This is a genomic window from Salinisphaera dokdonensis CL-ES53, from assembly GCF_040361215.1.
GTDB classification, from domain to species: Bacteria; Pseudomonadota; Gammaproteobacteria; order Nevskiales; family Salinisphaeraceae; genus Salinisphaera; species Salinisphaera dokdonensis.
In genome coordinates this window covers 1-56,677 of record NZ_APND01000001.1, presented here as the reverse complement: position 1 = coordinate 56,677, position 56,677 = coordinate 1, and the positions used below count along the sequence as shown (strand labels likewise).

55 protein-coding genes and 3 tRNA genes (1 of these 58 cut by a window edge) are annotated in these 56,677 nt (G+C 62.6%); 33 read left to right on the top strand and 25 right to left on the bottom strand.

All coding sequences use genetic code 11. The features are described from left to right. The 7 genes from pstB to SADO_RS00260 form a co-directional block, all read left to right on the top strand. Window positions 1-325 carry the 3' portion of a phosphate ABC transporter ATP-binding protein PstB gene (gene pstB, locus SADO_RS00290; protein ID WP_353110035.1) on the top strand. It extends 455 nt beyond the left edge of the window, so only the last 325 of its 780 coding nucleotides appear in the window; its start codon lies beyond the left edge, outside the window; its stop codon occupies window positions 323-325. A 10-nt stretch (window positions 326-335) separates the two neighbouring features. Next, window positions 336-1,076 carry a phosphate signaling complex protein PhoU gene (gene phoU, locus SADO_RS00285; protein ID WP_353108276.1) on the top strand — a complete coding sequence of 247 codons (741 nt, stop codon included), beginning with the start codon at window positions 336-338 and terminating at the stop codon, window positions 1,074-1,076. 213 nt (window positions 1,077-1,289) lie between these two features. Next, window positions 1,290-3,605, top strand: a complete 2,316-nt coding sequence (mrcB, locus tag SADO_RS00280) for a penicillin-binding protein 1B (RefSeq protein WP_353110033.1) — start codon at window positions 1,290-1,292, stop codon at window positions 3,603-3,605. Between the two features lie 5 nt (window positions 3,606-3,610). Beyond that, a complete protein-coding gene (locus SADO_RS00275; protein WP_353108275.1) occupies window positions 3,611-4,153 on the top strand; it encodes a tetratricopeptide repeat protein in 543 nt (180 codons plus the stop codon). After that, complete coding sequence (gene yoaA, locus SADO_RS00270) at window positions 4,150-6,057, top strand: DNA repair helicase YoaA (RefSeq protein ID WP_353108274.1); 1,908 nt, start codon at window positions 4,150-4,152, stop codon at window positions 6,055-6,057. Before SADO_RS00275 ends, yoaA begins: the two co-directional genes overlap by 4 nt. Further along, complete coding sequence (tsaB, locus tag SADO_RS00265; protein WP_353108273.1) at window positions 6,054-6,758, top strand: tRNA (adenosine(37)-N6)-threonylcarbamoyltransferase complex dimerization subunit type 1 TsaB; 705 nt, start codon at window positions 6,054-6,056, stop codon at window positions 6,756-6,758. The genes yoaA and tsaB overlap by 4 nt, the downstream gene beginning before the upstream one ends. Window positions 6,759-6,807: 49 nt before the next feature. Continuing rightward, on the top strand, window positions 6,808-7,335 hold the full coding sequence (locus SADO_RS00260; RefSeq protein WP_353108272.1) for a gamma carbonic anhydrase family protein: 528 nt from the start codon (window positions 6,808-6,810) through the stop codon (window positions 7,333-7,335). Here SADO_RS00260 and SADO_RS00255 read toward each other — a convergent pair. Next, the gene (locus SADO_RS00255) at window positions 7,332-8,081 is read right to left on the bottom strand and encodes a class I SAM-dependent methyltransferase (protein ID WP_353108271.1); all 750 of its coding nucleotides are present in this window, start codon (window positions 8,079-8,081) and stop codon (window positions 7,332-7,334) included. The genes SADO_RS00260 and SADO_RS00255 overlap by 4 nt on opposite strands. Window positions 8,082-8,321: 240 nt before the next feature. Here SADO_RS00255 and SADO_RS00250 point away from each other — a divergent pair, with 240 nt between their 5' ends. Beyond that, window positions 8,322-9,272, top strand: a complete 951-nt coding sequence (locus SADO_RS00250; protein WP_353108270.1) for a transaldolase — start codon at window positions 8,322-8,324, stop codon at window positions 9,270-9,272. A gap of 17 nt (window positions 9,273-9,289) precedes the next feature. Here SADO_RS00250 and SADO_RS00245 read toward each other — a convergent pair whose 3' ends face one another. Then, window positions 9,290-9,550 (bottom strand): hypothetical protein, encoded by a 261-nt coding sequence (locus SADO_RS00245; protein WP_353108269.1) that lies wholly within the window; start codon window positions 9,548-9,550, stop codon window positions 9,290-9,292. 152 nt (window positions 9,551-9,702) lie between these two features. Here SADO_RS00245 and SADO_RS00240 point away from each other — a divergent pair, with 152 nt between their 5' ends. Genes SADO_RS00240 through SADO_RS00230 form a run of 3 tightly spaced genes read left to right on the top strand, consistent with a single transcriptional unit; the run spans window position 9,703 to window position 11,477 of the window. Then, a complete protein-coding gene (locus tag SADO_RS00240; RefSeq protein WP_353108268.1) occupies window positions 9,703-10,038 on the top strand; it encodes a type 1 pili tip component in 336 nt (111 codons plus the stop codon). 4 nt (window positions 10,039-10,042) lie between these two features. Then, a complete protein-coding gene (locus tag SADO_RS00235; RefSeq protein ID WP_353108266.1) occupies window positions 10,043-10,708 on the top strand; it encodes a CoA pyrophosphatase in 666 nt (221 codons plus the stop codon). Window positions 10,709-10,727: 19 nt separating this feature from the next. Continuing rightward, complete coding sequence (locus SADO_RS00230; RefSeq protein WP_353108265.1) at window positions 10,728-11,477, top strand: polyphosphate kinase 2 family protein; 750 nt, start codon at window positions 10,728-10,730, stop codon at window positions 11,475-11,477. Between the two features lie 4 nt (window positions 11,478-11,481). On the opposite strand, the gene SADO_RS00225 is transcribed toward SADO_RS00230, so the two are convergent. The 6 genes from SADO_RS00225 to typA all read right to left on the bottom strand — a co-directional run bounded on the left by SADO_RS00225 (window position 11,482) and on the right by typA (window position 19,011). Continuing rightward, the gene (locus tag SADO_RS00225) at window positions 11,482-12,252 is read right to left on the bottom strand and encodes a slipin family protein (protein WP_353108264.1); all 771 of its coding nucleotides are present in this window, start codon (window positions 12,250-12,252) and stop codon (window positions 11,482-11,484) included. A 2-nt stretch (window positions 12,253-12,254) separates the two neighbouring features. Continuing rightward, window positions 12,255-13,721, bottom strand: coding sequence for an NfeD family protein (locus SADO_RS00220; RefSeq protein ID WP_353108263.1), 1,467 nt, complete (start codon window positions 13,719-13,721; stop codon window positions 12,255-12,257). Between the two features lie 60 nt (window positions 13,722-13,781). Then, a complete protein-coding gene (locus SADO_RS00215; protein ID WP_353108261.1) occupies window positions 13,782-14,546 on the bottom strand; it encodes a ParA family protein in 765 nt (254 codons plus the stop codon). An 84-nt stretch (window positions 14,547-14,630) separates the two neighbouring features. Beyond that, entirely contained in the window at window positions 14,631-15,395 is a 765-nt protein-coding gene (locus tag SADO_RS00210; protein ID WP_353108260.1) for an SIR2 family NAD-dependent protein deacylase, read from the bottom strand. Between the two features lie 83 nt (window positions 15,396-15,478). Continuing rightward, complete coding sequence (locus SADO_RS00205; RefSeq protein WP_353108259.1) at window positions 15,479-17,062, bottom strand: GNAT family N-acetyltransferase; 1,584 nt, start codon at window positions 17,060-17,062, stop codon at window positions 15,479-15,481. A gap of 116 nt (window positions 17,063-17,178) precedes the next feature. Then, complete coding sequence (gene typA, locus SADO_RS00200) at window positions 17,179-19,011, bottom strand: translational GTPase TypA (protein WP_353108257.1); 1,833 nt, start codon at window positions 19,009-19,011, stop codon at window positions 17,179-17,181. A 144-nt stretch (window positions 19,012-19,155) separates the two neighbouring features. Here typA and SADO_RS00195 point away from each other — a divergent pair, with 144 nt between their 5' ends. Continuing rightward, window positions 19,156-20,385, top strand: a complete 1,230-nt coding sequence (locus SADO_RS00195; RefSeq protein ID WP_353108256.1) for an MFS transporter — start codon at window positions 19,156-19,158, stop codon at window positions 20,383-20,385. Between the two features lie 23 nt (window positions 20,386-20,408). Here SADO_RS00195 and SADO_RS00190 read toward each other — a convergent pair whose 3' ends face one another. After that, the gene (locus SADO_RS00190; protein ID WP_353108255.1) at window positions 20,409-21,719 is read right to left on the bottom strand and encodes an Nramp family divalent metal transporter; all 1,311 of its coding nucleotides are present in this window, start codon (window positions 21,717-21,719) and stop codon (window positions 20,409-20,411) included. Window positions 21,720-21,883: 164 nt separating this feature from the next. Here SADO_RS00190 and SADO_RS00185 point away from each other — a divergent pair, with 164 nt between their 5' ends. Both SADO_RS00185 and SADO_RS00180 read left to right on the top strand, forming a co-directional pair. Continuing rightward, window positions 21,884-23,827 carry a metallophosphoesterase family protein gene (locus tag SADO_RS00185; protein WP_353108254.1) on the top strand — a complete coding sequence of 648 codons (1,944 nt, stop codon included), beginning with the start codon at window positions 21,884-21,886 and terminating at the stop codon, window positions 23,825-23,827. 92 nt (window positions 23,828-23,919) lie between these two features. Further along, complete coding sequence (locus SADO_RS00180; protein WP_353108253.1) at window positions 23,920-24,369, top strand: EF-hand domain-containing protein; 450 nt, start codon at window positions 23,920-23,922, stop codon at window positions 24,367-24,369. Window positions 24,370-24,384: 15 nt separating this feature from the next. Here the strand turns inward: SADO_RS00180 and SADO_RS00175 are convergent, their stop codons facing one another. Both SADO_RS00175 and SADO_RS00170 read right to left on the bottom strand, forming a co-directional pair. After that, window positions 24,385-25,431 (bottom strand): alpha/beta hydrolase, encoded by a 1,047-nt coding sequence (locus tag SADO_RS00175; RefSeq protein ID WP_353108251.1) that lies wholly within the window; start codon window positions 25,429-25,431, stop codon window positions 24,385-24,387. Window positions 25,432-25,540: 109 nt separating this feature from the next. Continuing rightward, on the bottom strand, window positions 25,541-25,903 hold the full coding sequence (locus SADO_RS00170) for a putative quinol monooxygenase (RefSeq protein WP_353108250.1): 363 nt from the start codon (window positions 25,901-25,903) through the stop codon (window positions 25,541-25,543). A gap of 214 nt (window positions 25,904-26,117) precedes the next feature. Here SADO_RS00170 and SADO_RS00165 point away from each other — a divergent pair, with 214 nt between their 5' ends. After that, entirely contained in the window at window positions 26,118-27,116 is a 999-nt protein-coding gene (locus tag SADO_RS00165; protein ID WP_353108248.1) for a diguanylate cyclase, read from the top strand. Window positions 27,117-27,135: 19 nt separating this feature from the next. Here SADO_RS00165 and pip read toward each other — a convergent pair whose 3' ends face one another. The 10 genes from pip to SADO_RS00115 all read right to left on the bottom strand — a co-directional run bounded on the left by pip (window position 27,136) and on the right by SADO_RS00115 (window position 38,243). Continuing rightward, window positions 27,136-28,110 carry a prolyl aminopeptidase gene (gene pip, locus SADO_RS00160; protein ID WP_353108247.1) on the bottom strand — a complete coding sequence of 325 codons (975 nt, stop codon included), beginning with the start codon at window positions 28,108-28,110 and terminating at the stop codon, window positions 27,136-27,138. Window positions 28,111-28,175: 65 nt separating this feature from the next. Next, window positions 28,176-29,501 carry a hypothetical protein gene (locus SADO_RS00155; protein WP_353108246.1) on the bottom strand — a complete coding sequence of 442 codons (1,326 nt, stop codon included), beginning with the start codon at window positions 29,499-29,501 and terminating at the stop codon, window positions 28,176-28,178. 63 nt (window positions 29,502-29,564) lie between these two features. Beyond that, entirely contained in the window at window positions 29,565-30,206 is a 642-nt protein-coding gene (locus SADO_RS00150) for a 3-oxoacid CoA-transferase subunit B (protein ID WP_353108244.1), read from the bottom strand. Next, complete coding sequence (locus tag SADO_RS00145; protein ID WP_353108243.1) at window positions 30,206-30,877, bottom strand: 3-oxoacid CoA-transferase subunit A; 672 nt, start codon at window positions 30,875-30,877, stop codon at window positions 30,206-30,208. The genes SADO_RS00150 and SADO_RS00145 overlap by 1 nt, the downstream gene beginning before the upstream one ends. Window positions 30,878-30,879: 2 nt before the next feature. Next, window positions 30,880-32,895 (bottom strand): TRAP transporter permease, encoded by a 2,016-nt coding sequence (locus tag SADO_RS00140; protein WP_353108242.1) that lies wholly within the window; start codon window positions 32,893-32,895, stop codon window positions 30,880-30,882. Window positions 32,896-32,974: 79 nt separating this feature from the next. Continuing rightward, on the bottom strand, window positions 32,975-34,138 hold the full coding sequence (locus SADO_RS00135) for a TAXI family TRAP transporter solute-binding subunit (protein ID WP_353108240.1): 1,164 nt from the start codon (window positions 34,136-34,138) through the stop codon (window positions 32,975-32,977). Between the two features lie 588 nt (window positions 34,139-34,726). Next, entirely contained in the window at window positions 34,727-36,085 is a 1,359-nt protein-coding gene (locus tag SADO_RS00130) for a PQQ-dependent sugar dehydrogenase (RefSeq protein WP_353108239.1), read from the bottom strand. A gap of 95 nt (window positions 36,086-36,180) precedes the next feature. Further along, on the bottom strand, window positions 36,181-36,999 hold the full coding sequence (locus SADO_RS00125; RefSeq protein WP_353108237.1) for an enoyl-CoA hydratase: 819 nt from the start codon (window positions 36,997-36,999) through the stop codon (window positions 36,181-36,183). Between the two features lie 55 nt (window positions 37,000-37,054). Further along, window positions 37,055-37,822: a 3-hydroxyacyl-CoA dehydrogenase gene (locus SADO_RS00120; RefSeq protein ID WP_353108236.1), complete on the bottom strand. Its 768-nt coding sequence runs from the start codon at window positions 37,820-37,822 to the stop codon at window positions 37,055-37,057. Between the two features lie 88 nt (window positions 37,823-37,910). Beyond that, window positions 37,911-38,243: an MGMT family protein gene (locus SADO_RS00115; protein WP_353108234.1), complete on the bottom strand. Its 333-nt coding sequence runs from the start codon at window positions 38,241-38,243 to the stop codon at window positions 37,911-37,913. Window positions 38,244-38,319: 76 nt separating this feature from the next. On the opposite strand from SADO_RS00115, the gene SADO_RS00110 reads away from it, so the two are divergent. Together SADO_RS00110 and SADO_RS00105 are read left to right on the top strand one after the other, a co-directional pair. Beyond that, window positions 38,320-39,498 carry an acetyl-CoA C-acetyltransferase gene (locus SADO_RS00110; RefSeq protein ID WP_353108232.1) on the top strand — a complete coding sequence of 393 codons (1,179 nt, stop codon included), beginning with the start codon at window positions 38,320-38,322 and terminating at the stop codon, window positions 39,496-39,498. Between the two features lie 111 nt (window positions 39,499-39,609). Then, window positions 39,610-40,443 (top strand): aldo/keto reductase, encoded by an 834-nt coding sequence (locus tag SADO_RS00105; RefSeq protein ID WP_353108231.1) that lies wholly within the window; start codon window positions 39,610-39,612, stop codon window positions 40,441-40,443. A 123-nt stretch (window positions 40,444-40,566) separates the two neighbouring features. Here SADO_RS00105 and SADO_RS00100 read toward each other — a convergent pair. Continuing rightward, window positions 40,567-40,642 (bottom strand) — tRNA-Asn (locus tag SADO_RS00100). 223 nt (window positions 40,643-40,865) lie between these two features. Between SADO_RS00100 and uvrB the strand changes: the two genes are divergently transcribed. From uvrB to SADO_RS00045, 11 genes are all read left to right on the top strand, one after another. Then, on the top strand, window positions 40,866-42,887 hold the full coding sequence (gene uvrB / locus SADO_RS00095) for an excinuclease ABC subunit UvrB (RefSeq protein ID WP_353108229.1): 2,022 nt from the start codon (window positions 40,866-40,868) through the stop codon (window positions 42,885-42,887). A gap of 93 nt (window positions 42,888-42,980) precedes the next feature. Continuing rightward, window positions 42,981-43,057 (top strand) — tRNA-Val (locus SADO_RS00090). A 126-nt stretch (window positions 43,058-43,183) separates the two neighbouring features. Continuing rightward, the gene (gene thrS / locus SADO_RS00085; RefSeq protein WP_353108228.1) at window positions 43,184-45,091 is read left to right on the top strand and encodes a threonine--tRNA ligase; all 1,908 of its coding nucleotides are present in this window, start codon (window positions 43,184-43,186) and stop codon (window positions 45,089-45,091) included. A gap of 111 nt (window positions 45,092-45,202) precedes the next feature. Next, window positions 45,203-45,742 carry a translation initiation factor IF-3 gene (infC, locus tag SADO_RS00080; protein WP_353110032.1) on the top strand — a complete coding sequence of 180 codons (540 nt, stop codon included), beginning with the start codon at window positions 45,203-45,205 and terminating at the stop codon, window positions 45,740-45,742. A 56-nt stretch (window positions 45,743-45,798) separates the two neighbouring features. Next, a complete protein-coding gene (rpmI, locus tag SADO_RS00075; RefSeq protein WP_353108226.1) occupies window positions 45,799-45,996 on the top strand; it encodes a 50S ribosomal protein L35 in 198 nt (65 codons plus the stop codon). Window positions 45,997-46,079: 83 nt separating this feature from the next. After that, the gene (gene rplT, locus SADO_RS00070; protein WP_353108225.1) at window positions 46,080-46,436 is read left to right on the top strand and encodes a 50S ribosomal protein L20; all 357 of its coding nucleotides are present in this window, start codon (window positions 46,080-46,082) and stop codon (window positions 46,434-46,436) included. 146 nt (window positions 46,437-46,582) lie between these two features. Then, on the top strand, window positions 46,583-47,584 hold the full coding sequence (gene pheS / locus SADO_RS00065) for a phenylalanine--tRNA ligase subunit alpha (RefSeq protein ID WP_353108223.1): 1,002 nt from the start codon (window positions 46,583-46,585) through the stop codon (window positions 47,582-47,584). Window positions 47,585-47,685: 101 nt separating this feature from the next. Further along, window positions 47,686-50,073 carry a phenylalanine--tRNA ligase subunit beta gene (gene pheT / locus SADO_RS00060; RefSeq protein ID WP_353108221.1) on the top strand — a complete coding sequence of 796 codons (2,388 nt, stop codon included), beginning with the start codon at window positions 47,686-47,688 and terminating at the stop codon, window positions 50,071-50,073. Window positions 50,074-50,075: 2 nt separating this feature from the next. After that, window positions 50,076-50,375, top strand: coding sequence for an integration host factor subunit alpha (locus SADO_RS00055; RefSeq protein ID WP_353108220.1), 300 nt, complete (start codon window positions 50,076-50,078; stop codon window positions 50,373-50,375). After that, the gene (locus tag SADO_RS00050; RefSeq protein ID WP_353108218.1) at window positions 50,359-50,715 is read left to right on the top strand and encodes a MerR family transcriptional regulator; all 357 of its coding nucleotides are present in this window, start codon (window positions 50,359-50,361) and stop codon (window positions 50,713-50,715) included. The genes SADO_RS00055 and SADO_RS00050 overlap by 17 nt, the downstream gene beginning before the upstream one ends. 76 nt (window positions 50,716-50,791) lie before the next feature. Beyond that, a tRNA-Pro gene (locus SADO_RS00045) sits at window positions 50,792-50,868 on the top strand. Between the two features lie 24 nt (window positions 50,869-50,892). Here the strand turns inward: SADO_RS00045 and SADO_RS00040 are convergent. Both SADO_RS00040 and SADO_RS00035 read right to left on the bottom strand, forming a co-directional pair. After that, window positions 50,893-51,468: a hypothetical protein gene (locus SADO_RS00040; protein ID WP_353108216.1), complete on the bottom strand. Its 576-nt coding sequence runs from the start codon at window positions 51,466-51,468 to the stop codon at window positions 50,893-50,895. 16 nt (window positions 51,469-51,484) lie between these two features. After that, window positions 51,485-52,564, bottom strand: a complete 1,080-nt coding sequence (locus SADO_RS00035) for a tyrosine-type recombinase/integrase (RefSeq protein ID WP_353108214.1) — start codon at window positions 52,562-52,564, stop codon at window positions 51,485-51,487. A gap of 846 nt (window positions 52,565-53,410) precedes the next feature. On the opposite strand from SADO_RS00035, the gene SADO_RS00030 reads away from it, so the two are divergent. Both SADO_RS00030 and SADO_RS00025 read left to right on the top strand, forming a co-directional pair. Continuing rightward, a complete protein-coding gene (locus SADO_RS00030) occupies window positions 53,411-53,872 on the top strand; it encodes an Xre family toxin-antitoxin system antitoxin (protein WP_353108212.1) in 462 nt (153 codons plus the stop codon). 77 nt (window positions 53,873-53,949) lie between these two features. After that, window positions 53,950-54,177, top strand: a complete 228-nt coding sequence (locus SADO_RS00025; RefSeq protein WP_353108210.1) for an RES family NAD+ phosphorylase — start codon at window positions 53,950-53,952, stop codon at window positions 54,175-54,177. Here the strand turns inward: SADO_RS00025 and SADO_RS00020 are convergent. After that, entirely contained in the window at window positions 54,174-54,350 is a 177-nt protein-coding gene (locus tag SADO_RS00020) for a hypothetical protein (protein WP_353108208.1), read from the bottom strand. The genes SADO_RS00025 and SADO_RS00020 overlap by 4 nt on opposite strands. A 1,035-nt stretch (window positions 54,351-55,385) precedes the next feature. On the opposite strand from SADO_RS00020, the gene SADO_RS00015 reads away from it, so the two are divergent. From SADO_RS00015 to SADO_RS00005, 3 genes are all read left to right on the top strand, one after another. Next, window positions 55,386-55,655, top strand: coding sequence for a CopG family ribbon-helix-helix protein (locus SADO_RS00015; RefSeq protein WP_353108207.1), 270 nt, complete (start codon window positions 55,386-55,388; stop codon window positions 55,653-55,655). Further along, a complete protein-coding gene (locus SADO_RS00010; protein WP_353108205.1) occupies window positions 55,655-55,930 on the top strand; it encodes a type II toxin-antitoxin system RelE/ParE family toxin in 276 nt (91 codons plus the stop codon). The genes SADO_RS00015 and SADO_RS00010 overlap by 1 nt, the downstream gene beginning before the upstream one ends. A gap of 223 nt (window positions 55,931-56,153) precedes the next feature. After that, on the top strand, window positions 56,154-56,480 hold the full coding sequence (locus SADO_RS00005; protein ID WP_353108203.1) for a YnfA family protein: 327 nt from the start codon (window positions 56,154-56,156) through the stop codon (window positions 56,478-56,480). Window positions 56,481-56,677: the final 197 nt, after the last annotated feature.

The following is a 56,677-nucleotide window of genomic DNA, read 5'->3' as shown; positions in this document are numbered from 1 at the left end:
GGGTCTGTCGCTTTCGGGTGGCCAGCAGCAGCGTCTGTGCATCGCCCGCGCCATCGCGGTGAGCCCGTCGGTGCTGCTCATGGACGAGCCCTGCAGCGCGCTCGATCCGGTGGCCACGGCGACCGTCGAGCAGCTCATCGACGAACTTAAAGAGAATTACACCATCGTGATCGTCACGCATAACCTGCAGCAGGCAGCGCGCGTGGCCGGTTATACGGCGTTTTTCCATCTCGGCAATATCATCGAGTTCTCGGACACGGATTCGCTGTTCACGCATCCGCGAGAGAAGAAGACCGAGGACTACATCACCGGCCGTTACGGCTGAGGAAAGATTCATGGAAAAGGTAGGTCTGGAAAAGCACACCTCGAAGCAGTTCGACGCCGATCTCGAGGACGTGCGTGAGCTGGTGCTCGCCATGGGCGGCCTGGTCGAACAGCAGATCGCGGACGCCGTACGTGCACTGATCACGGGCGAGGGCGGCCTTGGTGAGGACGTCGTGCGCGGCGACCACGAGGTCAACCGCATGGAGCTGGAGATCGACGAGGAATGCACTCGCATCCTCGCGCGGCGTGCGCCGCAGGCGGGTGATCTGCGTCTGGTGATCGCGATTGCCAAGACGATCACCGATCTCGAGCGCATCGGCGACGAAGCCGAGAAGATCGGGCGCATGGCCACGCATCTGGCCAGCTACGATCGGCCCAAGAGCGCGTTCCGCCAGATCGAGATGCTCGGCCGTCATGTGCGCGAGATGCTGCGTGATGCCCTGGACGCCTTCGCGCGCCTGGATTCGGAGGCCGCGGTGCGGGTGGCCCAGGCTGACACCGAGGTCGATCGTGAATACGAGGGCGTGGTGCGCCAGTGCATCACGTACATGATGGAAGACCCGCGCACCATCCGGCATATGCTGGACGTGCTCTGGGCGGTGAAGGCGCTGGAACGCATCGGCGATCACTCGACCAACATCGGCGAGTACGTGGTGTATTTCGTCGAAGGCAAGGACGTGCGCCATATTGGCCTCGAAGCCATGGAAGAGGAAGTCTCCAAGGGATCGCGCCGGCGCCGCGAGGCCGACTGAGACGCTCTACAGCGCAGCCCGTACGCCGACAGAGCCGCCGCGTGAGGCAAAATCATGCGGCGGCTTTGATACTATCGGCGACCCTGTTTGGCGCGGATAGCTGACTTGGCCCAGAAAAAGCGATCGACGCGATCACCCCAACGTCGTACCAGCGCGAAGAAACGCGCAAACCAGCGGCCCGGTTTCTTCCGGCGCCTGCTGCCTTACGTTTTCATGCTCGGTTGCCTAGCGGCCGTGGCTGTTGCCGGGTACATGGTGTATCTCGATGGCGCTGTGCGCGCCCAGTTCGAGGGCACGCGCTGGACGTTGCCGGCCAAGGTGTATGCCAGCCCACTGGAGATATATACCGGGCTTGACCTGTCGCGCAGCGAGATTACCTCGCGGCTGGATCGACAGGGTTATCGTTCAAGCTCCAGCCTGTCGCGCGCGGGTACGTATCGCAGCAGCGGCGGGCGTCTGGATATCCATACCCGGCCGTTTTCCTTCTGGGACGGCGATCAGGCCGCGCGCCAGATCCGGCTCGGCTTCGACAACACGGGCGTCAGCTCGCTGGGCGCGATCGACGACAAGGGCGATATTGCGCTGATCCGCCTCGATCCGTTGATGATCGGCAGCATTTACCCCAAGCAGGGCGAGGACCGCATTCTGGTCAAGCTCGGCGATGTGCCGCCGATGCTGCCGGCAGGCCTGATCACGGTCGAGGATCGTGACTTCATGAACCACTGGGGCGTATCGCCCAAGTCGATCATGCGCGCGGCCTGGGCCAACATGCGCGCGGGTGGCGTAGTGCAGGGTGGCTCGACCATCACCCAGCAGCTGGTCAAGAACTTCTACCTCAACAACCAGCAGACCTTGGTGCGCAAGGCCAAGGAAGCGCTGATGGCGATCCTGCTGGACGCGCACTACTCGAAGCCTGAAATCCTCGAGGCGTATCTCAACGAGGTCTATCTCGGCCAGGACGGCGGGCGCGCGATCCACGGATTCGGCCTGGCGAGCTACTTCTACTTCCAGAAACCGCTCGAGGAACTGCAGCCGCAGGAAATCGCGCTGCTGGTGGCGATGGTCAAGGGGCCGAGCTATTACAGCCCGCGTCGTCATCCCGAGCGCGCCAAGCGCCGGCGTGACCTCGTGCTGGATATGTTTCATTCCGCCGGCTTCTTGGAAGAAGAAAGCTGGCGCGAGGCCAAGAAGGCCGGCCTCGGTGTCACCACACGGTCGGTGCGCAGTACGAGCCAGTACCCCGCATTCATCGACCTGGTACGCCGTCAGCTGCTGGGCCAGTACAAGGATGCGGACCTCACCGAAGAGGGCCTGCGGGTGTTCACCACCCTCGACCCGACCGTGCAGGCCGCCACCGAGGCCCGCGTATCCAAGGGGCTCGACCAGGTCGAAGCCGCTCGCGGTATCGAACGCGACAGTCTGCAGGCCTCGGCGGTGGTCACCAGCGTGGAGGGCGGGCGTATTCTCGCGCTCGTCGGTGGCCGCGATGCCGGTTTCGCCGGCTTCAACCGAGCGCTGGACGCACGCCGGCCGATCGGTTCGCTGATGAAGCCGGTGGTTTATCTGACCGCGCTTGCCGATCCGTCGAAGTACAACGTGATCACACCGCTGGACGACAGTGCGCTGTCCGTGAAGCTCGCCAATGGCGATACCTGGCGGCCGCAGAACTATTCCAAGCGGACCCACGGCAACGCCGTGCCGCTGCACTACGCGCTGACGCACAGCTACAACCTGGCCACTTCGCGGCTGGCGCTCGACGTGGGCATTCCCAACGTCATCGAGACCCTCAAGTCGCTCGGCTACAACGGGGATCCGCTGTCGGTGCCGTCGCTGGCGCTGGGGGCCGTGGACATGGCGCCGTTGCAGGTCGCACAGGTCTACAACACGCTGGCCGCAGGCGGTTATTACACGCCGCTGCTGGCTATTCGTGACGTGACCACGCGCGACGGCGAGCCGCTGAGCCGGTATCCGCTCAAGATCAAGCGGGCCGTCGACGAGGCGCCGGTCTATCTGACCAACTGGGTCATGCAACGGGTGGCCCGCTTCGGCACCGGTGCGTCGATGTACAACACGCTGCCCGACTCGCTGAATGTGGCGGGCAAGACCGGCACCACCGACGACCTGCGTGACAGTTGGTTTGCCGGTTTCTCGGCCAATCGTCTGGCCGTGGTCTGGGTCGGCCGCGACGACAACAAGCCGGCTCAGCTGACCGGCGCGACCGGCGCCTTGCAGGTCTGGTCGCGCATCATGGCTGACCTGGAGCCGCGCGGCATCATGAACGTGCCGCCCGAGGGCGTGGTGGAAATCCCGCTGCGCATGCGCTTCGATCCGGAGCGTGGCGGCGATTCCTATAACAGCAGCCGCGATTGCAGCCGTACCGCGCAGGTGCCGTTCGTGCGTGGCGAGGTGCCGGATGGGCTTTCGTCCTGCGATAGCGATATCATGCAGGAGAACCGCTATCGTCGCCGTCAGCCTCCGGAACAACGTGAGGAAGACGACGGTAATTGGCTGCAGAAACTGTTTGGATGAATACCATGCAACGACTCTTCGCCCTGGTCGCCGTACTGGTCCTGGCCGGTTGCGCGACCTCGCAACGCACGACGTTCCCGCCGCCCCAGACACCAGCGCCGCCGCAGTCGCCCGCGCCTGAACGTCCGGCTTCGAAGCCCGGAGATCAGGTCGGCACGCCTGCGCCGAAGACGATGCCCGCCCGCACCGCTCAGGAAGCCAGCAGTCCGGCCGTCCTGTCGCTCATGGGCCGTGCCGACACACTCGCGCGCAACGGCAATATGGACATGTCGGCGGCGACCCTGGAACGTGCGCTCGATCTCGAGCCCCGTAACCCGTTCATCTACCAGCGCCTGGCCAGCGTCAAGCTCGCCCAGGGCCAGACCGGCCAGGCCGAGGCCATGGCACGCAAGTCGAACAGCGTGGCCGGCAACAATCCGTTTGTACGCGCGGACAACTGGCAGCTGATTGCGGAAGCACGGCGTACTGGCGGCGACCGTAGTGGCGCCGATGAGGCGGTCGGGCGCGCCAGCGACTATCGCAGTGCCAGCCAGCAATTGATGCGATGAGCGCTGCGGCAGGCGCCGCGCTATTCGGTGACGATGCAGCGCTGGCCGCGGCACTGCCCGGCTATGCCGCGCGTGCCGGGCAGGCCGAGATGGCCGGGGCGGTCGCAAAAGCGATCGACGAGGGCGGGCGCCTGGTCGTGGAGGCCGGCACCGGCACCGGCAAGACGCTCGCATACCTGCTGCCCGCGCTCGCCTCGCGGCGCAAGATCATCGTGTCCACCGCCACGCGTTATCTTCAGAGTCAGCTCGACGACAAGGACGTGCCGCTGGCTCAGACCGTGCTCGGGCGCGACGTGCACGCCACGGTTCTCAAGGGCCGAGCCAATTATCTGTGCCTGCACCGTCTGAACCTCACCGAGGGCAGCGGCGATCTCTATCTCGCCCCCAAGGTCCGTGCTGTGCGCGAGTGGGCCGCGCGCACCACGACCGGCGACCTGGGCGAGTTCGGCGACCTCGGCAATGGCGACGCGCTATGGCCGCGGATCACCTCGACCACGGACAACTGCCTCGGCCAGGAATGTCCGCTGTTCGACCAGTGCTGGGTCGTCCACGCCCGCCGCGAGGCACAGGCCGCCGACCTGGTGATCGTCAATCACTACCTGTTGTTTGCGGATCTCACTCTGCGAGAATCCGGTTTCGGTGAGGTCCTGCCGGGCGCGGATGCGATCGTGCTCGACGAAGCCCATCGGCTGCCGGATATCGCCGGCCGTTTCTTCGGCCAGGCGTTGTCCGCGCGCCAGCTCAAGGACCTGGTGCGCGACGGGCTCGCTGAACTGGATACGCTCGGCGGCGACATGCCGGGGTTGAAGGCCAAGCTCAAGGATGTCGGCAACGCCGAGCGGCGTTTCGGCGACGCGCTGGGCGACGCCGCCGGTAGTCGCAGCTGGATGGAGATCGAGACGCCGGAGCGCCGCGCAGCGCGAGACGATCTGGATGCAACGCTTTCAGCCCTGAAAGCCGGCCTCGAACCCGTCGCCAGCCGCAGCGATCGACTCAAGGCGCTTACGCGCCGTGCCGGCGAGCTGGCGACAGCACTCACCAGTGTCAGCGCGATCGACGCCGATCGCATCAGCTGGCTGGAAAAACGCGGCAACAGCTGGATCTGGCACAGCACGCCGTTGGACGTCGCCACGCCGTTCTCGCGCGCCATCGAGGCCTATCCCGGTGCCTGGATCTTCACGTCAGCGACGCTGGCGGTAAAGAACGATCTCGACTATTTCTGTCGTCGCCTCGGCCTGGCGGGCGTCGAGCAGCAGGTGCTCGCCAGCCCATTCGACTACGAAAACAACGCCATGCTCTATGCGCCGCGCACCATGCCGGCGCCCAACACGCCGGACTTCGACGATGCGGTCGTGGTCCAGACGCTGGCACTGCTCGAATCCTCGGGTGGCGGCGCGTTCCTCCTTTGCACCAGCTATCGCGCGGTGGCGCGCTACGGCGAAGCGTTGCACGCCGCGGGCGTCGAAGTGCTCACGCAGGGCAGCGCCCCACGCGCGACGCTGCTGGCCGATTTCCGTGACGACGACAACGCCGTACTGGTGGCAACCAGCAGCTTCTGGGAAGGCGTGGACGTACGCGGCCAGGCGTTGCGGCTCGTGATCATCGACCGGTTGCCGTTCGCGTCGCCGGCCGACCCGGTACTGGCCGCGCGTTTTACAGCCATGAAGGAGGCCGGCGAAAACCCCTTCATGGACTATCAGTTGCCGCAGGCGATTATCACCCTCAAGCAGGGCGTGGGACGGCTGATTCGTGATGCCGAAGACCGCGGCCTGCTCGCGATCTGCGACCCGCGCCTGTTCACCGCGCGCTACGGCAGCGCGATTCGTGCCAGCCTGCCGCCCATGCCTATAACCCGCGAGCAGGCCGTCGCCTGTGAGTTTCTCGACGGCGTGGCGACCGCATGACGCGCACGACAGGCCTGAAAATACTCGCGCTGGATGCCTCGACCGAAGCGTTGTCGGTCGCGCTGATCGATACCGCTGCAGACCACGATTTCGAGCATTTCGAGATTGCCCCGCAGCAGCATGCCCGGCGCCTGTTGCCGCAAGCCCAGGAGCTTCTGGGCCGCGCGGAGCTGACGCTGGCCGACCTGGACGGCTTCGCCTTCGGTCGAGGGCCTGGGGCGTTCACGGGCCTTCGGATTGCCGCCGGGCTGGTACAGGGTCTGGCCGGCGGGGCGGGCAAGCCGGTAGTGCCGGTATCCACGCTCGCGGCGCTGGCCTCGCGTTGCCAGCTCGACCCGGCCATCGATCATGTGCGGGTCGTTCAGGACGCGCGGATGGGCGAGGTGTATACCGCTGACTTTCGCCGTGGCCCGGACGGCGCCCCCGAGCCGCTGGGGCCGGAGCGGGTGATCTGCCCCGAGGCGCTCGATACCGAGTTCGAAACCCGCGATTGCGTGCGTGCCGGCAATGGCTGGGCGGTGATGGCGACGGCGCGCGGTGTCGACGCCGACACACTCACGCCAGTCGAGCACTGGCCCCATGCGCTGGATATCGCACGACTGGCCGAGCCGGTACTCGCTCGGGGCGAGGCCGGCACGGCCGCCGAGGCGCTGCCGGTCTATGTCCGCGACGACGTCGCCCGAAAGCCCGGTGGGCGCTGAAGCGTCCCGCTAGAAAGCAACATGAATAATCAATAGAGGAGATCGCCCCATGCTCTATCGTCTGGACGATATCGAACCCAACACGCCCGAAGCCGGCCAGTTTTTCGTGGCCGATAACGCGACCGTGATCGGCCGTGTCACGCTCGAGCGGGATGCCAGCATCTGGTTCAATGCCGTGCTGCGCGGCGACCAGGAAGAGATCCGTATCGGCGAGGGCAGCAACGTGCAGGAAGGCTGCGTCATGCATACCGACCCGGGCTATCCGCTTACCGTCGGCGCAGGCTGCACGATCGGGCACCAGGCGATGCTGCACGGCTGCACCATCGGCGACAACAGCCTGATCGGTATCAAGGCCACCGTGCTCAACGGCGCGAAGATTGGCCGAAACTGCCTGATCGGCGCGGGCGCGCTGGTGCCCGAAGGCAAGGAAATCCCTGACAACAGCATGGTGATCGGCGTGCCGGGCCGCGTGAAGCGCGAACTCAGCGACGCAGACGCCGATAAACTGCGCCACGGCGCGGCGCACTACGTCGAGAACTACAAGCGCTTTCTGGCCGGGCTGAAGCCGATCAGCTAGACCCGATCGCGGACGAGGAAGATATCGAATCGGATCGCCTTGCCCTCGACCGAGCGATCCGGCGGCGCCAGCGGCTTGCTACGTGCGTGCTGCTTGACCACCACCTGCCGGCCCGCGCGGGCCAGGGCCAGGTCGAGCAGCTCGCCGACATCCGTATCGCCGCCGACCAGTTCCCCCAGCCAGGCTAGGGCCTTCTGTGGGCGCGCCTTACGGCGGGTGGATTCGAACATCGGGTCGATATAGATCACGTCGAAGCCCGGTTGCGCGCTTTGCTGCGCGAGCCAGTTGATGGCGTCGGCCCGAATATTGGCCGACCAGTTGGCAAGCCAGTGCGGTCGCACTTCGATCTGTGCAGCGCGTTCGCGCGCGTCTTCGACCAGGGCGAACAGTACCGGATGGCGCTCGAGCGTGGTGGCGGTGCAGCCGAGCGCCGCCAGCGTGGCGGCGTCGCGGCCCAGCCCGCAGGTGGTGTCGAGCACCGACGAGTCGGGATGGCGGCGCAGGCCGATGGCCTTGGCGAGCGGCGACTTGCGCCCGCCCGCGGCGCGCCGCTCCACATTGCCGTCGAGCAGGTCGAGACATAGTCCGTTGTCGTTTGGGCCGGCCTCGGCGTGGCGCAGCGTCAGGCCCGCGGTTTCGTATTGCAGATAGAAACCGTCGGCCGGTGGCCCCTGGATCAGCGGAAAATCGCTGAGCAAGGCGGGCGGCATTGCCGCTTTCGTCACGAGTGGGGGCAGGCTGGTCACGGTCCGAGTCAACGTCCGCGCGGGATCGTCAAAGACTGCCAGTCTTGGCAGACAGCACAGCGGATAACGAGATGGGTCGGCGAGCGGTTCACGGGGTCATCGGCGCAGGGCGCGTGCGGGCAAAGGCTGGCCCGGCATGATGCGCGCATGCATATTTATTGGCCAGCGTACGACCGTTTTCTTGGCCACCGCAGGCTCGCCTGCATTATAGTTGACGGTCTGTTCAGAAGAGATGACGACATGGCCGATACCGCCGCGCAAACGTTGCCGGACAACGCGCTGGAAGCACTGCGAGAACGCACCACCGTGGTGGCCGACAGCGGCGACTTCGAAACCATCCGCGCGTATCGCCCGACAGACGCGACGACCAACCCGAGCCTCGTGCTGCAGGCCGCCGGCGACGCCCGCTATCGTCATCTCGTCGACGAGGCGCTGGCGAGTACGCCGACCCGCGGCGTGACCCGCGTCGAGCGTCTGATGACGCTGTTTGGCCGCGAGCTGACTGGAGTCGTGTCGCGCTACGTTTCCACCGAGGTGGATGCGCGGCTGTCCTTCGATACCGACGCCACCGTCCGCAAGGCGCGCGCACTGATTGCCGACTACGACGCCCTCGGCGTGCCGGCCGACCGGATCCTGATCAAGATCGCCAGTACCTGGGCCGGTATCCGTGCCGCGAGTGTGCTGGAATCCGAAGGCATTGCCTGCAACATGACGCTGATCTTTTCGCTTGCGCAGGCGCAGGCCTGTTTCGAGGCGGGCGTGACACTGATCTCGCCGTTCGTAGGCCGTATCACCGACTGGTACAAGAAGGCCGAGGGTGTCGAGCACTACGCGCCGACCGAGGACCCGGGGGTGCTGAGCGTTCAGCGCATCAACGCCTACGCCAAGACCCACGGCTACCCGACCCAGGTCATGGCGGCGAGCTTTCGCAATCGCGATCAGATTCTCGCGCTTTCCGGTGCGGACCTGATGACCATCTCGCCGGCGCTGCTCGAGGAGCTGGCCGGCATGGACGCATCGCAGGCGCCGGGGATGTCGCAGCAGACATCGGAGATTCCGCGCGTATCACTGGATCGCGCGCGCTTCGACTGGGCGATGAACGCGGATGCGATGGCGACCGAGAAACTCGCCGAAGGTATTCGTAAGTTCGCAGACGATCAGGTGGCGCTGGAAGCGCAGATGGCGGGCTGATCGGCCCGCAGAGGCTCTTAGCCTTCGAGGTAGTCGAGGATCGACTGGTAGCCGCCCTCGGTCAGCAGGATGGCGTTGACGGTGGTTTCGTAGATACGGCCAGCACTGCGCAGCTGCTCGATTTCGCGGCTGTCCTGACTGCTGCTGAGGTAGTAGAAGTCACGACCTTCGTCGAAACTGTCCTTGAGCTGCTTGAACGCCAGAAAGGCTGTGCCTTTCTTGGCACCTTGCGCCTGATCGATTTCCATCAGGCTCCAGGTCTTTTCGGTCTTGGCCATGCGAGACTCTAAGCTTAAGTTGGCGCCAAGCTAGCAGGCGCCCCGGGAAGGGTCAACGACCGGTGCATGATCCCACAAGCGTTGTTTCGCGGGGCCCGAGTTTCGTAATCTATAGGCCCAGCGCGGCATTCACACAACCAGCAGGTACCCGGATGAAAGTTAACGAACTGGTCGCACAGTGGCAGGCGAACGCGGGCGAGACCCGAACCGACGAAAGCTATGAGATTCGACTGCCGCTCTATGATGCCGCCAAGGTGGCCGCGCTTTGCGACCTGTTTCCCGGACTGACCCAGGAACGCATCCTCACGGATCTTCTCGCCGCAGCGCTCGACGAGCTGACCAGTTCCTTTTCGTACGAGCCGGGCAGCGAAATCGCGGCCTACGACGAAGAGGGCGATCCGATGTACGCGGATGCCGGCCTGACGCCGCGCTTTCAGGCGCTCGCCAAGGAATACGCCGAGCAGCTCAAGGCAAAGCAGGGCGGCTAGCGCGTTGCCGCCTTCCGACACGTTGACGCCGGGCGACTGGCATGCCCGGCTGTGCCATGCGCTGCGCACGCCATTACCGGCAGGCTACGCCGCGCCCAGCGAGAATCGGCCCGCAAGCGAACACGGCATCGCGGCCCGCCGAGCCGGCGTGCTGATTCCTGTCGTTGGCGCTGACGAGCCTTACGTCTATTTCACCCAGCGCAGTGCAGCGCTGAGGCATCACCCGGGGCAGATCAGTTTTCCCGGCGGCAGCGTGGAAACGCACGATGCCGACGCACGCGCGGCCGCGCTGCGCGAGGCGCATGAGGAAATCGATCTGGACCCGACGCATGTCGAGATCCTCGGCGAGCTGCCGGAATACCGCACGGTGACCGGGTTCGTCGTGAGTCCCTTCGTGGGCTGGGTTAATCCGGCCGCCACGGTCGCGCCGGACGACGCCGAAGTGGCGCGCCTGTTCGCGGTACCGCTCGCGCATATTGTCGATGTCGACAATTTTCACCAGTACTGTATCGAGCGCAATGGCCGCAATTACGAGGTGCAGGCGATCGACTACGGCGACGACCATATCTGGGGGGCGACCGCCGGCATGCTGCTCGGGCTCGTGCAGCGCCTGGCGCATGCCGAGAATCGCCCGCTCAAGGCACCGCGCATGACCTGCAACGCGCGATAGCGCATGGGCCGGCGAGCATATGGGTGAGAAACGCAAGGCACGGCAGGAACTGGAAGCGCTGCAGGCCCAGCTTCAGCGATTGCAGCTGGCCTATGCGCGCCAGGGCCGCAGCGCTGTCATCGTGCTGGAAGGCTGGGATGCGGCGGGCAAAGGCGGTCTGATCCGTCGTATCGGCTGGGTACTCGACCCTCGTACGCTATCGGTCTGGCAGACAGGCGCGCCCGACGCGGTCGAACGCCGCGAGCACTGGCTGCAGCGTTTCTGGCGGCGTATACCGCCCGCCGGCGAAATCGCGATCTTCGATCGCAGTTGGTATGGCCGCGTGTTGGTCGAGCGGGTCGAGGGATTTGCGCCCGAATCCGCTTGGCAGCGCGCTTACGACGAGATCAATGCCTTCGAACAGACGCTCGTCGACGACGGCATTCGTCTTGTGAAGCTGTTTCTCGATATCGACAGCGCGACCCAGCTGGAGCGTTTCACCGAACGCTACGAGAACCCGGCCAAGCGCTGGAAGCTCACCGCCGAGGACATTCGTAATCGCGCCCGGTGGGAGGATTACGAAAAAGCCTATGCCGATATGTTCAAGCGTTGCTCGACCGCGGCAGCGCCTTGGCAGCGTATCGATGCCAACGACAAGCGCGCAGCGCGTGTGGCGGCGCTGCGCGAGGTCGTGGCCGTATTGGCGCAGGACGTAGATACGGCATTGCCCGCGCCGGACACGGAAGTCGATACTTTCATGGCGGCGTTATCGCGCCGCCGCGCCGACTAGAGCCTTAGCCGTCCTTGTCCTTGACCGTACGGGCCACGTCCATGAGCGGCTCGATCAGATCCATGGGCAGCGGGAACACGATGGTGGAATTGTTCTCGCCGGCGATATCCACGAGCGTCTGCAGATAGCGTAGTTGCAGCGCCTGCGGCTCGCGGGCGAGCTGCTCGGCCGCACCGCGCAGGTTTTCGGCGGCCTGCATCTCGCCCTCGGCGTTGATCACCTTGGCGCGCCGGGCACGCTCGGCCTCGGCCTGGCGGGCGATTGCACGGGTCATGCTTTCGTCCAGGTCGACCTGCTTGATCTCGACGTTGGCGACCTTGATGCCCCAAGCGTCGGTATGCCGATCCAGAATGGCCTGGATATCGATATTGAGCTTGTCGCGCTCGGCCAGCATGTCGTCGAGTTCGTGCTTGCCCAGCACGCTGCGCAGGGTGGTCTGGGCCAACTGGCTGACCGCATCGTAGAAATGCTCGACCTCGACGATCGCCTTGTCGGCATTAATTACGCGGAAGTACACCACCGCGTTCACGCGTACTGACACGTTGTCGCGCGAGATCACGTCCTGCGGCGGCACGTCCATGACCACGGTGCGCATATCCACCTTGACCATCTTCTGCAGGATCGGGATGACCAGGAACAGGCCGGGGCCCTTCACGCCGGTCATGCGACCCAGGGTGAACATCACGCCGCGCTCGTACTCGGGCAGGATCTTGATCGAGACGAACACCAGCAGGGCCAGTAGAACTACGATCACAAAGCCGAAATTGATCAACATCACTATCTCCGCGGGGATGGCCGGCTCGGCGCGGTGCCGCCGCCAGCAAATGAGTGGTCCGCCGGTCCGGCGGGGCGCACGAAAACCTTCAGGCCTTCGGCGGCGGTGACCACGAGCTTGTCGTCGCAGGCGACAGGCGTAGCGCTCTCGGCCAACCAGGATTCGCCGTGCAGCAGCACGCGGCCTTCGGTTTCGAAGTCGGAGAGAGCCACGCAGCGCTCGCCGATCAGGCCGGCATGGCCGGTCTGTACCGTTTCGCGCCGAGAACGCAGGAACAGGTAGATGATGAGAAACAGCAGCAGCGCGCTGGCCACCGCGATACCGCCGATCAGGCCCATCGGGATTTCGAAGCCCGGCACGTCGGTATCCATGAGCATGATCGAGCCGAATACGAATGCAGTAACGCCGCCAAGGCCGAGGATACCGAAGCTGGGCGCGAACATCTCGGCAATCATCAGGCCTGCGCCGAGTGCGATCAGCGCCAGCCCCGCGTAATTGACCGGCAGCAGCTGAAAGGCGAAAAGCGCGCAGACGAGGCTGATGGCGCCCACTACCCCGGGTACCGCCGCGCCCGGATTAAGGCCTTCCAGGATCAGCCCGTAGATACCGATCATGAACAGCAGATAGGCGATCGTCGGGTTGGTGATGATCGACAACAGCTCGGTCTGCCAGCCGGGTTCGCGCGCTTCCAAGTTGGCGTTCGCAGTCACGAGCTGCTGGATGCCGGCCGTCGTCTCCACGCTGCGGCCGTCGATGGCGGCCAGCAGTTCTGACGTGTTGGCCGCGACCAGGTCGATCACGTTGGTGTCGAGCGCGGCTTGTGCAGACAGACTCTCGCCTTCACGCACCGCCTGCTCGGCCCAGTCTGCGTTACGTCCGCGCTGTTCGGCGAGACCACGAATATAGGCGACCGCGTCGTTCACCACCTTGCGGCGCTTGGCGGTGGCATCGTCGGCGGTGGCGGGCTGCGACTCCGACGTGTCGCCATCGCTGGCCGCGTCATCGTCGCTTTGGTCGTCCGCCGGCGCAGGTTCTCCGCCGCCCATGCCGCCGCCGAGTGAAACCGGCGTGGCCGCGCCTATGTTGGTAGCCGGCGCCATCGCTGCAATATGCGTGGCATAGAGGAGGTAGGTGCCAGCGCTCGCGGCGCGCGCGCCGCCGGGTGCGACATAACCGACTATCGGCACAGGGGAGGCGAGGATCGCTTGCACGATCTCGCGCATGGCGCCGTCCAGACCGCCCGGGGTGTCCAGTCGCAGAATCACGAGCGGCGCGTTCGATTCGGCGGCGGATTCGATCTCCGCCTGAACAAACCGACTGGTAGCCGGCCCGATCGCGCCGTTGATTGCGATCTCGCGTACGGACGTGTTTGTGTTCCCATCGCTTGACTGTGCGGCGACAAGCCCGCTGCCCGCGAGGATTGCGGCCAGCGCCAGCCCGATCAGCAATGCGCGGATGCGATACACCATTCGAGAACTACGCAGCGATCACCGCAGGCGATGCTCGCCGCGGCCGTCTGCGATGTGGAATCAGACGAGCTGTTCATAAAGCGCGACCAGCTGCTGGGTGATCTTGTGGGTAGGCGCATAGTGAATCAGCGGGATCGAGGCGTCGTGCGATTCACGCACCTTCACCGATGAGGTGATACGGGTTTCGATCAGCGGATGTCCTTCCGCGCTCAGTTCCTCGAGCATGCGCGCAGGCAGCTTCGCCCGCGCCTGGAACTGGTTCACGACAATGCCGTCGATGACCAGATCCGGATTGTGGTCGTCCTGAATCTCGTGGATGTTGTCGAACAGTGAATAGAGCGCCTGGCGGGCGAAATCGTCACAATCGAAGGGGATCAGGCAGCGATCGGCGGCGATCAGGGCCGACTGCGAGTAGAAGTTCAGTGCCGGCGGTGTGTCGATGAAAACCGAGTCGTAGCCTTCCAGACGCTCGAGCGATTGCTTGAGCTTGTAGATCTTGTGTTTGGCTTCCAGCTTCACGCGCAGTTCTTCGAGATCCGGATGCGCAGCCATCACCGACAGATTCTCGAACGGCGAGGGCGTGATGAAGTCTTCAAGCCCGCCGCTGCGCCGGCTGCGTGACAGCGTGGCCTCGAAAAAGTCCGCACTGCCGGCGTCGGCCTGGCGATCCTCGGACGACAGCAGGTACTGGCTCGCGTTACACTGGGCGTCCAGGTCGATGACGAGCGTGCGCTTGCCGCGTGCCGCGGCGATCGCGGCCAGATTACAGAGCAGAGTGGTCTTGCCGACCCCGCCTTTCTGATTGAACACAACGCGACGCGTCATCGGGCAACTCCTTGGGGAAACGATTGTTGTTGTATTGGGGCCACGGCACCGGCCGGAAAGGCCCGGTTTTCACAGTGTTCGAGCTTAGCGGGCTGCCGGCAGGCCGTCGAGCGTGTTTGCGATCGCCGGCAGCGCAACGCTCGCACGGTCGGCGATACGAATATCGACTGCGGACGACGCCGCGGTCGGCTCGGGGTTGATCTCGATTACGGTCGCAGGACCTGCGACCGCCTGCTCCACAAGCGCAGCCGCGGGGTAGACCTGGTTCGAAGTCCCGACCACCAGTACGCAGTCGCAGCGTCGGAGCTCGTCCTGGGCGCGATCGAGCGCTTCCATCGGCAGCATCTCGCCGAACCAGACCACGCCGGGGCGCGTGAGCGTGTCGCATTGCGGACAACGCGCCAGGGGCGCGCTTTCGTCCGGCTCGGCCACCGGCAGGACGGTTTCGACCGCACAGTTCGGGCATCGCTCGATCCAGATATTGCCGTGCAGCTCGGCGATGTCGCGGCTACCGGCTGCGGCGTGCAGACCGTCCACGTTCTGGGTTGCGATCGCGACGGGCAGATGGCGCTCGAGCGCGGCGATCGCCTCGTGCCCGGGATTGACGCCGCCACGCGCAATCAGCGCGCGCCGCCAGCGATACCAGCCAAGCACGCGCTCCGGTTGGGCCGCGAATGCTTCCGGGGTGGCCAGGTCCTGCGGCGAGAACTGTGCCCAGAGGCCGGTCTGCGCTTCGCGAAACGTGGGGATGCCGGATTCGGCGGAAATACCGGCACCGGAGAGTACGAGCAGCCGCTTGGCGCGGGCGATTGCGTACGCCGCTGCATCGGTCGGTTCGTGCTGGGTCATGAAAACAGGCCGACGCCCCGGAAGGCCATTAAAGAATGCTGCGGCCCATCGTAAGGGCCGCAGAACACTTCGTCACATGCGCGTCAACGGCGCGAACGCGGTGCCTTCACCGGGCGACGGCGCGGCATCCATTGCACGTGATACAGATCGTGGCGCCGGTCCAGCATGTTCTGGACCGAACCGGTCGTGCGGGCGTCCTGGAGCACGTCCAGGCGAACGTCCGCGATCGCCACCATTTCCACGTTGGGCGTGGTGTCGGCGGCAATGCCGTCGCGGGCAAAAGCGAAGTCGCAGGGCGTGATGATTGCGCTCTGGCCGTAGTGCAGATCCATGGCGTGAATACGCGGCAGGTTGCCGACGTTGCCCGCGGTCGCGACATAGATCTGGTTTTCGACCGCGCGCGCATGCGCCGAATAGCGCACGCGTAGATGGCCGTTGCGGTCCTCGGTGGAGAACGGCACGAACAGCATGTTGATGCCCTGATCCGCCAGATGGCGGCACAGCTCCGGGAACTCGCTGTCGTAGCAGACCAGCACACCGATCGGGCCACAGTCTGTCTCGATCGCGTTGAGCGAGTCGCCGCCGACGATGTTCCAGTAATGGCGCTCGCCGGGCGTCGGGTGGATCTTGGGCTGCTGGTATTCCGAGCCGTCTCGCAGGTAGACGTAGGCGATGTTCTGCAAATCCTCGCCGACCCGGGTCGGGTGCGAACCGGCGATTATGTTGATGTTGTATTTGACGGCCAGCGAAGCCATCAGCTCGCGGAACTCGTCGACGAAGTCCGCCAGGCGCTGGATCGCGGCGCGATGGCGCAGCTCTTCGTTCTTGATCGATAGCAGTTGGACCGTGAACAGCTCCGGGAAGACCACGAAATCCGCCTTGGCGTCTGCGGTCTCCTGTACGAAGTAGGTCACGATCTGGGCGAATTCGTCGAAGGAATCGATCGCACGCTGGCCGTATTGCACGGTGGCGATACGTACCGTTGCCGGGCGCTGCAGATGCACATGCGAGTCGCCGGCGACGTCTTCGCGGTATTTGTATTCCGGATTGCGCCAGAGCAGGTGGGCGCCGTAGCCCATGGAGGCTTCATCCGGCGGCAGGTAGTTCGGCATCACGCCCAACAGCTCATAGCCCTGGTTGAGCTGGAAGCTCAGGACCGAGTCGCGGATTTCCTTGTTCTGGACCGCTTCGACATAGGCCTCGGCGCTGCCGTACGTCTTGTACCGGCGCTTGAGGCCGGGCAGGCGGCCCGAAAAGACGATGCCCTTCAGGCCGAGCTTCATGCACAGGGCTTCGCGCTCGCGATACAGGCGCTGGCCGATGCGCAGGCCGCGCGCTTCGGGGTCGACACAGATCTCGTAGCCGTAGAGATAGTCGCCGTCGATATCGTGGGTCGAACCGTAGCCGTTACCAGTGATCCGCGCCCAGGTGTGCGGGCGCATGACCTGATCTTCGGGTAGACACAGCGTGGCGCAGTAGCCGACCACCTGGTCTTCGTAGACCGCGACCAGCTGGCCTTCCGGGAAGTTGTTGATCTGCCCGCGCAGCTCGTCGAACGTGTAATCGTCGAGGTTCGGGTAGGTGCGCTGGACGACCCCGTTGATCGCCGGAATATCGGACAGCTTGGCGGTACGGACGATCAGGCGCGAACGGCTTTGACTGGGCATGGGCAGCAATTCCCCGGTAACGATGAACAACCGCTGCGCACGATAACGCAGTGGCGGTGCCGATAGTTCAAGCCGCCGCCGACTTCACGCCGGCGACGGCTCGAGCGCCGCGTCGATCAGCTGGCGCGGCCGGCCTTCTTGCGCTCGTGCTCCTTGAGCCAGCGCTTGCGCACGCGCACGTTTGCCGGCGTGATCTCGACGAGTTCGTCGTCGTTGATGAACTCGAGCGCCTGTTCCAGCGTCATGCGCAGGGGCGGGGTAAGGTTGATGTTCTCGTCGGTGCCGGCCGCACGCACGTTGGTGAGCTGCTTGGCCTTGAGCACGTTGACGGTGAGATCGTTCTCGCGCGAGTGGATCCCCACGACCATGCCTTCATAGACCTCGTCGTTGGGCGAAACCATCATTTTGCCGCGGTCCTGCAGGTTGAACAGGGCGAAGCCGACTGCCTTGCCGGCCGCGTTCGAGATCAGCACGCCGGAGTGGCGCTGGCCGATCGCGTCGCCGCCGCGCGGGCCGTAGTGATCGAACACGTGGGTCACGATGCCGGTGCCGGAGGTGAGGCTCATGAACTCGGTCTGGAAGCCGATCAGCCCGCGTGACGGGATGATGAACTCCAGACGGGTGCGGCCGTTGCCGTCCGGCTGCATGTTGCGCAGCTGACCACGACGCTGGTTCAGGTTGTCGATGACCGCGCCCTGATGACCGTCCTCGATATCGCAGATCAGCAGTTCGTAGGGTTCGTGGATCTCGCCGTCGACCTCGCGGGTGACGACTTCCGGGCGTGAAACCGACAGCTCATAGCCTTCGCGGCGCATGGTTTCCAGCAGCACCGAAAGATGCAGCAGACCACGGCCGGACACCTTGAAGCGATCCGGATCGTTGCCGGTTTCGACGCGCATGGCCACGTTCGATTTCAGCTCGCGGAACAGGCGCTCGCGAATCTGGCGCGAGGTGAGATAGTCGCCGTCCTTGCCGGCCAGCGGTGATTTGTTGACCTCGAAGGTCATGCTCATGGTCGGCTCGTCGACGGTCAGCGCCGGCAGCGCCTCGGGCGCGCTGGTATCGCAGAGCGTGTCCGAGATATCCAGGCCGTCCATGCCGGTCAGGGCGACGATGTCGCCGGCCTGGGCCTGGTCGACTTCGACGCGGTTCAGGCCGAGAAAGCCGAATACACCGGCGATCTTGGCGTTACGCGTGTTGCCTTCGCGATCGACGATCGTGATCTGCGTGGCGGGCTTGATCGCGCCACGGGCGATACGGCCGATGCCGATCTGGCCCACGAAGCTGTTGTAGTCCAGCGTGGTGATCTGCATCTGGAACGGGCCGTCGGTTTTCACCGGCGGCGCCGGCACCCGGTCGGTAATGGTGCGGAAAAGCGGCTTCATGTCGCCTTCACGCACGTCGTCCTCGAGGCCGGCGTAGCCGCTCAGCGCGGAGGTATAGACGGTCGGGAAGTCTAGCTGCTCGTCGGTGGCGCCGAGCGAGTCGAACAGGTCGAAGGTCTGGGTCAGCACCCAGTCCGGGCGCGCGCCATCGCGGTCGATCTTGTTGATGACCACGATCGGCTTGAGGCCGAGCTCGAAGGCCTTTTCGGTCACGAAGCGTGTCTGCGGCATCGGGCCGTCGACCGCGTCGACCAGCAGCAACACGGAATCGACCATCGACAGAACACGCTCGACTTCGCCGCCGAAGTCCGCGTGGCCGGGGGTGTCGACGATGTTGATGCGGTAGTTCTCGTCGGAATCCGGGTCGCGCCACTCGATCGCAGTGTTCTTCGAGGTGATCGTGATCCCGCGTTCCTTCTCCAGATCATTGGAGTCCATGATCCGGTCGGCGACGTCCTCGCGCGCTTCGAAGGTGCCGGACTGGCGAAGCAGGCAGTCGACCAGCGTTGTCTTGCCGTGGTCGACGTGGGCGATAATCGCGATGTTGCGAAGATTTTCGATCATTAAGTGTGCGCTCGGGGCGTAGGGAAAAGCGCGCGCATTATCCAGTATTAGGGGCGTCCCGGCCAGCCGTGCCGCCAAATCGACTGCGTCCCTGTCTCAAGAAAGCGTGAATATCGCTGTAACGTGCATGCGATAATCACGCTCATGAGCGTTTCCAGCACGACACAGACGTCCGACGCCACGCCGCGCGGGATGACCCGGGGCAGCGCCTCCTATCGGCGCGCGAACATCGCCTTGTTCGCCGCCGGGTTCGCGACTTTTTCCTCGCTTTACAGCGTACAGCCGTTGATGCCGCTGTTTTCGAAAAATTTCGATATCACGCCGGCGGTGAGCAGTTTGTCCCTGTCGGCGAGCACGGGCGTGCTGGCTTTTACGTTATTTCTCGCTGGCCTGATGTCCGAGGCGATCGATCGCAAGAGGCTGATGAGTGCCTCGATGGTTGCCTCGGCAACATTGTCGGTTGTCGCGGCCTTCGCGCCCGGCTGGGGCGCCTTGCTGGCGGCACGCGCGCTCGAAGGTTTCGCGCTGGGCGGGGTGCCGGCGCTTGCGATCGCCTATCTTTCGGAAGAGATTGAGCCCGGAGACCTGGGGTCGGCAATGGGCCTGTATATCGCGGGCAGCGCGTTCGGCGGCATGAGCGGTCGCGTGATGGCCGGCGTCATCGCGGATATCGGCGGCTGGCGTGCCGCAATTGGTGGTATCGGCGCGCTGGGCTTCATCGCAGCGGCCGTATTCATGGTGATGCTGCCGCCGTCGCGGAATTTCACCGCGAAAAAGGGCCTCAAGCTGGCAGACCACTTCGCACCCATCGCGCGCCATCTGCGCCATGGGGCGTTGCCGTGGCTATTCCTCAGCGGTTTTTTGCTGATGGGCTCTTTCGTGTCGGTGTACAACTACATCGGCTATCGGCTGGCCGAGCCGCCGTTCTCGCTAAGCCAGACGGCGGTGGGTGCAATCTTCGTCGTCTATTTGCTGGGCATCGTCGCATCAGCCGTGTTCGGGCGTCTCTCCGATCGTTACGGGCGGGCGCCGGTCATGGTGGCCGCGATCGCGCTGATGAGTCTGGGACTGGTCTGCATGCTCCCGAACTCGCTGCCCGCGATCGTGCTCGGTATCGCGCTGCTCACCGTCGGCTTCTTTGCCGGCCATTCGGTCGCCAGCGGCTGGGTCGGCCCACTCGCGGAAGGCGGCAAGGGTCAGGCGGCCGGACTTTATCTGCTGGCCTATTACCTCGGTTCGAGCGTGGTCGGCTCGCTGGGCGGCGTGTTCTGGTCGGCCTATGGCTGGTGGGGCGTTGCCGGCATGGTCGCCGCTCTATTGCTGGTCGGGGTGGCCGCGACGGCACAACTCATGCGCTGGCAAAGCCGACACTGACGCGGTGGCTGTTCAAGTTGTTTCTAGGCTGAAAAACCACCGGCAAACGTTTGACATAGAAGAAACATGTTTAGCGCGATGACCACCGCTGCAATACTCCATGCGAGCAGGGTCGTCGCGCGGCGATTGACCAGTGGGCCCATCACGTCGCGATTCGAGCAGAACAGCAGCAGCGGAATCAGTGCGAACGGGATACCGAAAGACAACACCACCTGACTCATCACCAGCGCCGTGGTCGCATCCACACCCATGGCAAGAATCGCCAGGGCCGGCGCCATGGTGATCATGCGTCGCGCAAATAGCGGAATGCGCCGCTTGATGAAGCCCTGCATCACCACCTGGCCGCTCATCGTGCCGACCGAAGAGCTGGAAAAGCCGCTGGCCAGAAGCCCCACGCCGAACAGCGTCGCGGCGAGCGGGCCGGCGTAGTCGCCCAGATGCTGGAACGCGCCTTCGAGCGTGGAAACGTGTACGTCCGCGCCGAAGAACAGGCCGGCCGCCATGATCAACATGGCGGCATTGATCAGTCCGGCCACGCCCATCGCAATGAGGATATCGGCGAATTCGAAACGGAAGATGCGCCGGCGCTCGTCGTCGTCTCGACCGACCACGCGGCGCTGCGTCAGCGCGGAATGGAGATAAATCACATGCGGCATCACGGTCGCGCCGAGGATGCCCGCGGCCAGCATCACGCTCTCGCTACCCTGGAACGCCGGCACGAGGCCGAGGCTCAATTCGCCCATGTCGGGCTGTGCGACATAGACCTCGTAGGCAAAGGACACGATCACCACGCCGACGAGTGCCGTGATACCGGCTTCGAGCGGGCGAAAGCCGCGCCGTTGCAGTTCGAGCAGGCCAAACGAGAACACGCCGGTGATCACCGCGGCCGGAAACAGGGGGATCCCGAATAATAGATAGAGCCCCAGCGCGCCGCCTATGAACTCGGCCAGATCCGTGGCAATCGCGATGATCTCGGCCTGTATCCAGAGCCCGATGGTCACCGGGCGCGGGAAGCGTTCGCGACAGACTTCAGGCACGTTCTTGCCGGTCGCAATGCCCAGTTTGGCCGACATGGTCTGGATAAGAATCGCCATGAGGTTGGAGACGATCACAACCCAGAGCAGGAGATAGCCGAAGCTGGAACCGGCCTGAATGTTGGTCGCGAAGTTGCCGGGGTCGATATACGCGACCGCAGCAATGAAGGCGGGGCCCAGAAAAGGCCAGAGGCCGCGCAGGCCGCGATGTCGCCCGTCGAGGGCGGCCTGGGCTGCGGTAATGGTGGCCTGTTCGCCGGGCAGTCTATCCAGCGAGTCGCTAGTGGACTCGGCGCTCATCGAGGATCAGGCACACGTAACACCGGGAGCGTTGGCTGGGGCCGCCAGCGCAACGCATAGCCGAAGGCTTCAAAACTTAGCATCGGCTAAAAATAGCGCTGACGGCTTGATCGGTCAAGGAAACCTGCGCTGGCGCTTGTCGTCCGGGGCCGTACAATCACGACATGCAGGATTCGACGCAGAACCCCGAGACGAACCCGAGCGACGTGCTCGCCGGCCCGATTCTGCGCCAGGCGCATAGCTCGCGGCTGGTGCTGTGGCTTGCGGTACGGCATCCCATGCCGTTGAAACTCGCGCTGTATCGCGACGACGACGGGGGGCGTCAGATCCCGGACGATCTTGTTGTGCTGGACGGCTATCGGCGTGACCTGCAGATCGGCACCGACGCCTGGCTAGTATTCATCGATGTGGATCTGGACGCGGCAGGCGTCGAGCCTCTCGCGCAGCGGCGCGCGATTGGCTACGACTTGTTGTTGGGCGACGCGGAAACGTCGCTTGCCGTGATCGAGCCCGGTCTCTGCTATCCCGGCGAGTCACGTCCGCGTTTCGTGATCAAGACCGAACTGGACAGCCTTTTACACGGTTCCTGTCGTCGCCCGCATCATCCGTCGGGCGATGGTATGGCGCGCGCTGATCGCTGGCTTGCCGAGCGGCGCGACAACAGCGAGGCGTGGCCGGTCGCCGTGTTGCTGACCGGCGATCAGATCTATGCCGACGATGTCGCCGGGCCGCTGCTACGCGCGATCCATACGGTGATCGCGCAACTCGGCCTCTGGTCCGAGACCCTGGAAGGCGCGACGCTCGACGACAGCGACGCCCTCTATGCCTGTACATCGTGCTATTACCGGCGCGACGAACTGCTGCCGCAGGAGAAGACCAGCCGCGACCTGCGCGATCGTTTCTTCGGCGGCACACGCAAGCCGGTATTCACCTCGGCTTCATCCGGCAATCATCTGATCACGCTCGCGGAAGTGCTCGCGATGTATCTGCTGTGCTGGTCGGACGTGCCTTGGCGCGGACTCGAATACAGCCGCCCCGCGCTCGACGAGGAGGAGTCCGCGATCTACGACGAGGAGGCGGTCGCGATCGATAACTTCGTCGCGGAGCTGGGGGCCACGCGTCGCCTCATGGCCAATAGCGTCACCGCGATGATCTTCGACGACCACGACGTCACCGACGACTGGAACCTCACTGGCGAATGGATGGATACCGCCTATGGGCACCCGTTTTCGCGGCGCATCATCGGTAACGCGCTGGTCGCCTATCTGCTTTGCCAGGGCTGGGGCAATCGCCCAGAAGTGTTCGAAGACTCGGTCTGGCCCCGCGTCGAGCACTATGCCGAGCGCCGCGATGCCGAGTCGCAGGACGCGTTGATCGACTGCCTGCTCGAATTCCGCGGCTGGGACTTCATCCTCGACACCGAGCCCGGCGTGGTCGTTCTCGACACCCGCACGCGGCGCTGGCGGCGCAGCCGGCGACCGTCCATGCCGTCCGGGTTGATGGACTGGGAAGCGCTCAGCGATATGCAGACGAAGCTCATGGACCGCCGCAGCGTGGTCATGGTGTCTGCGGCGCCGATCTTTGGCGTGAAGCTCATCGAGAATATCCAGCGCATCTTCACCTGGTTCGGCAAACCCTTGATGGTGGATGCCGAGAACTGGATGGCTCATCCCGGCGCGGCTTACACGCTGCTCAATATCTTTCGCCACGGCAATACGCCCAAGAACTTCACCATCCTGTCGGGCGACGTGCATTATTCGTTCGTCTACGACGTGACGCTGCGGTTCTCGGCCGCCCACCAGAGGATCTGGCAGATCACCAGCAGCGGTGTGAAGAACGAGTTTCCGCGCAAGTTGCTCGACTGGTTCGACCGGCTCAATCGATGGCTTTATGCACCGTATTCGCCGCTGAACTGGTTTACCAAACGCCGGCGCATGCGCGTCAATCCGCGTCGGCCGAGCCCGGCCAGCCACGGCGAGCGCCTGGTCAACGGCGCGGGTATGGGCTATGTGCGCTTTAATCCGGCCGGCCAGCCGATCGAGATCCGCGAGCTCGGCGTGGACGATTCTGATGTCGTATTCGAGGTCAGCGACGAGGAAGAGGTGTGAGCGGCTGAACATTATCTAGTGGCTGTTGCCTTAGGGGCAGGGACGCGCCGCCAGCGATGTCCGTATGCGATCCACCCATTGGAGATGACCCCGTGACCGTGACGAAACCGGCCTTGACGCTTGCCGTGACGACTATCGTGTTAGCAGCCCTGCCTGTCACAGCTTGGGCCGAGAATGCACTGGCCGCGCTCGACACGAATGGAGACGGCGTCATCGGTCGCCAGGAAGCGGTGTCGGCACAGGTCGAATCGTTCCGTCGTCTGGACGAGAATGAAGACGGTCAGATCAGCCTTGATGAGCTCGAAGCCGGCCAGGCAACGCCGGAATCGGAACAGCCGCCGCGTGACGTCCAGCGCGCCCGTGACAAGGCACGCGAGCGCTGGTTCAAGAATCTCGATCGCGACCAGAGCGACGGTATTTCGCTATCCGAGTACCAGTCGGCGATGACCCCTTATTTCGATCGGCTCGATGCCGATAGCAACGGCGTGCTCGACGGCCCCGAACTCAAACGCGCCATCGGCATGGACGACGCCGACCGCTAGCCGGCCAGACCCGCGCTATTGCTGAAGCGCGCGTGCCAAGGCGTCGGCCCCCTCGGTAAGGGCTGCGTCACCGCCGGCCACCGCGCCGGCGAAGTTCAAAAAGCCGTGAATCATGGTGGGCTTGCGCGAGACCGTAACGTCCACGCCCGATGCCTTCATGGCTTCGGCATAGGCTTCGCCTTCGTCGCGCAGAGGGTCGAACCCGCCCGTGATCACGATAGCCGGTGCCACGCCGCTGGTATCGCCGTAGATCGGCGACACACGCGGGTCGCTGTTGTCCACCGACTCGGGGATGTAATGCCCCCGGAACCAGTCCATTGACGATTTTTCCAGGAGAAACCCCTTGGCAAAAGTCCGCACGGATTCTCGATCCTTGGCGAAATCGACCGTGGGATAGAACAGTAGCTGGAAAGCGGGCGGCACGGTGTCCTTACGTGTGGCCTGGGCCACGACGGCCGCAAGATTGCCCCCGGCGCTGTCGCCACCGACCGCCAGGCGGTTTGCATCGACGCCCAGCTCGTCTGCACGGACAACAATGTCGCGAAAGGACGCGATGGCGTCCTCGACGCCGGCCGGGGCCGGATGCTCCGGTGCGAGCCGATATTCCACGGAGATCACCACACAGTTCGCGCGTTCGGCCAGGGCGCGACAGACGCCGTCGTGCGAGTCGACCGAGCCGATCACGAAGCCGCCGCCATGGTAGAACACGAGTGCACCGGCCTTTGGCGGACACGCCGCGGGGCGGTAAACGCGCGCCGGCAACGGTCCGGCGCCGCCGGCGAGTTTGACCTCGCGGGTCTCGACCGGCTGCTCGGTGCCGGGCTCGAGGAGCTGGCACTGTCCTTCCATGAGCGCGCGCTCGCGCTCGACCGCGCGGCCGCCCAGGGCCGCACCGCCGCGTAGGTTCTGCAGGCGCAGCAACATCTGCGTCTGCACGTCGAGCGTCTGGCCGTCCAGCACAACGGGGCGCCCGGCCAGAATGCGCAGCAGCGCCGCGGGGAGGTTGAGCGTAGTGCGGGCCAGGCCGCCTTCAATACGGCTGGCAAGAGTTTGTGCCTTCATGATCACCCGAGGTCTGACAAACCGGCGGCCAGTAAACTGACCGCGTGCATTGTCAGAAGTCTAGCGCATTGCGCATCGCCCCGCGTTGAGCTCGCCTGACGCCAACCCGTTACTGGTTGCGGAATCCGTCGGCGAGCACATAGAACTCGACGTCCATGCCCGACAAGGGCTCGCGGAGTTGATCCAGTTCCGATTGCGGGCCATGGAGTTCCAGGCGGGTGAGCGTAGCCACCTCCTGGGCTTCGGCGAACAGGGCGCCGACATTGTCCAGATGGGCGAGAACCCCGGCAGCGCCGTCGTAGCCTTCGCGGCAGGTGGCCTTGTTGCCATCGAAAAGAAAACCGTAATACAGGCAGGCCGGCTCGGTGCGCGATGCCTCCACGAAGCGCTCTACCAACCCCATGAATTCTTCCATGCGGTCTTCAGGTACTTCGAAATAGGGTGCGATCGAGCAGCAGTTATCGGTGGCCATGACGTTGTCCTTGCGATGGAGAGTGCTAGCCGAGCATAGACCCAGCGCGTACGTCGCGGCTAGCCATGTCTAGCGGCTGAAGGTGTCGATTTGCGTCACGCTGTAGTTCGGTACGGTCCAAAAGGTGACAAAAACGGGCTAAGTACAGTTCGTGATTTAATTGCGCACATGATGCTGGTGTACTCACTCGCTTTGCGTGGGATTCGATGACCCGATGATCGACCTGAACTTGTTACAACACGCCGTTATGGACTCTCGTGACGGTATTTCGATTGCTGTCGCGGGGGAGGTCGATACTCCGCTGATCTTCGTCAATCCCGCGTTCGAGCGAATGACGGGTTATAGCTACGACGAAGCGGTCGGGCGCAATTGTCGGTTTCTGCAACAAGGCTATGTCGATCCCGATCAACGAGAAGCCATGCGGGCTGCGGTAGCCAAAGGCGAGGGATTTTCGGAGGTGCTGCCGAACTATCGCAAGGACGGCACGTTGTTCTGGAACGAGTTGAGTGTTTCTCCGATCCACGACGAACACGGCACAGTTACCCATTACATAGGCTTCCAGAAGGATGTGACACAACGCGTGTTGCTGGACGAAAAGCTGCGCGCGCGCAATCGCGATCTGGAATCTGCCAAACGCGCGTTAGAGGAATTGGTCACGCTCGACGCTCTCACGGGTGTCTACAACCGCCGCCATTTCGACAGCCGTATGGGCACGCTATGGAAGATATCCGCACGCACGGCGGAATCCATGGCGATCTTCTTCATCGATATCGATCACTTCAAGGCCTATAACGACCATTTCGGTCACCAGAAAGGCGACGAAGCCCTCATCGATGTGGCCCAGACGTTGGCAGAGAGTTTCCAGCGCGGTTCGGACTTTCTTGCCCGTTACGGCGGTGAGGAATTCGTGGTGGTAGCCTGCGGTATGGACCGGCAACCGGCCGGCTATTTCGCCGACGAGCTGTGCCGCCGTATCCGTGATCTGGGGATCCCCAATCCGGACTCACCCAGTGGTCGGTTGACGATCAGTGTGGGCTACACCGTTGTCATCCCGCAGCCGGGCATGGAGGCCAACGCCGCGGTCAAACGCGCAGACGAAGCTCTGTTCGCCGCAAAGCATGCCGGTCGCAACTGTGCCCAAAGCGCGCCCGCGCCGACGCCGTCGGTCACGGTGCGAGAGAAGCGCGTACAGAAGACCAGTTCGGGTAGCTAGCGCGAGCCCTCGGGCGCGTTCAGATGGATCGAAAGGCGTCGGTCGCTTCCAGCAGCTGATGCCGATTGCCCGGTTCGAATGCCGAATGGCCGGCATCCGGCGTGATGCGCAGATCGGCTTCGGGCCACGCTCGGTGCAGGTCCCAGGCGTTGGCGAGAGGACAAACGACGTCATAGCGGCCGTGCACGATCACGGTCGGAATATCGCGGATCGCGTCGATATTCCGTAGCAGCTGGTCATCGCGCTCGAAGAAGCCGCCGTGTACGAAGTAGTGGCACTCGATACGCGCGAAAGCCAACGCAAACTGGCTTGCCGTCGTAGTGCTCATGTAGTCACGGCTGGGCGTCAGATAGCTCGTCGCACCTTCCCAGCCGGACCAGTGCCGGGCGGCGGCCAGGCGCACAGCCTCGTTGTCGCTGGTCAGGCGACGATAGTAGGCGCTGATCAGATCCGCCTGCTCGCCGGCCGGTATATGGTCGCGATAGGCCTCGAACACGTCTGGAAAGAGCGCACTCGCGCCTTGCTGATAGAACCACAGCATCTCTGCACGCCGCAGCATGAAGATCCCGCGTAGCACGAGTTCGGTCACGCGTGCCGGATGGCTCTGGGCATAGGCCAGCGCCAGGGTCGAGCCCCAGGAACCGCCGAATACCTGCCAGCGCTCGATGCCGAGCTTTTCGCGTAGGCGTTCGATATCGGCGACCAGATGCCAGGTTGTGTTGTCGACGAGATCTGCATGGGGCGTCGACCGGCCACAGCCACGCTGATCGAACAGCACGATCCGATAGTGATCGGGATCGAAGAACCGTCGGCTGCTCGGCCCGGCGCCCCCGCCCGGGCCGCCGTGCAGGAAAACCACCGGCTTGCCCTGCGGATTGCCGCACTGCTCGTAGTAGAGCGTGTGTCGATCGTCGACCGCGAGCTGGCCGCTGTCGTAGGGCTCGATTTCGGGATAGAGCGGGCGATGGTCCGTGCGCTGCGCGGTCTCGGTCATGCGGATGGTTATCCTGCGGATTCAGCCGCTCAGGCTATCATCGCCGACAACGCGGCTGTCTGTGCTCAGCCGGGCATGAGCACCAGCGTGAGGACAGCGGCAAGCGTTGAGGCCAGCGTAAGCGCCATTAGCGAAAGTCTCGAGCTCCAGCCGACGGTGATACGCCAGTTGTCGTAACCGGTCAGCCGCTGTACCAGCAGTGCATTGGCCGAATAGGGCGTACCGGCGATCGTCAGCCCCCAGCCACACACCATGGCAACAGCCAGCCCAAGCCCGGCGCCTTCCGGCCAGAGCTGGCCCGATAGGCCGCCGACCATGGTGACGAGAATCAACGGATTGATGCCCACGAGGCCGCCGGCAAACAGTGTCCACGGCAGGCCGAGCGCGATCGCCGGAAACGCCCAGGCGGGCAGTTCGAACGCGGCGCCCAGGTGGCTCGAGACGAACGCGCTCAGGGTCGCGCCCAGAAATGCCGAGCCGCAGATGATCGCCAGCTCGTTGCCGATGCTGTCCATGCGCGGCGGCACGCGCCGGCCCGGGCTCCCGGCCAGGCCGAGCGCAACCACCAGCAGGCAGCTGCAGGTGACGGCCTGGGCATAGGCCAGGCCGAGAAGAGCGCGGGAAACGAATGTGCCGATACAGATCAGCGCGATGCAGCCGCCGAAGAACAGCCACGAAGCAAGCACGTGCTCCGGCGCCTGGCGTTCTTGTTCGCCCGGCGTATCGTTCTCGACCTCGCGAAAGGCAGTGCCGAACAGCAGATAACCGGCGGCGAGCGGGAAGGTCAGCCCGAGAAGGTGCCAGCCGTGCAGGCCGGGAACCAACGTGAGAGTCAATACGACCGCAATCGAAAGCGGCGAACACAGCGATGCGGAGCCGAAGCCACGCAATACCGCCCGGGCGGCGTTGCGGGTGCCGTGGGAATCGCCATGCGACGTGATCTCGCGGCCGATCAGGGTGGAGACGACGCTTACCGAGCCGAAATTCAGCGGCATGGCCAGAAACAGGGTGCCGAAGGTGATGCTCAAGTAGCGCGTGAGCGCGCGCCCGGCGAACAGATGCTCGGAGATGACCGCCAGGTGATGCGAGTTCCCCAGCACATGCGCGAGCAACATCACGGCCACCACCAGCGCGGACAGGCGCGTGATGGTCATGAAGCCGTCGCCGAGCAGCGCCGGATCGGACACCAGTGCGGCGCCGGTCGCGATCAGCACGGCCGTGATGATCACTCGCGGAATGCGATTGAGCCGCGGCCAGGCCAGCACGATCGCAAGCACGGCTGCCGGCGCGCCAACGAACCAAGCCAGGCGTTCATCGCCCGCGACGCCGGCCGCGAGCGCAACATAGATAAGCGCGCTGCGTAGCGCGCCGAGCGGATCGGCAATCGCCACTAGCGTGTACAGCCGCAGTTTTTGCCGTCGCCGACGCGCTCCAGCATCCGGGACACGGGCCCGCTAGGCCTGCGGTAGCAGGCGCGTGCCGGTGACGGCCTGGACATCCTCGAAGCTGTTGTCGCCGAACAGCTCGATCACGCGCGGTCCTTCGGGCGTGATCTCGATGACGGCCAGGTCGGTATAGACACGACTGACCACATGCGTACCCGTGAGCGGATAGGTACAGGCATCGAGAATCTTCGCGGCGCCGTCCTTGGTGGTATGGCGCATCAGCACGTAGACGGTCTTCGCGCCGACCGACAGATCCATGGCGCCGCCCACGGCGGGCGGGTACTTCTCGTTGTCGGTTGCCCAGTTGGCGAGGTTGCCGTCGGCCGAAACCTGAAAGCCGCCGAGTACGGCGATATCCAGGTGGCCGCCGCGCATCATCGCGAACGAATCGGCGGTATCGAAGTAACAGCCGCCCTTGATCAGGGTGACGTGCTGCTTGGCGGCGTTGATCAGGTCCGGATCCTCGGTGCCGGGCTCCGGCGTCGGGCCGACGCCGAGAATCCCGTTCTCGCTGTGATAGATGACTTCGCGGCCTTCGGGCACGAAGTTGGCGACCATCACCGGCATGCCGATGCCGAGGTTCACGTAACTGCCGTCGGGAATATCCTGGGCCAGGCGTTCGGCCATCTGTTCGGGGGTACGGCGTTCCATCAGACCAATCCTTCCTGTGCGACGACGCGATCGACGAAGATGCCCGGCGTAGCGACGCTCTCGGGATCCAGTTCGCCGAGCTCGACGATGTGTTCGACTTCGGCAACGGTGGTTTCGGCGGCCATCGCCATCACCGGATTGAAGTTGCGCCCGGCGGTGTTGTAGGCGAGGTTGCCCCACTTGTCGCCCTTGTGTGCCTTGATGAGCGCGAACTCGGCCTTGAGCGGGCGTTCCAGCACGTAGCCGACACCGTCGATCTCGCGCGTTTCCTTGCCCTCGGCCAGCTTGGTGCCGTAGCCGGTCGGCGTGAAGAAGCCACCCAGACCACCGCCGGCGGCACGCATGCGTTCGGCGAAGGTGCCCTGTGGCATCAGCTCCAGCTCGATCGCGCCTTCCTCGAACATGCGCTCGAACCAGATCGAGCCCTGCGAGCGGGGATAGCTGCACACGACCTTGCTCACCAGCCGGTCGCGCAGCAGGGTGGCAATACCGATCTCGTGCGAGCCGGCGTTGTTGGAGATCACGGTCAGGTTGTCTGCGCCGTGCAGGCGCAGCGCCTCGATCAGCTCGAATGGAATGCCCGAGCTGCCGAAGCCGCCGATCATCACGGCATCGCCGCTCTTGATGCCGGCGATCGCTTCGCGCATGGACGCGATTCGCTTGTCTATCATCCTCAAGTCACCTTCTGGGATTGCGCGTTGTGTTCCTGTTCGGCTTGTTCAGCCTGCTTGGCCTCGGCCAGTCGCTGGGCATCCTTCGAGCCCAGGCGTCCGCCGAGTGCGGCGTCCGCGATATAGATCGCGATCACCATCGCGACGCCGAGCAGGTCGGAGAGCCGCTCCGGGTAGATCAGCGCCGCACCAGCGGCCAGCACCAGAAAGCGCATGGCCGGGTTGATCGCGCCGACGCGGTAGAGATAGCCCTCGAGGGCCGCGGCGACCAGCCAGATCGCAGCGATGGCCGTGGTCATCGACAGCAGGATATGGCCGATATCGCCTTGCAGGATCAACGCGGGGTTGGTCACGAACAGGAATGGCAGCACGAACAGAATGCTGCCCAGGCGCATGGCATAGAGGCCGGTACGTCCAGCGTTCGATCCCGCCACGCCCGAGGCCGTGATCGCGGCCAGCGCCACCGGCGGCGTGATGTACGACAGCATGCCCCAGTAGAGAATGAACAGATGGCTGGCGAGCGGGTTCAGGCCAGCCTCCACCAGGGCGGGTGCGAGCAGAATGGACAGGAAGATGTAGCAGGCGCTCACCGTCATGCCCATGCCGAGGACGAAGCTCGTGATGGCGCCGGCGGCGAGCATCAACGGAATGCTGCCATCGGCATAGAGCAGCAGCTCGCGCGAGAACGCGCCCGCCACGCCGGTGTAGGACAGCCCGCCGACCACGAGCCCGATGCCCGCCAGGATCGAGACCAGGCCGGCCACGCTGCTGGTCAGGTTGAGCATGAGGTATTGCAGCCGCCGCCAGTCGAGCCGGTGGCTGCGCTTGAACACCGCGATGACCAGCAGAATGATGGTCGCGTAATAGGGCGCGTAGGCGTCCAGCCGCATGAACAGCAGCATGTAGATCAGCATCGCGAGGCTGAACAGATAGGGCCAGCCGTCCTTGAGCGTGTCGATCACGCGCGGGATCTGCGATTCCGGCAGCCCGATCAGGCCGCGGCGCGCGGCATAGGCGTCGACCTGGAACAGCAGCGCGAGATAGAACAGCAGGGCCGGAAGGAAGGCCGCGATCATGACCTCGGCGTAGGGCACGTTCAGGAACGAGGCCATGATGAAGGCGACCGCACCCATGACGGGCGGCATGAGCGTACCGCCGGTCGAGGAGCAGGCCTCGATCGCGCCCGCATAGTGGGCCGGATAGCCCGACTTCTTCATGGTCGGAATGGTGATCGGGCCGGTGGTCAGAATATTCGAGATCACGCTGCCCGACAGGCTGCCCATGATGCCGCTTGAGACCACCGCCACCTTGGCCGGTCCGCCGCGGCTGCGCCCCATCAGGGCCATGGCGAAGTTCATGAAGAAGTCGCCGCCGCCCGTAACGGTGAGTGCGGCGCCAAACACCACGAAGCCAATAATCAGATTGGCCACCACCTGCATCGGAATACCGATCACGCTTTCCACGCCGAGCACGTGGGCGCGCAGTGTTTCGCCGAAGCCGTACTGGGTGCCCCAGAGGAAGCCGGGCATGTAGTCGGCGAACAAGGGGTAGCTGCCGAACAGCAGGGCAACGGCGACCAGAATGAGGCCGCCGCAACGGCGCGTGCCTTCGAGGATGAGCACCAGCATGGCGCCGGAGGCGATGGTGGCCTCGATCGGCGCGCTGAAGTCCCAACCTTCGCGAATGATCTGTAGCCCGTGCTGGCCGAGGTAGATCGCTGGAATGAGTGCGACCACCGCCAGCACCCAGTCATAGGCCGGTACCTTGTCCTTGGCGCCGGACCAGGCCGGGTAATAGAGAAAGGTTGCCGCCAGAAACAGACCGATCAGGTAATAGAGAAAGGCATTGCCCAGCGGCTGGAAGCCGAACAGGCCCAGGTTGAAGGTCTGGTTAATGGCCAGCAGCAGGCCGAGGGTGCCCAGTGCGAGGGTGGTCCAGTAGGACGCCCCCCGCAGGCGGCTGGCCTTTTCGTCTGTCTCCAGACTGATTTCGGTGGCCGATGGGATATTCGAGGCCATGGCGACGCTCTCGGTTCGATAGGCTTGAAAGAAATCGGCCGGACATCGAGATGCCCGGCCGATGTGCGATTGGCGCGATTTACAGGGAGCTCAGGGCCTCTTGGCGATGGCTTTCCCAGATCTTGGCGAACGCTTCATCGCTCTTGCCTTCGCCTTCGGCGACAGCATCTTTCCACGCCGCCTTCAGCGCGTTCAGACGGGCAAGACGCTTGTCGTTCCAGGCCTGCATCTCGTCGGTCCAGATATCCTGTTCCTTGAGATACTTGATCGCGCCGGGATGGAAGGGCACGTCGATCGGCGGGGTGCCGGCGTCGTCCATCTTCCAACGGCTCATGACCGCGGTGCCGTCCTTGTACATCGGGTAGGTCTGGTCGAACGCCTTGAGGAAGTTGTAGACGAGATCGGCGTCCTGGTCGGCTTTAACCACCAGCACCGGATAACGATAGGCGAAGATGTTGACCGGGTTGTCTTCGCTCAGGCCCGCGCCGACGTTCTCCTCGTAGGGCTGCAGGAACGGCGCGATCTTGCGCAGGCGCTCCCAGGCCTTCTTGTCGTCCGGGTCGACTTCCAGCCAATGGATACCGCGCGGCGACTCGGCGAGTTCATACAGCTGGCTCGGCGTGGTCGTGGTGCAGGAGGCGTCCGCCTTGCCCTGGGCCAGCGAGCTCATGGTCGCGTTATAGGTCGGGAACATGCGCGCGTCGACATCGTCACGCGTCATCCCGGCCGCGCCGAGCAAGGCGTCGCATTTGAGGTTGATCGACGGGTTGCCCGCTACATAGGCGAAGCGTTTGCCCTTGAGATCCTCCATGGATCGAATGTTGGCGTCCTTGGCGGTGAAGATGCCGAAGGAGGACGGACGACCGCCCAGCGTCCGCAGATCCTGTGGGCCCCAGCGACGATCGCCGAAATCCGCTACGCCCTCGGAAGCGAAGAACGTCTCGGTGGCGAGAAAGCCGATCTCGGCCCGATCTCGCAGAACTGGCTGGAGACGACCGATCGCTGAACCGGACGGCTGAATACGCACGCGGGTACCGAATTTGCGGCCGAAGGCGTCGGCAATCGCGGAGGCTTCGGCATAACCGGCCGAGCCAACGTCGTAGGACGACCAGGTCATCGAGCGCGGCAGGTCGGGCTTGTCGGCCGTTTCTTCGGCCGCCGAGGCACCCGCGATCGGCGCGAGGCCGAGCACGGCGCCCAGAAGCAGGGGCGAAAAGACACTGAGCATGGGGCTTAGACGCATGATGGGATCATCTCCACTGAGTTCTGATTCTGGTCCGGTCACACCACGGTCATACAACGGCGGGCCGGTCGGGTCCAGACAGTCGCGGATGACTGCATGGCGAACATATGGGCGCGAAGCGTATTCGCGTGTAAACAGGTGGTCAACGCGAGAGTCTTGGCGCTGGTGGATGACATAACCGCCGGTGAACACGAAATGACCTTCCACTCATGTCACGGTTGTACTCCGGTCGCGAAAAAAACGCGATGGTCGGGCAAACGGCGCCAATACTGGAGCGGCGACTAGTGAAGAATTAAGTGAGGTGCCGCCTTGCGTACCGTTGTTCGGGCAATAAAGCGCCGGTTACGCTGCATCCAGGCGCGGTCGGGCGGGATCGCGCGGGAAAAATGAAACGATGTTTCGCTTTGGTCGAGCCGGATTCTTTCGAGGCCCACGCCAGCAAGCGACGACCCGTTGCCAACCATGGGTCTCGGCGTGTGCGAATCACAGCATTCCACAGCGACTCTTGTTGATGCGACAGGGCTATGACTTCGATAGCTAAAGTAGGCCTGCCCGGGCGATATGCGCGCGGGCAGGCCGTAAAGCGCGCTAGTTGGCCGCGTCCTGAGTCTCGCTCGGCGATGCGCCGCTTTGGCTCACCCGCCAGATCGTGTTGCCGACATCATCGGCGACCAGGAGATTGCCGCCGTTATCGATCACGACGCCCACCGGGCGACCCTTGGCCTCGTCGTTCTGCACGAAGTCATCGAGCACGACACGAGGGTTGCCGGCCGGGTCGCCGTTTTCGAACGGCACGAAGATCACCCGATAGCCACTGCGCGGCTTGCGGTTCCAGGAACCATGCTGGCCGACGAACATGCCGTTCTGGAAATCGCCGGTCAGCGCGTTGTCCTCGCTGTAGTACAAGCCCAGCGACGCCGTGTGCGGGCCGAGCGCATAGTCCGGCTTGATCGCCTTTTCGACCAGGTCCGGCTTCTGCGGCTGTACGCGCTCGTCGACGTTCTGGCCGTAGTAGCTGTAGGGCCAGCCATAGAACGCGCCATCCTGCACGGACGTCATGTAGTCCGGTACCAGGTCGCCGCCGATCTCGTCGCGTTCGTTGACCACGGTCCACAATTCGTCGTCGCCATTGGCCTGCGGCACGAAGGCCATGCCGTTCGGATTGCGCAGGCCGCTGGCATAGATTTCACTCTCGCCGGTTTCGCGGTCGATTTGCCAGATCGCCGCACGGCCTTTCTCGGCGTCCATGCCGTTTTCGCCGATGTTGCTGTTGGAGCCGACGGTGGCATACAGCGTCGTGCCGTCCGGACTGGCGGAGACGTTCTTGGTCCAGTGGTGGTTGATCGGCCCACCGGGCAGCTTGACCACTTCGCGGCCTTTGCCGTCGAGCTGGTCGGCACCTTCGCTGTAGTCGAACGCCACGACGGCATCCGCGTTGGCGACGTAAAGAGTGTTGTCGACCAGGGTCATGCCGAAGGGTGAATAAAGATCCTCGAGGAATACATGGCGCTCGTCGGCCTGGCCGTCGCCGTCGGTATCACGCAGCAGGGTGATGCGATCGGCGCTGGGTACGCCCGCGCCGGCGCGCTGCATGACCTTGCCCATTACCCAGCCACGAATGCCGGTGCCGTCTTCGGGGCGTTTGGGCGCATTGCTTTCGGCGACGAGCACATCGCCGTTGGGTAGTACGTACAGCCAGCGCGGGTGATCCAGGTTCTGGGCGAAGGCCTTCACTTCCAGGCCCTCGGCCGCGCTCGGTTTTTCGCCCTCGGTCCAGCGATTCGCCTTGGCGATGTTCACGGTGGGAATCATCGAGCTTTGCGGCTCCGGCAGCTCGGGGTCCGGGCCGGTGCCCTGTTCGACCGACAGCCGGGCTTCGCTGCCGCAGGCGCTCAGGAATACGATCGGCAGTACGGCAAAGCCGGTTAGAAATTGTTTTCGCAGCATTTATAAAGCGCTCTCGTGCAGGGGTGGGGTCAATTCGGGGGTAGGAGGTGCAGGGCAGTCGCGTGATGATACGCCGCCGGCGCGCCCAGAGTTGCTCAGGCGTCGCGCCAGACCGGGGCGCGCTTGTCGATGAATGCGTCGATACCCTCGCGCGCGTCGGCGGAGGACAGGTCGGCGCTGATTGCGGCGCTCGCGCGTGTATAGGCCGCCGACAACGGTTCTTCCAGCTGGTGATAGAACAAGGCCTTGCCGCGCCGGATGGCGTAGCTGCTCTTGGCGCAGATCTGTTGGGTGAGTGCGGTAACGGCTTCATCGAGGTCGTCCGGCGCGACCACCCGGTTCACCAGGCCCCAGTCGCGTGCCGTGGCGGCATCGATGAACTCGCCGGTGACCAGCATTTCGAAAGCGCGCTTGGTGGCAATGTTTCGGCTTAGGGCGACAGCCGGCGTCGAGCAGAACAGCCCGGCATTGATGCCGGAGACCGCAAACCGTGCATTATCCGCAGCAACGGCCAGATCGGCGGTTGCCACCAACTGGCAGCCGGCAGCGGTGGCCAGCCCCTGCACGCGCGCGATCACCGGCACCGGTAGGGCGAGGATCTGCTGCATGACGGTGCTGCAGCGCTCGAATGTAGCGCGGTGTCGGTCGGGGTCCTCGGTCGATCGAAGTTCTTTCAGGTCGTGGCCTGCGCAGAACGCCCGTCCGTTAGCCGAGAGCACGACGCAGCGCGTATCCGGATCGTCGTGTACCGAAGAGAGCGCGTCGCTCAGGGCAGTCAGCACATCATCGGAAAGCGCGTTGTATTGCGCCGGCCGATTGAGCGTGAGCGTGCACACGCCGCCGGCGGTCGTCTGGCGTTGTACCGGCGCGTCATCGTCGGCTTTGACGGTGCCTGCAGTCGAGCTGTGCGTCATGGTCGAACTCCTCTCGCTGGCCATACCGTCTGTGGGCACGCCGTAGCAGTGGCTGTTATTTAGGCTGCATGCGGATCGCGCCGTCGAGGCGGATCGTCGTGCCATTGAGCATCGGATTTTCGATGATGTCACGCGCCAGCCGGGCGAACTCGGCAGGCTGGCCGAGGCGTGGCGGGAAGGGCACCATCCTGCCCAGCGAGTCGCGTACCTCTTCGGGCAGTTCGGCCATCATCGGCGTGTCGAATATGCCGGGCGCGATGGTCATCACGCGGATGCCGTGGCGCGCCAGTTCCCGCGCGATCGGCAGCGTCATGCTGACGATGCCGCCCTTGGAGGCGGAATAGGAGGCCTGGCCGATCTGGCCCTCGAATGCGGCAACCGATGCGGTATTGATGATCACGCCGCGCTCGTCATCGGCTTCGCCGTCGCCCGCAGCCATGGTCTCGGAGGCCAGCCGGATCATGTTGAAGCTGCCGATGAGGTTGATCTGGATCACCTTGCTGAAGGATTCCAGATCGTGCGGGCCGTTCTTGCCCAGCACCTTCGAGGGAATGCCGATACCGGCACAGTTGAGCAGTCCATGCAGGCCGCCGCCGTGCTGGCGGGAGGCGATGATCGCAGCCTTGCCATCCTCTTCGCGGGTGACATCGCAATAGACGAAGCGTGCCGCCTCGCCGAGGCGCTCGGCCGTCTCGTGTCCGGCGGAATCGTTGACATCGGCGAGCACCACTTTCGCGCCGGCTGCGACGAGCATCTCGGCGCTGGCAGCGCCCAGACCCGAGCCACCTCCGGTTACGAGGAAACAGCGTTCTGTTATCTGCATGACAGCTCCTTGTTGGATGGTGTCGATCGGATCGACATAGCGATTGATCGAGGCTAACAGCAGTCGTAATCGCGCCGGCAGTCGTTCGCTAGTCAGCGTCATCCGGCCAGCCGTAGCGAGCGAGGTCGATGCGGCCTCCGATGAAAGCGATCCCTTCCTCTTCGAGCAGCCGACGCTGGGTCATGCCGGGCGTGCTGTCGGCCGGCAGCGAAATACGCCCCTGCGCATTGATCACCCGATGCCACGGCAGGCCCGGCGGGCAGCGATGCATGGCATAGCCGACGAAACGCGCTGCGCCTTGGCGGCCGATCAGGTTGGCGATTCGCCCGTAAGTCGTCACTCGACCGAGCGGGATCCGGCGTACGGCGGCAAAGACCGGCGCGTAGCCGCTGGCGTCTGATGGGTTCGCATGTTCGCTCATGTGCGCGTTGGCCGTGCTTTACAGGTCACGCTACAGGGTGGCACAAAGACCCTCCATTCCGATCGAGAACCCCGCCATGACCGACGCCTATATCGTTTCCGCATTGCGTACCGCCGGCGGCCGCCGGGGCGGTCGATTGTCTGGCTGGCACCCGGTAGACCTCGCCGGTACCCTGATCGACGGTCTGGTCGCCAAGAGCGGGGCCGCGCCCGATGCGGTCGACGACGTGATCCTCGGCTGTGTCGGCCAGGTGGGTGAGCAGGCCGTGAACGTGGCGCGCAACGCCGTGCTGGCATCGAGCCTGCCGGAGTCGGTGCCGGGTACCAGCGTCGACCGCCAATGCGGCTCGTCCCAGCAGGCGCTGCATTTCGCCGCGCAGGCGGTGATGTCGGGCAGCATGGATGTGGTGATCGCCGGCGGTGTCGAGAGCATGACGCGCGTGCCCATGGGCTCGCCGCTCACGCTGGCCAAGAAAGCCGACATGGGCATCTACATGAGCCACGCGATCCGCGAGCGGTACCCGCATACCGAGCTGTTCAGCCAGTTCGACGGCGCGGAAATGGTGGCCGAGAAATACGGGATCGCGCGCGCCGCGCTCGACGAGTTCGCTCTGGAAAGCCATCAGCGCGCCATTCGCGCGACGCAGACCGGCGCTTTCGACAACGAAATCCTGCCCGTCACCGTGCTGGATCCGGATTCGGGCGAGGAAATCAGTCATACCGTCGACGAAGGCATTCGTTTTGACGCCACGCTGGATTCCATCGCCAGCGTGAAGCTGCTCGTGGAGAACGGCCGAATTTCGGCGGCGACCGCCAGCCAGATATGCGACGGGGCCAGCGGGGTGATGGTGGTCAGCGAAGCCGGCCTGAAGCGCCTGGGTGTCGAGCCGCTGGCGCGTATCCATCACATGAGTGTGATGGGTCACGATCCGGTCATCATGCTCGAAGCACCCATGCCTGCGACCCAGCGCGCGCTCGACCGGGCCGGCATGAATATCGACGATATCGACCTGTTCGAAGTCAACGAGGCCTTCGCGCCGATTCCGCTGGCCTGGCTGCAGTCGACGCGAGCCGACCCGGAACGGCTCAACGTCAACGGCGGGGCGATCGCGCTTGGCCACCCGCTCGGCGCTTCGGGAACGAAACTGATGACCACGCTCGTACATGCCCTGAAGGCGCGCGGCGGGCGTTATGGGTTGCAAACCATGTGCGAAGGCGGCGGTATGGCCAACGTCACAATCATCGAACGTCTCTAGAGCAGTCGATAGTCGCGACGGCCCGAGGCGGCGTTAGCACTTGTTTTCGCTTGCTTCGTGGTCTCGTCGTGGGCGGAAGCCACCCTTGAACAAAGTACTGCAGGTCATCTCATGAAATATGTCACCTTGCCTTGCGGCGAGAAAGTACCTGCGCTCGGCCAGGGCAGCTGGTTTCTAGGCGACGATCCGGCCACGCGAAACGACGAGATTGCTGCATTACAGGCCGGTATTGAGCGCGGGCTGTCGTTGATCGACACCGCAGAAATGTATGGCGACGGGCGCGCGGAACGACTGGTCGGCGAGGCGATCGCCGGGCGCCGCGACGATGTGTTTCTAGTGAGCAAGGTGTTGCCCTCCAACGCCGGGCGTGAGCGCGCCCTTGCGGCCTGCGAAGCGAGCCTGGAAAGGCTCGGTACCGAGTGCCTCGACCTGTACCTGCTGCACTGGCAGGGCGGGGTGCCTTACGAAGACACCATCTCGGCCTTCGAACAGCTGCAACGCGACGGCAAGATTCGCCATTTCGGCATCAGCAATCTGGACCTGCCCACCACGCGCGATTTCCAGGCTGCGCCGGGCGGCGACGCGCTGCAGGTCAATCAGCTGCTTTATAACTTGAATCAGCGCGGCATCGAGTGGGAGCTGCTGCCATGGCTGCAGAATCAGGGCATCGCGACCATGGCATACTCGCCGTTCGACGGCGCCAGTCTGCTGTCGCACGATGGCCTGCAGCAGTTCGCTCGAGAGCGTGACATCACGGCCGCCCAAGCGGCGCTGGCCTGGCTGCTCGACCACGACGGCGTGCTGCCCATTCCTAAATCGGCCAGCACGGCGCGCGTGGAGGAAAATGCTGGCGCGCTCGATATGCACCTCAGCGAAGACGACCGCGCCGCGCTCGATGCGTTGTTCGCGCCACCGAATGGCCCGCAAGAACTACAGATCTATTGAGTTCGAGTGGTCGCGCCGCAGACGGTTACCTGGCGCCGGAGCGGCGTGTCCTGCCGGCCATGTCGATAATGCGGGCACAAAAAAGCCGGCGATTGCCGGCCTGCATGGATATTCAGAAGAGGATGGCTCCCCGGGACGGGCTCGAACCGCCGACCTAGTGATTAACAGTCACCCGCTCTACCAACTGAGCTACCGGGGAACTGAATATCCGTATGATCTCCGCCCTATGGCGAAGGCCGCGTATGCTAGGCGAACGAAGGCTAATTGGCAAGGGATGCGGGCCATTTTTTCCAAAGATGTTGGGTGGTTGGGCTGTAAGCGCCTCGATGTGCCTCCGAGGCGGGGGCGAGTGCGTAAGTTCTGGCTGTTCCACGCTACAGCGGATGGCTTGTTTTTAGGCCGACCGCGCCAACTATGAATGCATGAGCGATAGCAACTTCAATCTCAAGGCCGACTGGGCGCCGGCCGGTGATCAGCCCGCGGCCATCGAGGGCCTGGTGGAAGGCCTGGAGGATGGGCTGGCGCATCAAGTGCTGCTCGGCGTCACTGGCTCTGGCAAGACTTTCACGATGGCGAACGTGGCGATGCAGGCCAATCGCCCGATGCTGGTGATGGCGCCGAACAAGACGCTGGCGGCCCAGTTGTACGGCGAAATGAAGGAGTTCTTCCCGGATAACGCGGTCGAGTATTTCGTCTCCTACTACGACTATTACCAGCCGGAAGCCTATGTGCCGGCGTCGGACACGTTTATCGAGAAGGATTCCTCGGTGAACGAACACATCGAGCAGATGCGCCTGTCCGCGACCAAGGCGCTGATGGAGCGCCGCGACACGATCATTGTGGCCTCGGTTTCGGCGATATACGGCTTGGGTGATCCTAAGGCTTACTTCTCGATGGTGCTCCATCTGGACGAGGGCGACCGCGTTGGTCAGCGCGATATCGTCAAGCGCCTGACCGAGCTTCAGTACAAGCGCAACGACGTGGCGCTCGAGCGCGGTACTTATAGAGTGCGCGGCGAGATCATCGACGTGTTCCCGGCCGAGGCCGACGACGAGGCGGTGCGTATCGAACTGTTCGACGACGAAGTCGAACGCCTGTCCTATTTCGATCCGCTCACCGGCACCGTGAACCGTAAGGTGCCGCGCCTGACGATCTATCCGAAGACGCATTATGTGACGCCGCGCGAGCGCATGGTCGGTGCGATGGACAAGATCAAGGCCGAGATGAAGGAGCGGGTCAAGTACTTCGAGTCGGTCGGCAAACTGCTCGAAGCCCAGCGGATCGAGCAGCGCACGCTGTTCGATCTGGAAATGATCAACGAGATCGGCTTCTGTTCGGGTATCGAGAACTACTCGCGCTACCTCTCGGGACGCGAACCGGGCGAGCCGCCGCCGTGTCTGCTCGACTATCTGCCCGACGACGCGATCATGGTGCTGGACGAGTCGCATGTGACCGTCCCCCAGATCGGCGGCATGTACAAGGGCGACCGCGCGCGCAAGGAAACACTCGTCGAATACGGTTTCCGCCTACCGTCGGCTCTGGATAATCGCCCGCTGAAGTTCGAGGAGTTCGAGCGTGTGGCACCACAGATGGTTTATGTTTCTGCCACACCCGGCAATTACGAAACCGAACACGCCGACAACACGGTCGAGCAGGTTGTGCGTCCCACTGGCCTGGTCGACCCGGCGATCGAGATCCGCCCGGCGGAAAATCAGGTCGATGATCTGCTCTCCGAGATTCGCACCGTGAGCGCGCGCGAGCAGCGGGTACTGGTCACCACGCTCACCAAGCGCATGGCCGAGGATCTGACCGAATATCTGCACGAGAACGGCGTACGCGTGCGTTATCTGCATTCGGATATCGATACCGTTGAACGCAGCGAAATCATTCGCGATCTGCGTCTGGGTGAGTTCGATGTGCTGGTCGGCATCAACCTCCTGCGTGAGGGGCTGGATATTCCCGAAGTCGCGCTCGTTGGCATTCTCGATGCCGACAAGGAAGGTTTCCTGCGTGCCGAGCGGTCGCTGATTCAGACGATCGGGCGCGCGGCCCGCAACGTCGACGGGCGGGCGGTGCTCTACGCCGACAAGATCACCGGCTCGATGCGCCGTGCCATCGATGAAACCGAGCGCCGCCGCGCCAAGCAGGTCGCGTTCAACGAAGAGCACGGCATCACGCCGCAGACCATCAAGAAGGCCGTGGCCGACGTGATGCGGCACGGCTACGAAGAGTACAGCGAGGTCAAGGAGCGTAAGAAGGTCGCGGAAGTCGGCGCCGACTACGCCCGGATGACGCCCAACCAGTTGGCCAAGGAAATCGAGAAGCTCGAGAAGGAGATGTTCAAACACGCCGAGAATCTCGAATTTGAGCAGGCCGGCGAGATCCGTGACCGCATCTCGAAGATTCGGGAGCATGCGTTCGAGCTGCCTGCGAAGGCCGGGTAGAGATGCATCGGCCGACTATTCGGTGAGCGACAAGAAAATTTGTCGACAACGGTTGCTGCATCCGCCGATAGTCGGTATCTTTGCGCCCTCATTAGGCGCGTAGCTCAGTTGGTTAGAGCGCTACCTTGACATGGTAGAGGTCGGTGGTTCGAATCCACTCGCGCCTACCAGAATATGTTCGAAAAGCCGCTGTCGGGTCTGCCCGCCCGCGGCTTTTTCGTTTTTGGGCGAGTAACAAGCGCGCCCGCCATGCACGCGGCCTTTGGTATGGGCCGCCACTGAAAAGGAAGGTTTCAATGCCCGCCATATCCCTGCCCGACGGCTCGGTCAAAAACTTCGATCAGCCCGTAACTGGCATGCAGGTCGCCGAATCGATCGGCGCCGGTCTTGCCAAGGCGACGCTCGCGGCACGTATCGACGGCACGCTGGCTGATGCCTGTGTCGCGATCGATCACGATGCCGAGATCGCGCTGATCACCGCGCGTGATCCGGAAGGCCTCGACATCATTCGTCACTCCTGTGCGCACCTCCTGGGTCAGGCGCTCAAGACGATGTATCCGAACGTCCATATGGCCATCGGTCCGGTCATCGACGATGGCTTCTATTACGACATCGCAATCGACCGCACGCTTACGCCCGAGGATCTGGAAAAGATCGAGGCGCGCATGCACGAGTTGGCCGAACGCGACCACGAAGTAATCCGTGAGGTCGTCAGCCGCGACAAGGCGCTCGCCACTTTCGAAACCCGCAACGAACCCTACAAGCAGGAGATCGTGCGCGGCATCCCCGACGGCGAAACCATTGCGCTTTATCACCATGAGGACTACACCGATATGTGTGTGGGTCCGCATGTGCCCAATTCGCGCCATCTTCGCGCGTTTAAGCTCACGAGCCTGGCAGGCGCCTATTGGCGTGGTGACTCGAACAACGAGATGCTGACCCGCATCTACGGCACGGCCTGGGCGAACAAGAAAGACCTCAAGGCGCATCTGGCCCGGATCGAAGAAGCCAAGAAGCGCGATCATCGCCTGATTGGTCGTCGTCAGGATCTCTTCCATATCCAGGAAGAAGCGCCAGGCATGGTGTTCTGGCATGACCGCGGATGGCAGATCTATCTGCAGATCACCGACTATATCCGCGCGCGGCTCAAGCGCCAGGATTATCGCGAAGTGCATACACCGTCGCTGATCGACCTGTCGTTGTGGGAGAAATCCGGTCACGCCGACAAGTTCATGGACAACATGTTCATCACCGGCTCGGAAGAACGCCAGTTCGCCGTCAAGCCGATGAACTGTCCGGCCCATGTGCAGATATACAACCGCGGGCTCAAGAGCTACCGCGACCTGCCGCTGCGGCTGGCCGAGTTCGGCTCCTGCCATCGCAACGAAGCCTCCGGAACGCTACACGGGTTGATGCGCGTGCGTGGCTTTACGCAGGACGACGCACACATCTTCTGTACAGAAGCGCAGATCGGCGAGGAGGTCGGCGCCTTCATCGACCTGCTGTATTCGGTGTATGCGGACTTCGGCTTCGACGACGTGCTCATCAAGCTTTCCACGCGGCCCGAGCAGCGGGTCGGTTCGGACGCCATCTGGGACAAGTCGGAAGCAGCCTTGCAGCGCTGCCTGGAAGACAAGAGCCTCGACTTCGAATTGCAGCCGGGCGAGGGCGCCTTTTACGGGCCCAAGATCGAGTTCTCGCTGCGTGACTGTCTGAATCGCGTCTGGCAGCTCGGTACGGTGCAGCTGGACTTCTCCATGCCGGACCGCCTTGGCGCCGAATATGTCGACGAGAACGGGGACCGTCAGGTCCCGGTGATGATTCACCGTGCGATTCTCGGCTCGCTGGAACGCTTTATCGGCATCCTGATTGAGCATTACGCTGGTTCCATGCCGCTGTGGCTGTCACCGTCGCAGGCCGTGCTACTCAATATTACGGACGCGCAGTCGGCTTTCGTCGGCGAAACCGCTCGACGGCTGCGTGACGCGGGTGTACGTGTCGATACGGACTTGAGAAACGAAAAGATCGGCTACAAGATCCGTGAACACACGATGCAGCGCGTGCCTTATCTGCTGGTCGTGGGTGATCGTGAGGTGGAATCCGGCGCGGTCGCCGTTCGTACTCGCGAGGGCGAGGATCTCGGTTCCATGTCGGTCGACGAGTTCCTGAAAATGGTTCAAGAGCGGGTAAAGGCGAAAAACTAGTCGTTTTAGGCTGGTTTGCGCGTGATCATCTGCTATACTCGCGCGCTTCGCGCAATTCGTGCACGTGAGAAGCACAGTGCGAAATGCCGCTAATGCAAGGAGGACGCTGAAATCGCTTCTGGACAAAAGGATCGTCGCAACGATGCCATAACCGCGCGGGAAGTCCGCGTGATTGACCCCGATGGGGAACAAGTCGGCATCATGCGAATCGAAGATGCGCTTGAAAAAGCGGGCGAATACTCTCTCGACCTAGTCGAAGTCTCGCCGAACGCGAATCCGCCGGTCACCCGGATCATGGATTATGGCAAGCACATCTTCGAGAAAAAGAAGACCCAGCAAGCCGGCAAACAGAAACAGAAGCAGACGCAGCTAAAGGAAGTGAAATTCCGCCCTGGTACGGACAAGGGCGATTACGCGATCAAGCTGCGCAAGCTGAAAGAGTTTCTGGAAGACGGTGACAAGATCAAGATTACGCTGCGTTTTCGTGGCCGCGAAATGGCCCATCAAGAGCTCGGTATGGAGCTGATGGACAAGGTTCGCGATGATCTGGAAGAGATGGCCGCGGTCGAGCAGCATCCGGAAATGCAGGGTCGCCTGATGACCATGGTGATGGCGCCGCTCAAGGGCGTGCCCAAGCACAGCAAGAAATAGTAAATCCCGCCCATCCGGGTGATGAACATCCGGACACGTTGATTTAGAGAGAAGTTATGCCCAAGCTCAAGACGAACCGCGGTGCCGCCAAGCGTTTCAAGCGCACCGGTAGCGGCAAGCTCCGTCGCCGTCGCGCATACGACAACCATATCCTGACCAAGAAGTCGCCGAAGCGTAAGCGTCGTCTGGCCTCGGGTGCGATGGTTGCGCATTGCGACCAGCCGGCAATGGATCGGCTGATTCCCTACAAGTAGTAGGCGAACGCTCATAGATCGACGGTGCGCATAAGCGCGCCGTTGTTATTGATTTTCAACAGATATAAACAGGATACGCGAAGATGGCACGAGTCAGTCGCGGCGTGACGGCAAAAGCCCGTCACAAGAAAGTACTCAAGCAGGCCAAGGGCTATTACGGTGCGCGTAGTCGCACGTATCGCGTTGCCCGGCAGGCCGTATTCAAGGCCGGCCAGTATGCCTACCGTGACCGTCGCAACCGCAAGCGCGACTTCCGCGCACTGTGGATCACGCGTATCAACGCGGGCGCCAAGGAACTCGGCGTGTCGTACAGCGTGCTCATGAACGGTCTGAAGAAGGCCGGCATCGAGCTCGATCGCAAGATCCTTGCGGATATCGCGGTGCGCGACAAGCAGACGTTCGCGGCGATCGTCGAGCAGGCGAAGTCCGCTCACGCCTGACCTGCGTGTCCGGCCCTTGATCGGCCGGATGCTTGATAGAGCAGCAGCGTAGACTGACTGCTCCTGCAAGCCATGAAAGGGAAAGGCGTTCTGCCTTTCCCTTTTGTTTTTGTGGCGGCCCAGTCGCCCCAGGGGAGTCCCGGCGCATGAGTACCGAACTCGACCGTCTGCGTGATCAGGCGCTCGCCGATATCGAATCCACGTCGAGCCTGGCATCGCTCGACGAACATCGCGTCACGCTATTGGGCAAGAAGGGCGCGGTGACCTCGCAGCTCAAGCAGCTGGGTTCGATGGCTCCAGATGAGCGCCGAGAGCAGGGTGCACTTATCAACGCGGTGAAAAGCGAGATCGCGGACGCGATCGCCGCGCGCAAGAGCGCACTCGAGGCCGAGGCACTACAGCAAAAGCTGGCTGAAGAAAGCGTCGATGTCACGCTGCCAGGCCGCGGTCGTCGACCCGGAGCGAGTCATCCGATCACCCAGACGCGTGAGCGTATCGAGCGTCTGTTCGTGCATAACGGTTTCGAGATCGTTCATGGCCCCGAAATCGAGGATGATTACCACAACTTCGAAGCGCTGAACGTACCCGCAGATCACCCGGCACGGGCGATGCAGGACACGTTCTATGTAGATGGCGCGCGGCTGTTGCTGCGCACGCATACTTCGCCGGTTCAGATCCGCACGATGGAGGAGCGGCAGCCGCCGATTCGTATCATCGCGCCGGGGCGCGTGTATCGCTGTGATTCGGATCGCACGCATAGCCCCATGTTTCATCAGATCGAAGCGCTTTATGTGGCTGAACGCGTGAGCTTCGCCGAGCTGCGCGCCGAATTGCAGTCATTCCTCGAAGCGTTTTTCGAAACCGATCTGAAGCTGCGCTTCCGGCCTTCCTATTTCCCCTTTACCGAGCCCTCGGCCGAGGTCGATATCGATGGGCGTAGTCTGGGTACTGGTTCAGGCTGGATGGAGGTGCTCGGCTGCGGCATGGTGCATCCGCGCGTGCTCGAGGCAGCCGGGATCGACGGCGAGCGCTATACCGGCTACGCAATCGGGATGGGCGTGGAACGCCTGGCGATGCTGCGATATGGCGTGACGGATCTGCGTCAGTTCTACGAGAACGATCTGCGCTTCCTTACTCAGTTCGTGTAATTGAAGATTGACGCGACCCTGGTCGCAGGACCATCGGGCACACGCCGGTCGTTTGTTTCGGACAGGCGTCTCGCGCTGACTAAATCAGGATTGGCCTGACTATGAAGATAAGTGAACAATGGCTGCGTGAATGGGTCGTCACGGATGCCCCACTCGATAGCATTGCCGACACGCTGACCATGGCAGGACTGGAAGTCGATGAAATTGTCGACGGTGGGCCTGAGCTCGACGGTGTTGTCGTAGGTCGGATTACGCGTTGCGCGCCTCATCCGAAAGCTGATCGGCTGCAGCTCTGCACCGTCGATATTGGCGCCGACGAGCCGTTGGCCATCGTCTGCGGTGCGCCGAACGCGGTAGAAGGTTTGCGCGTACCTGTGGCGCGTGTGGGTGCGACATTGCCGAACGGACTCACGATCGAGGCCACCGAGATCCGGAATGAGCCGTCCGCGGGCATGCTGTGTAGCGCCAGTGAGCTCGGTCTGAGTGCCGACGCAGGCGGTCTTTGGGAGTTAGGCCCAGATGCGCCAGTCGGCACGACTCTGGGCTCGTATCTCGACTTGCCCGATCACGTGCTCGACATCGATCTCACGCCTAATCGCGGCGACTGTCTCAGCGTGCGAGGCATCGCTCGTGAGCTGGCCGTGGCGTTCGATACGGCAATGTCCGTACCTGAAATGGCAGCGGCGCAGCCGCAGACGGATCATGTCCGAAGCGTGCATATCGATGCGCCTACGCACTGCGCCGGCTATGCCGCGCGTTGCGTGGCCGGGGTCCAGCCAGACGCATGCACGCCGGTCTGGATGGCTGAACGCCTGCGCCGGGCGGGTGTTCGCCGCATTAATCTACCGGTGGATATCGGCAATTACGTGATGCTGGAGTTCGGCCAGCCGATGCACGCGTTCGACGGCGACCGTCTGGTCGGCGATATCCGCGTGCGTCTGGCGAGGGCGGATGAACGCATCGTCACGCTCGATGGCGAGGAAGTCACGCTTGCCGCGCAGACGCTCGTGATTGCAGACGACGAGGGCCCGGTCGCGATTGCCGGCATGATCGGCGGCCAGCGCACCGCAGTCGACGAAACCACGCGCAACGTGGTTTTCGAATCGGCGTGCTTTACGCCGTCAGCAGTGGCCGGTCAGGGCCGCCGCTACAAGATTCATACGGATTCTCTCCATCGGTTTGAGCGAGGTGTTGATCCCGAGTTGCACCCGTCGGCGCTGGAGCGCGCGACGTCGCTCTTGCTCGAACATGGCGGCGGCGCCTGTGGTCCGGTCAATCACGTTCTCGGTACTCCGATCTGGCCGGGTTCCCGGAATATCTCTCTTGCTGCCGGGAACGTCGAGCGGCTGCTCGGCCAGCGAATAGACGCCGACTGGATTGAGCACGCCCTGACTTCGCTCGGTGTTGGCGTGGAGCGGCGCGGCGATAGCGAGTGGTCGGCGCAACCCCCGAGCTGGCGCTACGACCTTGAGATCGAGGCGGATCTGATCGAAGAGGTCGCGCGTGTATATGGTTATGACAAGCTGCAAACTTCGTCCCAGAACGTAAGCCTGCCGCCAGTTGACTCCGAGGTGGGCCGTAGCGTCGGCGAAGGTGCTGACGCCGTTCTTCGCCAACGCGGATACTCCGAGGCGATCACCTATAGCTTCGTCGAACCAGGCCTGCATGCAGAGTTGACCGGCAGTGAGCCCGCGGTCGTGCTCGACAACCCGATATCCGATCAACTGGTCGAGATGCGGCGGACCTTATGGGCGAGCCTGTTGCCGAGCTGGGCGCACAACATCAGACGCCAGCAGGCAAGCGTGCGCCTGTATGAGCGTGGCCTACAATTTGCGCCTGAACCCTCCGCCGAGAACGGCATCGACCAGCGCGACACCATTGCTGGTCTGATCAGCGGTTCTGCGGATGATGCGCATTGGGATCGCCCCCGCCGCGCTGTCGACTTCTTCGATATCAAAGGCGATGTCGAAGCACTGTTTGCAAGGGTGCCGTCGCGACCGGCGTTCGAAGCGGCCGAACATCCGGCCCTGCATCCTGGGCGGAGCGCTCGAATCGTTCTCAACGGCGCGCCAGTGGGGTGGGTTGGTCAGCTTTCGCCAAAGTTCGGTAAGCGATATAAAAACAACGATTTGCCATATCTATTTGAAGTTGATTCAAGTGCGCTTGCTATCTCTTCGGCGGTTCGTTTCGAAGAACTGTCCGAGCAGCCCGTCATGCGGCGTGATCTCGCGGTTGTCGTTGAAGAGAGTACCCCCGTTTCGTCCTTATTGGCCGCAATCGAGTCTGTTGACGAGTCGGCGCTTCGATCGACAGAAGTGTTCGACCTGTTTCGAGGTCCCGGCCTTGAGACTGGTTTCAAGAGCGTGGCTTTAGGCTTGATTTTCCAAGATAAAGCGAGCACGCTTACCGACGAAGGGGTCGATAGAATAATAACTCGTGTCGTCACGGCTCTGGGAGAACAGTGCGACGCGCGAATCAGGGGTGAATAACCGTGGCACTGACCAAGGCAGATCTGACTGAGAATCTCTTTGAACAACTCGGCTTCAACAAGCGGGAATCAAAGGAATTCGTGGATTGCTTCTTCGAAGAAGTGCGTTCGACGCTTGAGGACGGCGAGTACGTGAAGTTGTCGGGTTTCGGCAATTTCGAGCTTCGAGACAAGAATCAGCGTCCAGGCCGTAATCCGAAGACCGGCGAAGAGATCCCGATCTCCGCGCGTCGCGTCGTGAGTTTCAAACCAGGCCAGAAGATGCGTGCGCGCGTCGAGTCGAGCATTGACGCAGCCAGCTGAAGAATTACCCCGCATACCGGACAAGCGTTACTTCACTATCGGTGAGGTAAGCGAGCTTTGCCGGGTGAAGCCGCATGTATTGCGGTATTGGGAGCAGGAGTTCACGCAGCTCAAGCCCGTGAAGCGACGGGGCAACCGTCGCTACTATCAGCAGCACGATGTCATCATCGCGCGCGATATCCGCATGCTTCTTTATGAGCAGGGCTTCACGATCCAAGGGGCTCGGCTGCAGTTGCGGGACAAGGGTCGCGTTCTGGCGTCGTTGCCGGTCGCGAGCGCGGCCGACTCCCTGGCATCGATTCGCACGGAACTCGAGGCCATCGCACAGCGACTCGAATAGTTGCGGGGACGTTATTCGTTTACGAGGCAATTACATCTCGACGAATGAATTTTCTCTGTTAACATACGTGCCTGTTCGGGGTATGGCGCAGCTTGGTAGCGCGTCTGCATGGGGTGCAGAAGGTCGTAGGTTCAAATCCTGCTACCCCGACCAATTTTCCCTCCTAGTATCAGCGGTTTAGGGCCTTCGCCAGAAGGTCAATTTTCGAGCATACCGCTTCGATACCGAAACTATACCGAAACTGTCGCCGCTCATTTCTGCTCTTAGCTTTTGAGCGCGAGCTTTCAGTAGGTCCACGAATACGTATACTTCGGTGTGCATATCGCTTGCGAGGGCTACGAAGTTTTCCGCGGCTTCGTTGTATTCGGAGCGGTTGTCTAACGCGAGTTGTACCAACGGGTCTTCCAGCTCGTGGTCATATTGTGCTAGTACTTGAGAGATTTTTTCTAGCTGGTCCCGCTCGGGGTCGTCGAAATATAATTCGACCAGCACTTCGACAGCAGCATACTCGTCGTCGCGAATAACTCGGGAAGGTTCCTGAGCCCCAGGTAGCTTCTGGAGCGTTCTCTCCAGCGCGCGATGCTCGGCTTTAAACGCGCTGTGGAAAACAAGCAACGACTCGGCAAGCTTCTCGACCTGCTCGCGCTGTACCAATAGGTGGGCGCGTCGATTCCCTATGGCCTCCCGCCAGACGTCTCTAAGCCAACCGCCTAGGAAGCCAAGGCCGAAAGGGGCCAAAAGTTCTGTGATCATTGCGTTGCCACCGGACCTAAAATGACGCGGCCGCGACGCGTACGTGACTGCGCTTATGGTCGGAAAGATAGACGCGAGTTTGCTCTACGTCTTCGTGCCCTAACAGCACCTGTATCACTGTTTCATCGTGTCCAGCTTCGCGCATAAGGTGCGCGCCCAGGCTGCGAATTTCGTGGAATGTTGGCGGGTTCGCGACACCATCGTAATACCCGCTTGAGCGACGGACCTTCGCGAAATCGCGGATAAGCTGATCTTTGAGCACCTGCGTATGGTGTGTGCGTTTCTTCGCGCGCATATGTCGGGGCCGCGCTTTTTCCGGCAATCGATGAACCACCAACGGGCTCACAACGCCGTCGCGGCTTCGCTCAATCGCGCGTGCTAGGCCGCCCTCGATGGTGATTTCGAGGGGCGTGCCGGTTTTTTCTTGCTCGAACCGCCATACACCATCGCGCGGATACTCGAAGGACAGAACGTCGCCTTCACGCTGTAGGGAATAGAGCGCGACCCCCATGGCCACGCGTAGCCAGGGCGGGGCGGCGCGATAGACTGCAATGAACCCCTCCCAGGTGAACCGGGCGCGCTGGCGCGTCGTCTTGACGATTCGCAGCGCGTCGGCGGGATTGTCCTCTCGCCAGCCTTCTGCCCGCGCGTACTGGAACAGCTCGATCAGCAGGCTGCGGTATTGATTGCGCATTCGGCCGCCGCTCGTGAGTTCGTCGACGCCCGAGGCGAGGTCCCGAACCGTCAGCTCGGTGACGTCGCGCTGCCCGAATTGTTCGTCGAGGCGGCGCAATGCGTGGTTGTAGATGGTCTGCGTCTTCTCGGCGAGGTTCCGGTGTGCGAGCTCGTTCTCTTTATATAGCGTGATTAGCTTGCCGAACAGCAGGCTCGGCGCTACGACCCGGGAGACGAGATCGTTCGACGGCAGAAGCATCGCGTTGAGCTTCTTCGCGGCCGCAATGCATTCCGCGCGGTCGCGCGATAGGTAGGTGTACTTGCCCGTGACAGGATGCTTGTACCGATAGAGACCTGAAGGCGCGTGTAGATGAAGATTCTGCGGAAGCCCTCGGTTGGCGGCGGTTCTTGGTCTAGCCATGCGTTTTTATTTATGAACCTGGTCTCATATCGTCGCCGCCTAGCACACGCGCGACAAGTGGATCGTTCCCAGATTCAAAAAGATGCAGATCGACAAACCACTGGCCGCCAACTTTTCGCCCAGGAATATCGCCGCGTTCGATGCCTCTACGCACGGTCCGCGCGCAAGGCTCCGAGCCCGGCTCGAAGTACTGCTTAAGGAATCTCGGTATCGAGGTTAGGCGCATGGCGATGTCCCGTAGGGTCGAGAGCTCAATGCGATTTTAAGAGCCAGCGCCGTCGGCCAACGCGCCATGCCACGTGGCTCCAACTCTGAGAAAACAAAGGTGCCCACGTCGTATCGGCTGCGCTCCTGACAGCGGTTGGGCAAGAGTGCGTGTGGTAAGTGGCGCCGAGGGTTTACAGGGCGGCGCGACTTCGCCGAGCAGATTATAAATAGCTCGCTCAAGCCATAAAGTCGCGACCGGATACGATTGAGCGCTATCAATACGATCTCATCCTTCGAAGTCGGAAGGGTTGAGCGCACGCTATTAATAGGTAAGGTCCTCAAAGCTCTCAAACTCACAGTAAGGGTAGTGACGTTCGTAAAATTTACTGTGGCCAAGCTCACCGCGCTGCGAGCATAATTACTAAAATCGTGCTTTTTCGCGATTTTCGGCGGTCTTACACGAGTAGGACTGCTTCCATCGCCCTATGGAGCGGCCCCCGGCCACCGCATACGAGATTGGGTTGAACAGCGAGGTGAATCCGCAACGGTCTCAGCGAACATAAGCGGATCGCGTATACATTTCGCTCAGTCATAGACGAACGCGGGCTCGATCGATTTGGCGATACCGAGGTGTTTGCTATGAAAGTAAAGGTTGACATTTGCACCAGCGAACGTGTTGTTGCCCTTTTAGGGAGTTCTGAAGTCCTTAACATCGCCGCTACTGACTTCCGAGAGCCAGCGAGAGCTACAAAGGCTGTACGGAATGGTCTACCGGGCACTTGCGCGCGCTATCTTCGTGAGAACAGTGGTGTCCCTAAGCGCCTGTTCGATCAGGTTGTGCCACGCACGACGCTGATTTCGGCAGGCAAGAGCAAATCGAAACGCCTTTCGAAACACGCTTCGGAGGTTGTGCTACGCGTTGCCCGGATCATCGCGTTCGCTGAAGATACCTTTGGGGATCAGGATCGCGCGATGAATTGGCTCAACAATCCGAATCACGTATTCGAGGGCCAGGCCCCGATTACCTTGGCCGATACCGAAAGCGGTACCGAGTGGGTCGAACAGGTGCTCGGCCGAATGATGTATGGCATTGATGCTTGATGCGGCGTTATCGCGCTGCACAGTAACTCTATGCCTAAGATCTAAGCTGCAAGGGCGCTGAAACGTTAAAGCCGACGGTGGGCGCCTGTGGGTATCCGGTGATCTATACGGCGGAACATCCCGCGCTCACGGCTTTCGAAAAGCTCGCTCATGCCGGCATGAGTCTGGCGAATGCGCCTCTCACGCGTCCGCTGCTCGTGCTCGATTTGCGGGAAGGCGAACTCGAGCTTGTCGCGCATGTGCCGAACGATCCCATCGATGGCGGGCAGGGATGGCTCGAGGCCGGCGATAAGCAGTTTCTCTAGGTGCCGTCTTTTTTGTGCCGTACGCCTCGAACTATCTGATCAACGTTTTTCACCCCGCGATGGCGGATTTGTCGTTCGTTCACGACGTTGCGTTCGTTTGCGCTGTGGGCTTGCTGGCTGTCATCCAGCGCCTCGTTGACCCACGGCCTCGGCGCGTTGTTGTAGGTATTCAACCTGGTCGTCGAGCAGCTGATTGGTTTTTGCGCCTGCTCAAGATCGAGTTTGAGTGTTTTTTACGCTCGTGCATCGCGGCATGCTGTCGCTCGAGTTCGGGGCTCGCTTAGCCGCGGGCTTCCTAATTGACACGGTGTGCGGCCTCGGCGACGACTCGGGGCAGGCGCTCGGGAAATCCGCTACTTATCTGATCAGGCAGTCTGCCGGGTGGACTTAAATATACCGGGGTAGTGTTTGCTGTGAAGCCGTGGTGAGCAGTTCAACACGCAGCTCGGCCATCGAAGGATATTCGCCGCGCACCATGATCGCGGGCAGGGCGTTGTGGAACGACTCTCAGTTCGGTAGTCGTGGCCGTCAACGAGGCCTCCGGTCGTAGCGGGGGCGGATATAGCCCGGCAGCGCGAGCGCGCCGCTCGCTAGTTCTTCGATCTCTGCGCGAATGGGAATGAAGCCTGTGAATGCCCAAATGTCGCGCCCAAGCCGGTCATATCAACCGCGGTATCGCGATAGATGATCGGACGGCTTCGAAATCCGCTCAGCTAAAATGCGATTCAAGCGACGACGGGCCGCGGCGTCAGGGGAACGCTTCGGCCGCGCGATCGAATTCTGTTACGACAACACTCTCGAACTGATCGACTTGTACGGCACGCCATGTAAACGACGACGAAAGTTGAACGGTTCGCGTAGCCGCGATCTCGGGCACATAAAACTGACTGAATCGTGCTGATACGCGATATGTAATACGTACTAAATCGTACGGGAATTAGCTCGGTACAACACAACTGTACTTGTGTTGCGAAGCATCCTGGTTTCTGGCGACCTAGATCGCTCTTGTCTAGAGCGGCGGTTTAGCGACTGAAAACATGCGGTGCCGATGCGGCGCAGGCCTTCGTTCTCGTTATTGGCTTAATAGGAGTTAATCGCTATGATTAAAAGCGAATCAACCCCGCGTTGTCCCACGTAGTCAGAAATAGACAACGCCGCGCCAATACCAGTGTCCGGGTAGCGTCTGTAACTGGTCGGAGGAAATCACGATGGCAAAGACCGAAACGCGTGTTTTGACGGCACACGTTCCCATCCCGATGGCTGAAAAAGTGGATCAGTTAGCCGATCGGCTCGAGCGCTCGCGCGGCTGGATAATGAAACAAGCGCTATCATCGTGGATCGCCCAGGAGGAGGAGCGTGATCGGCTTACACGCGAGGCTCTGGCGGACGTTGATGCGGGCCGCGTCATCGACCATCAGTCGATCCAGGCATGGGCCGACAGTCTGGATACGGACGAGCCGCAACCGATGCCGCGTTGATGCAGCTGAAGTGGACGGACAAAGCGCTTTCCGATATAGCGCGCCTATACGAGTTCTTGGCGCCAGTAAATAAGCCAGCAGCGATAAGGGCAGTTCAGGCGCTTACCGACGCGCCACGTATCTTGGTGACCAATCCGCATATCGGCGAACAGCTGTTTCAGTTCGAACCACGTGAGATTCGTCGGCTCTTGGTCAGCCAATACGAACTGCGATATGAGGTGGCGGGTGAGATCGTCTACGTACTGCGTCTTTGGCACACGCGAGAAGACCGATAGTGGGTGGCGAAGCGAAGTCAAGCGAGCTTGGGTAGTCCGTTATCGGCCAAAAGCAGACGCTCACGGAGCTTCCGAACTCACTAATGCGCTGTTATCGCAAACACATCGACATGACACGCCTTCGGGATTCGAACCGTTTTTCAGTTCAGCCTAGTTCGTGAACGCTCAGTGCTGGTTTGCTCGCGTTAAACTGCATCGCCAAAAGCAAATCTGCTGGTCACTCATGCCGACACTTGTGGTCTATACCTGCGCTGCGCTTGCTGAGATCGCCGGCTGCTTCGCGTTCTGGTCTTGGCTCCGATCGGGGAATAGTGCGCTATGGCTTTTTCCGGGCATGGTTTCACTGGCGGCGTTCGCTTGGTTATTAACGCTCAGCCCCGCTGATCAAGCAGGACGCGCTTACGCTGCCTATGGAGGCCTATATATAGTCGCGTCAATCCTTTGGATGTGGGCTATAGAAGGGCACGCGCCCGACGTCTGGGATGCCCTGGGCGGAGCGGTTTGTCTTGCCGGCGCAGCGATCATTCTGTGGGCCCCGCATGCGACGTGAAGCTTGTGCTTGAATCGTATACATCAGGGGCAAACTAGGTGAACCGATCTTTGCAGGTCTGTATTGGGTCGTGCCCCAATCAAAGACATCGGGTCACGCGAAAATACCCCAAGACTTGATGGCGAATCCAGCGCTGCGAGGCTCGCCTCGCGCCGAACTGAAAGAGGTAGACGAACAACGGCTCGATCGATCAACCG

Coding starts and splice junctions, on each gene's coding strand:
- phoU (WP_353108276.1), top strand. CDS start 336: ATGGAAAAGGTAGGTCTGGAAAAGCACACCTCGAAGCAGTTCGACGCC.
- mrcB (WP_353110033.1), top strand. CDS start 1,290: ATGCTCGGTTGCCTAGCGGCCGTGGCTGTTGCCGGGTACATGGTGTAT.
- SADO_RS00275 (WP_353108275.1), top strand. CDS start 3,611: ATGCAACGACTCTTCGCCCTGGTCGCCGTACTGGTCCTGGCCGGTTGC.
- yoaA (WP_353108274.1), top strand. CDS start 4,150: ATGAGCGCTGCGGCAGGCGCCGCGCTATTCGGTGACGATGCAGCGCTG.
- tsaB (WP_353108273.1), top strand. CDS start 6,054: ATGACGCGCACGACAGGCCTGAAAATACTCGCGCTGGATGCCTCGACC.
- SADO_RS00260 (WP_353108272.1), top strand. CDS start 6,808: ATGCTCTATCGTCTGGACGATATCGAACCCAACACGCCCGAAGCCGGC.
- SADO_RS00250 (WP_353108270.1), top strand. CDS start 8,322: ATGGCCGATACCGCCGCGCAAACGTTGCCGGACAACGCGCTGGAAGCA.
- SADO_RS00245 (WP_353108269.1), bottom strand. CDS start 9,550: ATGGCCAAGACCGAAAAGACCTGGAGCCTGATGGAAATCGATCAGGCG.
- SADO_RS00240 (WP_353108268.1), top strand. CDS start 9,703: ATGAAAGTTAACGAACTGGTCGCACAGTGGCAGGCGAACGCGGGCGAG.
- SADO_RS00230 (WP_353108265.1), top strand. CDS start 10,728: ATGGGTGAGAAACGCAAGGCACGGCAGGAACTGGAAGCGCTGCAGGCC.
- SADO_RS00225 (WP_353108264.1), bottom strand. CDS start 12,252: ATGTTGATCAATTTCGGCTTTGTGATCGTAGTTCTACTGGCCCTGCTG.
- SADO_RS00220 (WP_353108263.1), bottom strand. CDS start 13,721: ATGGTGTATCGCATCCGCGCATTGCTGATCGGGCTGGCGCTGGCCGCA.
- SADO_RS00215 (WP_353108261.1), bottom strand. CDS start 14,546: ATGACGCGTCGCGTTGTGTTCAATCAGAAAGGCGGGGTCGGCAAGACC.
- SADO_RS00210 (WP_353108260.1), bottom strand. CDS start 15,395: ATGACCCAGCACGAACCGACCGATGCAGCGGCGTACGCAATCGCCCGC.
- SADO_RS00205 (WP_353108259.1), bottom strand. CDS start 17,062: ATGCCCAGTCAAAGCCGTTCGCGCCTGATCGTCCGTACCGCCAAGCTG.
- typA (WP_353108257.1), bottom strand. CDS start 19,011: ATGATCGAAAATCTTCGCAACATCGCGATTATCGCCCACGTCGACCAC.
- SADO_RS00195 (WP_353108256.1), top strand. CDS start 19,156: ATGAGCGTTTCCAGCACGACACAGACGTCCGACGCCACGCCGCGCGGG.
- SADO_RS00190 (WP_353108255.1), bottom strand. CDS start 21,719: ATGAGCGCCGAGTCCACTAGCGACTCGCTGGATAGACTGCCCGGCGAA.
- SADO_RS00185 (WP_353108254.1), top strand. CDS start 21,884: ATGCAGGATTCGACGCAGAACCCCGAGACGAACCCGAGCGACGTGCTC.
- SADO_RS00175 (WP_353108251.1), bottom strand. CDS start 25,431: ATGAAGGCACAAACTCTTGCCAGCCGTATTGAAGGCGGCCTGGCCCGC.
- SADO_RS00170 (WP_353108250.1), bottom strand. CDS start 25,903: ATGGCCACCGATAACTGCTGCTCGATCGCACCCTATTTCGAAGTACCT.
- SADO_RS00165 (WP_353108248.1), top strand. CDS start 26,118: ATGATCGACCTGAACTTGTTACAACACGCCGTTATGGACTCTCGTGAC.
- pip (WP_353108247.1), bottom strand. CDS start 28,110: ATGACCGAGACCGCGCAGCGCACGGACCATCGCCCGCTCTATCCCGAA.
- SADO_RS00150 (WP_353108244.1), bottom strand. CDS start 30,206: ATGGAACGCCGTACCCCCGAACAGATGGCCGAACGCCTGGCCCAGGAT.
- SADO_RS00145 (WP_353108243.1), bottom strand. CDS start 30,877: ATGATAGACAAGCGAATCGCGTCCATGCGCGAAGCGATCGCCGGCATC.
- SADO_RS00140 (WP_353108242.1), bottom strand. CDS start 32,895: ATGGCCTCGAATATCCCATCGGCCACCGAAATCAGTCTGGAGACAGAC.
- SADO_RS00135 (WP_353108240.1), bottom strand. CDS start 34,138: ATGCGTCTAAGCCCCATGCTCAGTGTCTTTTCGCCCCTGCTTCTGGGC.
- SADO_RS00130 (WP_353108239.1), bottom strand. CDS start 36,085: ATGCTGCGAAAACAATTTCTAACCGGCTTTGCCGTACTGCCGATCGTA.
- SADO_RS00125 (WP_353108237.1), bottom strand. CDS start 36,999: ATGACGCACAGCTCGACTGCAGGCACCGTCAAAGCCGACGATGACGCG.
- SADO_RS00120 (WP_353108236.1), bottom strand. CDS start 37,822: ATGCAGATAACAGAACGCTGTTTCCTCGTAACCGGAGGTGGCTCGGGT.
- SADO_RS00115 (WP_353108234.1), bottom strand. CDS start 38,243: ATGAGCGAACATGCGAACCCATCAGACGCCAGCGGCTACGCGCCGGTC.
- SADO_RS00110 (WP_353108232.1), top strand. CDS start 38,320: ATGACCGACGCCTATATCGTTTCCGCATTGCGTACCGCCGGCGGCCGC.
- SADO_RS00105 (WP_353108231.1), top strand. CDS start 39,610: ATGAAATATGTCACCTTGCCTTGCGGCGAGAAAGTACCTGCGCTCGGC.
- uvrB (WP_353108229.1), top strand. CDS start 40,866: ATGAGCGATAGCAACTTCAATCTCAAGGCCGACTGGGCGCCGGCCGGT.
- thrS (WP_353108228.1), top strand. CDS start 43,184: ATGCCCGCCATATCCCTGCCCGACGGCTCGGTCAAAAACTTCGATCAG.
- rpmI (WP_353108226.1), top strand. CDS start 45,799: ATGCCCAAGCTCAAGACGAACCGCGGTGCCGCCAAGCGTTTCAAGCGC.
- rplT (WP_353108225.1), top strand. CDS start 46,080: ATGGCACGAGTCAGTCGCGGCGTGACGGCAAAAGCCCGTCACAAGAAA.
- pheS (WP_353108223.1), top strand. CDS start 46,583: ATGAGTACCGAACTCGACCGTCTGCGTGATCAGGCGCTCGCCGATATC.
- pheT (WP_353108221.1), top strand. CDS start 47,686: ATGAAGATAAGTGAACAATGGCTGCGTGAATGGGTCGTCACGGATGCC.
- SADO_RS00040 (WP_353108216.1), bottom strand. CDS start 51,468: ATGATCACAGAACTTTTGGCCCCTTTCGGCCTTGGCTTCCTAGGCGGT.
- SADO_RS00035 (WP_353108214.1), bottom strand. CDS start 52,564: ATGGCTAGACCAAGAACCGCCGCCAACCGAGGGCTTCCGCAGAATCTT.
- SADO_RS00030 (WP_353108212.1), top strand. CDS start 53,411: ATGAAAGTAAAGGTTGACATTTGCACCAGCGAACGTGTTGTTGCCCTT.
- SADO_RS00015 (WP_353108207.1), top strand. CDS start 55,386: ATGGCAAAGACCGAAACGCGTGTTTTGACGGCACACGTTCCCATCCCG.
- SADO_RS00010 (WP_353108205.1), top strand. CDS start 55,655: ATGCAGCTGAAGTGGACGGACAAAGCGCTTTCCGATATAGCGCGCCTA.
- SADO_RS00005 (WP_353108203.1), top strand. CDS start 56,154: ATGCCGACACTTGTGGTCTATACCTGCGCTGCGCTTGCTGAGATCGCC.